The organism is Brooklawnia sp. (assembly GCF_049651565.1).
Lineage (GTDB): Bacteria > Actinomycetota > Actinomycetes > Propionibacteriales > Propionibacteriaceae > Brooklawnia.
This window is the reverse complement of record NZ_JBASCI010000252.1, coordinates 1-47,199: the sequence shown is the minus strand read 5'-3', so window position 1 is coordinate 47,199 and position 47,199 is coordinate 1. Positions and strand designations below refer to the sequence as shown.

Genomic DNA, 47,199 nt, shown 5'->3' with positions numbered 1-47,199 from the left:
GGCTCTACGACCTGGCCGCCGACCTGCCGGCCCTCCCCCGCTTCGACATGCCGACCGACGACGAGCCGTCCGAGGCCTCCCGCACAATGCTGGAGGCGCTGGCCGCCTGGCTGCTCGGTGAGCTGGCACCCGGCGACTGGCGGGCAGTGCTCGATGCCGCGGCCGCCGACGACCACTGGGTGCGACTGGCCTACGCCACCGACGACGGGTCGCTCGGGCTGGACGTGGTGCGGGTGCTGTTCGTCGGGCACGGGTCGACGTTCCTGGTGCGCCGCGCCGGTCCGCGACTCAACGTCCCGCTGGCCAGGGTGGTGGCCGCCGAGGCGGTAGCCCCGGTGGTGATCCACGACCTGCCGGTGCCGCGCGACCCCGCCTGACGCATCAACCGCGATGACCGAGGGCGACCGGGACGGTGGACTCCTCCACCTCGCCCAGGTCGATCGGGCCGGCCAGGTCGGTGAGTTGCATCAGGCGGCCCAGTTCGACCGGCCAGACCGCCAGTCCCGCCAGCTCTTCGGCGGTGAACCAGCCGAAGCCGGACAGCGTCAGCCGTTCCTGCTCGGTGAAGCCGCTGGTCTGTGGCTCGAAGGTCGCCGGCAGGTCGATCGCGAAGAAGTCCTCCTGCTGCACCAGCACCTGGTCGGTGTAGCCGTGGCGCACCACCCGGCGAGCGATGGGTCCGATGAAGTCCTCCGCCGCCGCCTGCAACCCGGTCTCCTCGGCCAGCTCCCGGACGGCAGCGGCCAGCGAGGTCTCGCCGACGTCCAGCCCACCGCCCGGCGTCACCCACCAGCCAGACCCCGGCAGTCCCGGATCGGAATCGGCCATCAGCAGGACGCGTCCCTGCGCGCGAACGACGACCCGGGCGGCCCGTCGCTTCCGAAGTGGACGCTGCGGCGGAGGCACCGAGATCATGGGACGCCGATCCAGGTTCATGGCACCGAGCCTAACCGGAGCGCCACCACGGGTTTCGGCGCGGAGTGCGGCACCATGTTGCCATGCCTGGGCTGCTCGAGGTGGTCGTCCTCACCGCCGAGGACGCGCGCCGCGCCGAAGAGGGTGGCGCCGATCGGCTGATGGTCGTTGGTGGACTTACCGGACAAGGCACTTCACCGGAACCGGGGGCATTCGCCCGGGTGCGTGGCGCCTGCACCATCCCGGTGCGGCCACTGCTGCGACTGCGCGAGGGCTACCGGACCGACGGCGGCGAGGTGACCAGGCTGCACGGACTGGTGACCAGTTACCTGGCCGAGGGCGCCGAGGGGTTCGTGTTGGGCTTCCTGGACGGCTACTCGCAGGTGGACGTCGAAGTGGTCACCGAGCTCACCGGCAACGCGGCGTGGCCGTGGACGTTCGACCACGCCATCGACCACTGCATCGACGTCGATCAGGCCTGGCGGACTCTCCGGACAATGCGCGGCTGCGACCAGGTGCTGACCGGCGGCTCCAGCAGGGGCATGGCGGCGGGGCTGGAGGACCTCATCGCCCGGATCAGGCTCGACCCACAGATCGCTGGCCTGGTGCTGGCCGGCGGTGGCCTGGTCCCCGAGCACGTGGCCTGGCTGGGGCGGGTCGGCGTGCGGGCGTTCCAGGTCGGCCGGCAGGCGCGCCCCGGACGCGACTTCTCGGCGGCCGTCGACAGCTCCCTGGTGCGCGGCTGGCGGATCCTGCTCGATTCGCTGCCGCAGCGCTGAGCGGGGACGCAAACAGGGGCGGCCCCGATCCGGGACCACCCCTGCGCTTGTTGCGACTGCGTCAGTCGATCAGTACATGCCCTCCATGTCACCGCCGGCGGGCATCGCGGGCGCCTTCTCGGGCTTGTCCGCGATGACGGCCTCGGTGGTCAGGAACAGACCGGCGATCGAGGCCGCGTTGGCCAGCGCCGACCGGGTGACCTTGGTCGGGTCGATGATGCCGGACTTGAGCATGTTCACGTACTCACCGGAGACCGCGTCCAGGCCCTCGCCCACCGGCAGGCTCCTGACCTTCTCGGCCACCACGCCGCCCTCCAGGCCGGCGTTGATCGCGATCTGCTTCAGCGGGGCCTCGACCGCGGTCAGCACGATGTTGGCGCCGACCATCTCCTCGGCCGACAGCCCGTCCAGCTTGGCCTCCTTGGCGGCGTGGATCAGCGCCACCCCACCACCGGGCAGCACGCCCTCTTCGACGGCCGCCTTCGCGTTGCGGACGGCGTCCTCGATGCGGTGCTTGCGCTCCTTCATCTCGACCTCGGTGGCCGCGCCGACCTTGATCACCGCGACGCCGCCGACCAGCTTGGCCAGCCGCTCCTGCAGCTTCTCGCGGTCGTAGTCGGAATCGGAGTTCTCGATCTCGGTGCGGATCTGCTTGATCCGGCCCTGGATCTGTTCGGAGTCGCCGGCGCCCTCGACGATGGTGGTGTCGTCCTTGGTGACGGTGACGGTGCGGGCGCGGCCGAGCAGCTCAAGGTCGGCGGTCTCGAGCGACAGGCCGACGGTCTCGCTGATCACCTGTCCGCCGGTGAGCACCGCGATGTCGGCGAGGATCGCCTTGCGGCGGTCGCCGAAGCCGGGGGCCTTGACGGCGACCGACTTGAAGGTGCCGCGGATCTTGTTGACGACCAGGCCGGCCAGGGCCTCACCGTCGACGTCCTCGGCGATCACCAGCAGCGGGCGACCAGTCTGCTGCACCTTCTCCAGCACCGGCAGCAGATCCTTCAGGGAACTCACCTTGCCGTCGACAAGCAGCACGTAGGGGTCTTCCAGGACCGCCTCCATGCGCTCGGCGTCGGTGACGAAGTAGCCGGAGATGAAGCCCTTGTCGAAGTTCATGCCCTCGGTGAGCTCGAGCTCCATGCCGAAGGTGTTCGACTCGTCGACGGTGATGACGCCTTCCTTGCCGACCTTGTCCATGGCCTCGGCGATGATCTCGCCGACGCCGGGGTCGCCGGCCGAGATGGACGCGGTCTGGGCGATCTGCTCCTTGGTCTCGATGTCGGTGGACATCTCGACCAGCTTGTCGCTGATCGCCGCCACGGCCTTCTCGATGCCGCGCTTCAGTTCCATCGGGTTGGCGCCCGCGGTCACGTTGCGCAGGCCCTCGCGCACCATCGCCTGGGCGATGACCGTCGCGGTGGTGGTGCCGTCGCCGGCGACGTCGTCAGTCTTCTTGGCGACTTCCTTGACCAGCTCGGCGCCGATCTTCTCGAACGGGTCGGCCAGCTCGATCTCCTTGGCGATGGACACGCCGTCGTTGGTGATCGTCGGAGCGCCCCACGACTTCTCGAGCACGACGTTGCGGCCCTTCGGCCCAAGAGTTACCTTGACCGCATCGGCCAAGGTGTTCATGCCCTTTTCGAGCGCCTTGCGGGCGTCGCTGTCAAATGAAATTAGCTTTGCCATGGTCTTGTAAGAAATCCTTTGGCATCAGGGGCGGTACGCCCCGTTTGGTGGTCCAGTGCTTGCCCGGTTGGGGCTCGCCTCGTCCCATGGCTGCCGGTGCCCGCGACGGACGGCCAATTGGCCTCACCTGCCACCATGATCGGAAGCGGTGGCACTCCTCGGTCCGGAGTGCCAACACAATTCTTAGCACTCGACCGGTGCGAGTGCAAACGATTCGGGCCGGTTGTACGCTGGCAGGGGTGAGCCTCGACCGGGTGCGCGCAGTGGTGAACTGGATCAACCTGACCACCCCGCTCGGCCTGCTGCTGGCCAGGCTGGGACGAGCCGAGCTGCGCCGCGGGCCGATGTGGCTATGGGTCGCAGATCGCTACCGGGGGCCGGCGCCGAAGGCCGGTGCGTTCATGGTGGGCAGCGTGGTGCTCGTCCCGGACGGGCGGTGGGACGACCTGACCCAGCGCAACCCCGGGCTGCTCGAGCACGAGAAGACCCACGCCGAGCAGTGGGCCTGGCTGGGGCTGTTCTTCCTGCCCGGCTACCTGGCGGCCATCGCGTGGAGCCGGCTGCGGACCGGCACCAATCACGGGGCGAACCTGTTCGAGGTCAGGGCCGACCTGCTGAAGGGCGGTTACCCAATCAACGGGAGGTGAGCCGGGCCGCCGACCGGTTGCGCTGCCGCTGCTCGCGCAGCCGACGCAGCCGCTTGACCAGCAGCGGATCATGTGCCAGCGCCTCCGGCCGGTCGATCAGCGAGTTCAGGATCTGGTAGTACCGCGAGGCCGACATGTCGAACCGCTCGCGGATCTCGGTTTCCTTGGACGCCCTGGCCTGCCACCAGCTCTTCTCGAAGTCGAGGATCGCGACCTCGCGCTCGGTCAATGCTGACTGACTGGGAAGGTCTCGCGATGCCTCGGTCATGGCGCTGATACTAGACCGCGAATCACATCGATGTCATTAGCCGCCTGCGCTGTGGGTTCGTTAGCATCAAGGATCGGCAACAGCTAGGAGGGATGGATGCAACCGCTCACCGGGAGCATCAAGCGGTACGACTGGGGTTCGGTGGATGCCATCCCGCGGCTGCTCGGCATCCCCGTCGATGGCCAACCCGTCGCCGAGTACTGGCTGGGTGCCCATCCACTCGGGGTGTCCCAACTCAACGGTGGCACCGCGCTGGACAAGGCCATCGAGTCCGACCCGTCGATGATCGGCGACTCGGCACGACACGAGTTCGGCGGCCGGCTGCCATACCTGGTCAAGCTGCTGTCCGCGGCCCGGCCGCTCAGCCTGCAGGCTCATCCGAACCTCGCCGACGCCCAGGCCGGTTATGAGCGTGAGAACCGCGTGCAGTTGCCCATCGACTCCCCCGAGCGCACCTACCGCGACCCGTGGGACAAGCCAGAACTGATCATCGCACTCACCCAGTTCGAAGCGCTGGCGGGCTTCCGTGACCCGAAGGTCACTGCCGACCTGCTGTCGCGGCTGGGCATCGCCCCGCACACCGAAACGCTGTTCGCCCCGCTGCGGCACCGCTCACCGGCGGCCGGCCTGGCCGAGGTCTTCCTGGACTGCCTGGTGCTCGACGAGGAGCGTCGTGGTGCGGTCACCGACGTGGTCACCGCCGCCGTCCACCATCTCGACGCCCAAGGTGAACTGGGCGAGTTCGCCCGCACCGCCGTGTTGCTGGACGAGCACTTCCCCGGCGACCCGAGCCTGCTCGCGGCCCTGCTGCTCAACCGACGCAACCTGCAACCCGGTGAGGCGCTGCACCTGCGTCCGGGCACGATGCACGCCTACCTGTCCGGAACCGGGGTCGAGGTTATGGGAAGCTCCGACAACGTCCTGCGCGGCGGGTTGACCAACAAGCACATCGACGCGTCCGCACTGGTGCAGGTGGTCGACTTCACACCCCAGCAGATGCCCGTGCTGCGTCCTGACAAGGAGGCCCCCGGCCTGTGGCACTACATGGCCGGCGAGCGGGCCTTCGCCACATGGCGGATTGACGCGGCTCCCGGCCGGATGATCGAACTGCCGGCCGAACTTTCCGGCCGCATCCTGCTGGTCACCAGCGGTGAGGTGGGGCTGTCGACCGGGCCGGACGGCCTGATCCTGCAGTGTGGCCAATCGGCATTCATCGGGGCGAGCGAGCAGGTCTGGGCCAGCGGCGACGGTCAGGCCTTCCTGGTCGCCACCGGCATGGACGCCTGAGAGCCTGTGCTGAACTCAACTGACTGGGACGCAGTCGCGCTGATCTCGGCAGCGGGAGCCTCCGAAGGGAGTCGAACCCTTGACCCTCCGCTTACAAGGCGGATGCTCTGGCCGCTGAGCTACGGAGGCAGGCACGGGCCGCTAGCCACGCACACGCCGATTACATTGTGCCCGCACCGGGCTCGGCCGCGAAATCGCTGACGGGGGTCAGCCAGCGACCCTGGCCACCCTGGCGGCCTTGCCGCTACGCCAGAAGCTGGCCACCACCACGAAGACCACCAGCCCAATCGCGACGTAATTGGCGACTTTGGCGTAGGCCTCCAGCAGCGCGACGGCGGGTTCACCCACTGCGTAACCGAAGAAGAAGTAGCCGATCAACCAGATCAGCGCGGCGAAGAAGTCGAGCACCATGAACTTCTTCCAACTCATCCCCTGCGCGCCGGCCAGCACGAAGACCACCGCCATGATCGGCAGTGGGATCGGTACGTAGGCGATGAAGATGCCCAGCCAACCGAGCTTGTCTGCCCACCGCTCCATCCGCCCGTAGTTGCGGGCCGCCCGCTCGGACTGCCCGGCCCAGATCTCGATCATGCCGCGTCCCCACAGCTTGCCGGCCCACCAGTACGTCCAGTCGAGCTTGATCGACATCAGCGTGCCGACCAGGAGCGGCCAGATGAACGGCGTCTCGGCGCCGACCCGAACCAGCGACCCCAGTCCGGCGGCGCCCGTGCGCGACCCCATCAGCGCGACCAGCCAGGGCAGCCGCTCGGGCGCACCCAGCAGCCATGCCCGCAGCGGCAGCATCGCCATGCTGAACACCCCGAGGAAGCCGATCCAGGCCAGGCAGGCGATGTCCTGCCGGGTGGGCTTGTGCCGCCACGGCATGCCGGGGTCTTCCCACCACTCCTGCTCGCCGCTGCCCTGGTCGATAGGTTCCGCGGACGCGACGTCCTCGCCGGTGGCCTCGGCCCCGGCGTCCACCTGCGGCACAGGTGCATTCAGTTCGTCATCGGGACGCTGAGCTGCCACCGGGCGAGCCTACCTGCTGCCCAGCCCGGCTTGGCGTCCGGTCATTGCCCTTACGCTGTCGAGCATGAGCGACTACACGGCATTAGCCGAACTGATGGCGATCAACGAACGCATCGGACCGGCGGAATCGGCAGCGGACGCTGACTGGTTCGGCGAGTTGCTGCATGACCGGTTCACGATGCGGCGGCCCGGGGGCGCGCTGTCGACCAGGGGCGAGTTCATCGCCGGCCTGGCGCCGGGCAGCGAGCGCCGAACCACCATGCTCTCGGTCGAGTTGCACGGCAGCCACCGCGCCACCGCACGCTGCCTGGTCGACAAGTGGGCGCTGGGTAATCCGCAGCAGGTGCAAACGTTCGACAACCTGCGGGTGTTCATCCTTGTCGACGGCCGGTGGCAGTTGATCACCTGGCTCGCCGAACCGGCCTGAGCAGGTCCCTGCCAAGCTTCGATCGGCATGGCATTCTGATCAAAGGACGGGGCCTTCCGTCCTTCTACCACGGATCGTTGGGCACGTTCCTGCCCATGGAAAGGATGGGTGGCTCATGGCCACTGTCAGTTACCGGGATGCCACGCGCATTTATCCCGGCTCCGACCACCCGGCCGTCGACAAGCTGAACCTCGAGATCGGTGACGGCGAGTTCATGGTGCTCGTCGGCCCCTCGGGTTGCGGCAAGTCGACCTCGCTGCGGATGCTGGCCGGACTGGAAGACATCAACTCCGGATCGGTGTGGATCGGCGACCGGGACGTCACGGACCTGCCGCCGAAGGATCGCGACATCGCGATGGTCTTCCAGAACTACGCGCTCTACCCGCATATGACCGTCGCCGACAACATGGGCTTCGCGCTCAAGATGCAGGGCGTCAACAAGGACGAACGCGACCGCCGGGTGCGTGAGGCAGCCGAACTGCTGGGCCTGCAGGAACTGCTGGGCCGCAAGCCGAAGAATCTGTCCGGTGGCCAGCGGCAGCGCGTCGCGATGGGCCGGGCGATCGTCCGCAACCCGCAGGTCTTCCTGATGGACGAGCCGCTGTCCAACCTGGACGCCAAGCTGCGCGTTCAGACCCGAACCCAGATCGCTGCCCTGCAGTCGCGGCTGGGCGTCACCACCGTCTACGTCACCCACGACCAGGTCGAGGCCATGACGATGGGCGACCGGGTCGCGGTGATGAAGGATGGCCTGCTGCAGCAGGTGGACAACCCGCTGGTGCTCTACGACGAGCCGGTCAACCTGTTCGTCGCCGGTTTCATCGGCTCCCCGGCCATGAACCTGATGCAGGCCCGGATCGTCGAGGGCGGCGTCAGCGTCACCGACCACGTCATCCCGATCTCCCGCGACGTGCTGGGCAGGGCGAGCAGCGACACCGTGGTGATCGGCATCCGGCCGGAGTCCTTCGACCTGTCCGGTGACCAGGGCATCCAGATGGAGATCGCGGTGGTCGAGGAGACCGGCGCCGACTCCTACCTGTACGGCGCGCTGAAGGGGCACCTCGAGGAGATCGTCACCGGCGAGTCGGAGCCGCAGATCGTGGCACGGGTCACCACCCGCACCCCGCCGCAGCGCGGCGACCTGGTCCGGCTTCAGGTCGACCCGGCCACCGTGCATGTTTTCGACAAGGAGTCCGGCGACCGCATCTCGTGACCGGATGGCTGTGGGCGGGGCTCGCACCGGCGGGCCCCGCCCGCGCTATCTTTGGGCGACATGACCGGCGAGATCTCCCAGCTGGGCCGTGGCTTGCGCACCGGGTTCGACACCGACCCCCGCTACCAGTCGATCATCCCGCCCATCTACCCCGGCACGAACTTCGCGTTCAGCGGCCTGGGCGAGTCCCCGCAGTACGAGTACAGCCGCGCCGGGAACCCGACCCGCGACCTGCTCGGGCAGGCAATCGCCACCCTGGAGGGCGGGGTTGGCGCGGTGGTCACGGCGTCCGGGCTGGCGGCGCTGACCACTGTCTTCGCGGCGATGGTGCCGCAGGGCGGCCGGATCATCGCCCCGCACGACTGTTACGGCGGTACCTGGCGGCTGCTGAACCACCTGTCCGATCGTGGTTTCTGCCGCGTGGACTACGTCAATCAGACCGACCCGGACGCGCTGGCGGCCGCGCTGCAGACCCCGGCCGACCTGTGCCTGATCGAGACCCCCTCCAACCCGCTGCTGCGGTTGGTCGACCTGGAGGTAACGGTTGCGGCGGCGCGCGCAGCCGGTGTGTTGACCCTGGCCGACAACACGTTCTGTTCGCCGGTGCGGCAGCGTCCGATCGAGTTCGGCTGCGAGTTGGTGCTGCACTCCACCACCAAGTTCATCAACGGCCACTCCGATGTGGTGGGGGGCGCGATCGTGGCGACCACGGACCAGATGACCGAGCAGATCAGCCACTGGGCCAACGTGATGGGCGTCACAGGCAGCGCCTTCGACGCGTGGCTGACGCTGCGGGGGCTGCGCACCCTCGACGCCCGGGTGCGCGTCCACGACGCCAACGCCGAGCAGTTGGTGGCTGCGCTGCTCGACCACCCCGCCGTTGAGCAGGTCTACTGGCCGGGGCTGCCCGACCACCCGGGCCACCCGATCGCGGCCCGCCAGCAGGCCAGTTTCGGCTCCATGGTCAGCTTCGAGTTGTCGGGCGGTGCGGACGCTGCCCAGGCCTTCTGCCGGGGGCTGCGCATCTTCAACTTGGCCGAGTCGCTGGGTGGGGTGGAGTCATTGGTGGCCCACCCGGCGTCGATGACCCACGCGGCGATGGACCCGGCCACCCAGCTCGCCGCCGGGATCAGCCCGGCGCTGCTGCGTCTGTCGGTCGGGATCGAACCGGTCGCCGACCTGCTGGCCGACCTCACCGAGGCCCTCGACCGCGCCGTCGCCTGAACGGTGGACCAGCCATGCCCCGCTTCCTGTCCGCGACGCCCAACTCGAACCTGCTGCCGCTGCCCTGGCAGATCGCGCTTGGTGAATGGCCGGAGCACCACCTGGTGGCGCTGCCGCGCGGCCTGTCCCGGCACGTGGTGCGGTTCATCGCGGTCGGCGACGAGGTCTACGCAGCCAAGGAGGTCAATGAGGAGCTCGCGCTGCACGAGTACCGGCTGCTGCACGACCTGAGGCGCCTTGGCACCCCTTGCGTCGAGCCGGTCGGTGTGGTCTTCGGGCGGGTGGCCGCCGACGGCACGCCGCTGGATCCGATCCTGCTCACCAAGCACCTGCAGTTCGCGTTGCCATACCGGTCGCTGTTCACCCCCGGTGTCCGCAGCGAGACGGTGCTGCGGCTGGTGGACGCGATGGTGGTGCTGATCGTCCGGCTGCACCTGACCGGCTTCATGTGGGGCGATGTGTCGTTGTCAAACATCCTGTTCCGCCGGGACGCCGGGGAGTTCGCCGCCTACCTGGTGGACGCCGAGACCGGTGAACTGCACGACCGGCTGACCCCCGGGCAACGCGCCCACGACCTGGCGATCGCCCGGGTGAACATCTTCGGGGACTTCTCGGATCTGGAGGCCGGCGGGCTGCTCGACGGGTCGCTCGACCCGCTGGCGATGGTGGCCACCATCGAGCACCGCTACGCCGAGCTGTGGCATGAGCTGACCGGGGTCGAGGAGTTCAGCGGCAACGAGTTGAACCGGATCGAGGGCCGGGTGCGGCGGCTCAACGCACTGGGTTTCGACATCGCCGAGCTTGACATCCGCACCTCACCGGACGGCTCCACGGTGCGCATCCAGCCCAAGGTGGTGGACGCCGGCCACCATTCCCGCCGACTGCTGCGGCTGACCGGGCTGGACACCGAGGAGAACCAGGCGCGGCGGTTGCTCAACGACCTGGACACCTACGTCGTGCGAACCGGTCGCCACCACATGGACGAGGCGGTGGCCGCGCACCAGTGGCTCAACGACACCTTCGAGCCGGTGATCAGGGCGGTTCCGCCGGAGCTGATGCGCAAGCGCGACCCGGCGCAGATCTTCCACGAGGTGCTGGACTACCGGTGGTATCAGTCGGAGCGGGAGGGCCGCGAGGTTCCGCTGGCCGACGCCACCGCTGGCTACGTCCGGGACGTGCTGAGCAACCTGCCCGACGAGGCGATGCCGCTCACGGACCGGGCCGCCCACCAACAGGACGCGGCCACCGAGGACCTCCCGGTGGTCGACCCCTGGGAGGATGCCGCCGAGGAGGTCGACCTGGCGCAGGCTTCCCGGCTCGACCTCAACTCGCTGCGGAAGGCCCGTCAGAAGTAGCGTCGGGTTCGTCGGTGGCCACGCCGAAGGTGAACCAGCCGCCGGTGCCGCTGACCGCCGCCGCACTGCTGGTGGTGTGGCTGGCTTCGACGTCCTCGCTCGGCTCCTCGGTGAAGAACGGGTCGAAGTCGGGTGTGGGGGGCGCGCCGGGGGCCACCGGACGGGGACCGCTGTCGATGTTCGCCCTGACCTGGTCACCGATCGAGCTGGTGCGTGGACGGTGCTTGCGAACCTCTGCCATGCCGCGATTGTACGTTGCTGCCCACCAGCCCCGACGCCAAGCGGTGTGCCCGCGACAACCCCGCCACTAGACTGCGACAGGTGAGCTTCCACCTGTACGACGAGCGCGCTGGCCGGCTGACCGAGTTCGTCCCACTCAAGCCGGACGAGGTGTCGATCTACCATTGCGGGCTGACCGTGCAGGCGCCCCCGCACCTGGGCCACATCCGCAAGGAGGTCGTCTTCGACGTGCTGCGCCGCTGGTTCACCGTGCAGGGCTACCGGGTGCGGGTCGTCGCCAACGTCACCGACATCGACGACAAGATCCTGGCCAAGTCGGCGGCCCAGGGCATCGAGTGGTACGAGCTCGCCTACGCGATGGAACTCGAACTGCACCGGGCCTACCAGGCGCTGGGCTGCCGGCCACCGAACTACGAGCCGCGGGCCACCGGACACATCCCCGAGATGATCGAGCTGATCCACGCCCTGATCGACCGTGGTCACGCCTACCCCGCCCTGGACGGCTCCGGCGACGTCTACTTCGACGTGCTGTCCTGGGCCGACTACGGCGAACTGTCCAACCAGCGGGTCGAAGACATGGCTCCCGCACCCGACGCCGACCCGCGCGGCAAGCGCGATCCACGCGACTTCGCGCTGTGGAAGGGCAGCAAACCCGACGAGCCGGCCACCGCGTCCTGGCCGAGCCCGTGGGGACGCGGACGTCCCGGCTGGCACCTGGAGTGCTCGGCGATGAGCCTGAAGTACCTGGGCAGCCAGTTCGACATCCACGGCGGCGGACTCGACCTGCGGTTCCCGCACCACGAAAACGAACTGGCCCAGTCCCGGGCGGCCGGGCACGGGTTCGCCAAGTACTGGATGCACAACGCGTTCGTCACCATGGCCGGGGAGAAGATGAGCAAGTCGCTCGGCAACAGCGCCCTGGTCAGCGAGGTAACCAGGCAGTACGCCCCGCGCGCCGTGCGGCTGTACCTGGTTGCACCGCACTACCGGTCTCCGATCGAGTTCAGCCCCACCTCACTGACCGAGGCCAGCGCACAGTTGGACCGGATCGACTCCTTCCTGGAGCGGGCCGGCGCGGCCGGCGAACTGCAGTTCGATCCGGCGCAACTGCCGGCCGAGTTCGTGACCGCGATGGACGACGACCTGGGCACCCCGGCCGCGGTCGCGGTGATCTTCGACGCCGTCAAGCAGGGCAACCGGGCGATCGACGCCGGCGACAGGGTCGCCGCCGAGCAGGCGATGACGAGCGTGCGGGCCATGCTCGACGTGCTCGGCCTCGACCCGCACGACCCGGTCTGGGCCGCTCGCGGCGGCGACGACCTGAGCGGCGTGGTGGACGGGCTGGTGAACCTGGTGCTGGAGCAGCGCAGCCAGGCCCGGGCCCGCAAGGACTGGGCCACTGCCGACGCCATCCGCGACCAACTGGCCGCGCTCGGCCTGACCATCGAGGACACCCCCGACGGCGTCCGCTGGAACATCTAGGAGACGACATGGCAACCGGACGCAAGGTTGGCTCGGGCGGGCAACGCAAGCGCGGGCTGGCGGGTCGCGGCCCCACGCCGAAGGCCGAGGACCGGGTATACCACAAGGCATACCAGGCCAGACAGGGCGCCGGGCAGGGCGGCAAGCAGGCAGGCAGACGGGGCGGGCGTCCCAGCAGCCACGGTCACGGCGCCGGGGCCGACTGGGTGGTCGGCCGCAACCCGGTACTGGAGGCGATGACGGCCGGCCTGCCGATCAAGGCCGGCTACGTCGCCGAGGGCAGCGAACGGGACGACCGGCTGCGCGACATCTTCAAGTACGCCGCGGAGCACTCGATCTCGCTGCTCCAGACCACCCGGGCAGAGCTCGACCGGCTGACCGGCGGGGCCGTCCACCAGGGGGTGGCGCTGCAACTGCCCAGCTACGACTACGCCCATCCCGATGACGTGATGGCGGACGCCCTGGCCGACGAGACCCGGGAGGCGCTGGTCGTCGCGCTGGACGGCATCACCGATCCGCACAACCTGGGCGCCATCATCCGCTCGGCGGCTGCCTTCGGAGTCCACGGCGTGGTCATCCCGGAACGCCGCTCGGCCTCGGTCACCGCGGTCGCTTGGAAGGCCTCGGCGGGCGCGCTGGCCCGGGTGCCGGTGGCCCGCGCCGGGAACCTGAACCGCACCATTGTCGACTACGCCAAGGCCGGGTTCACCGTGGTGGGGCTGGCCGGCGAGGGCGAGACCGACATCGCCGGCGTCCCGGGCGTGGATGGGCCGCTCATGCTGGTGGTCGGTTCGGAGGGTGAGGGACTGGCCCGACTGACCCGGGAACGTTGTGACCTGCTGGCCCGGATCCCGATCTCCAGCCAGGTGGAGAGCCTGAACGCATCGGTGGCGGCGGGGATCGCGCTGTACGAGGTGGCCCGCTGCCGGGGCGACCTCGTCTAGGACTTACCCCGGCTGATGCAACGCGGCAACTGACCTATCTTCGGACATACCATATTTGATAGGATTTTCCCATCGAATCGCACCCGGCATGGGTTGAGCAGCCGAAAGGTCCTTGTTGATGCTGTCCGCCAGTGGGCTCCTGGTCCTCAATGAAACCGACGACGTCGCGGTGGCACGACAGCCACTGACGCCGGGAACCGCATTGCAGACACCCCGGGGGCCGATCACGGTGCTCGACGAGGTCGCCGTCGGCCACAAGGTCGCCCTGCACGACATCGCCCAGCACTCCCCCGTCGCCAAGTACGGCTACCAGATCGGCACCGCCAGCCAGCCGATCCGGGCCGGCCAGCACGTGCACGTGCACAACCTCGGCTTCAGCTCACACACCAAGCCGGCCGCAACCGACGCCGGTTCCCGCGGCTGGGCCGCCCCCGAACTGCCGGCCCGCACCACCTTCCGCGGCGCGGTCCGCAGCGACGGCAGCACCGCGACCCGCAACTACATCGCGGTGGTCTCGACGGTGAACTGCTCGGCCAACGTCTGCGACATCGTCGCCAACGAGGCCAGCCGCCGCGGCCTGCTCGCCGACTTCCCCAACGTGGACGGCGTCATCCCGCTGGTGCACGACCTGGGCTGCGGCATGTCGGTGGACGGCCTGGAGATCCTGCGTCGCACGCTGGCCGGGTTCGCCTCGCACCCCAACGTCGGCGGTGTGGTGGTTATCGGCCTGGGTTGCGAGCTCAACCAGGTCGAGCAGATGATCAACCAGATCCAGCTGCGGCCGGGAACCCCGCTGGTCAGGATGAACATCCAGACCTCCGGTGGCACCCGGAGCACCGTGGAGAGCGCACTGGACGCCATCACGCAGATGCTGCCCGAGGTCAACGCGTCGTTCGTGCGCGAGGAGCGGCCGGTCAGCGAACTGGTGCTCGGCCAGAACTGCGGCGGCTCTGACGGCTTGTCCGGGCTGACCGCAAACCCGGCGCTCGGCTACGCGTCCGACCTGATCGTCGCACAGGGTGGCCGCTCGGTGCTGGCCGAAACCCCCGAGGTATACGGCGCCGAGAGCCTGCTGGTGCAGCGGGCCACCAGTGAGCACACCGCCCAGCGGCTGCTCGACAAGCTGGCCTGGTGGGAGGACTACACCGCGAAGCTGAACGCGACGATGGACTCCAACCCCTCACCGGGCAACAAGGCCGGCGGCATCACCACCATCCTGGAGAAGTCGCTGGGTGCGGTCGCGAAGTCGGGTCAGGCCCCGCTGCAGGCGGTCTACGACTACGCCGCCCCGATCGACCAGCCCGGCCTGGGCATGATGGACACCCCCGGCTACGACCCGGTCTCGGTCACCGGATTGATCGCCGGCGGTGCCAACCTGATCTGCTTCACCACCGGACGCGGCTCCGCGCTCGGCACCAAGCCGGCCCCCACCCTCAAGCTGGCGACCAACGACGACGTCTACGCGCGGATGCCCGATGACATGGACATCAACTGCGGGCCGATCTTCTCGGCTGGGGTCTCCCTGGCTGACAAGGGCCTCGAGATCTACAATGCGCTATTGGATCTGGCTTCGGGGGAAGCGTCCAACAGCGAAGCGCTGGGTTACGGCAGCAATGAATTCGTCCCGTGGCACATCGGCGTGGTGATGTGACACCGACCCCCCGCGATATGAACGGAGACCTGATGGCAGGGACCAGAGTGAAACCCCTGGAGCGCAAGGTGCTGCGCGACACGGTGTACGAGTCGCTCATCGACATGTTGATGTCCGGCATCCTGGCACCGGGGGCCCCGCTCAGCATCGACGGCCTGGCCAGCGAACTGCAGGTGTCACCCACCCCGGTTCGCGAGGCACTGGTGCACCTGGAGCGGACCGGCCTGGTCTCCCGCGCACCGTTGCGCGGCTACCGGGTGGCGTCGCCGCTGAGCACCGACCAGATCGCGCAACTGTGCGACGCCCGGATGGTGATCGAACTCGGTGCGCTGGAGCTGGCGTTCCAGGACGTCGACGCGTTGGCCGCCGACCTGGCCGCGGCGCACGAGGTGCACGAGGAGACCGCGAAGGCGGTGCTCAACGTCACTCCCGACCGCGAGGCGATCGACGCCTACCGCGACTACATGTCCGCGGACTGGGCCTTCCACCACGCGATCTTCCGGCACTCGAAGAACTCCTACCTGCTGGCCACCGCCGATTCCCTGCCGGCGCACCTGCACCGGCTGCGCCAGTCGGTGTCGCGAGGCATCCACGACTCGGAGATGTCGGTGGAGGAGCATGCGGCGGTGCTCCGGGCGGTCCAGGACCAGGACCTGGAGCGGGCCAAGCAGGCGCTGTACACCCACCTGGCCAACGTCAAGGTGCGCTCACTGCGTGAGGTTGGCCCGTCCCTGCTCAGCGAACCCAAGGTGAGCTGACCGGCCTGCCCGGCTAGAGTGGCGCTGGATCTTTTCCCGGGTCGGCTTCAACCGACCCCAACCATGTCGATCAGGAGCGCCCGTGTCCGACCCAGCAGCCACCGCCGGCAGTGCATATCAAGCCATCCTGTCGCTCGTCGCCGGTGTCGAGCCCCGGATAGCCGAGGCGATCACCGCCGAGTTGCGTGACCAGCGGGAGTCGCTGAAGCTGATCGCGTCGGAGAACTACGCCTCGCTGCCGACCCTGCTCGGCATGGGCACATGGCTGAGCGACAAGTACGCCGAGGGCACCGTCGGTCACCGCTTCTACGCCGGCTGCCAGAACATCGACACCGTCGAGGCAGTGGCTGCCGAGCATGCCCGGGAACTGTTCGGCGCCCGGTACGCCTACGTGCAGCCGCACTCCGGCATCGACGCCAACCTGGTCGCCTACTGGGCGATCCTCAGCCACTTCATCGAACGCCCCAGCCTGGCCGACCTCGGCGCCAAGACCGTGCACGACCTCAGCCAGGCCGACTGGGACAAGCTCCGGCACGACCTGGGCAACCAGCGACTGATGGGCATGAGCCTGGACGCCGGTGGCCACCTCACCCACGGCTTCCGGCACAACATCTCGGGCAAGATGTTCGACCAGCGCAGCTACGGCACCGACCCCCGGACCGGGCTGATCGACTACGAAGCTGTGCGTGAGCAGGCCAAGCAGTTCAGGCCGCTGATCCTGGTCGCGGGCTACTCCGCCTACCCCCGGCGGATCAACTTCGCCACGATGCGCGAGATCGCAGACGAGGTCGGCGCGGTGCTGATGGTCGACATGGCGCACTTCGCCGGCCTGGTGGCTGGCAAGGTGTTCACCGGCGATGAGGACCCGATCCCGCATGCCCAGGTCGTCACCACCACCACCCACAAGTCGCTGCGCGGGCCGCGCGGTGGCATGGTGCTGGCCACCGAGGAGTTCGCCGAGGATGTCGACCGGGGCTGCCCGATGGTGCTCGGCGGTCCGCTCGGCCACATGATGGCGAGCAAGGCGATCGCGCTGGCCGAGGCCCGCCAGCCGGCCTTCCAGGACTACGCCCGGCGGGTGGCCGACAATGCCCAGGCGCTGGCCGAGGGACTACTCAGGCGGGACGCCCGACTGGTCACCGGCGGCACCGACAACCACATCGTCCTGCTCGACGTCGCGTCCTCGTTCGGGCTGACCGGACGCCAGGCCGAGAGCGCGCTGCTCGACTCCGGCATCGTCACCAACCGCAACTCGATCCCCCGCGACCCGAACGGCGCCTGGTACACCTCCGGTATCCGGCTGGGCACCCCGGCCCTGACCACCCGGGGCTTCGCCACCTCCGACATGGACGAGGTGGCCGCCCTGATCGTCGGTGCACTGCGGCAGACCCAGCCCACCATGACCCCCGCGGGCATCCCGGGCAAGGCGAAGTACGCCATCGCCGATGGGGTCGCGGCCGCCACCAAGGCCGCCGCCGGCGAGCTGCTCGGCAACCACCCGCTGTACCCGGGACTGGAGCTCTGACCCCGGCGCAGCGTCCGGCTGGTCAGTGCCGCGAGAAGAGCTTGCCCTCCACGGTGGTGACGAACGCGTCGATCGAGCTGGGCAGGTCGGACAGCTGCCAGGTGGCCGGCGCCCGGTACCAGCCAAGGTCGTCCGGGTCGGGGACGCCCGGGTCGTCGTCGGCGTCAACCAGCGCCTGCAGCCAGCGGTCGAAGCTGCCCAGCACGATGGAGTAGGGCAGGATCCGGGAGATCTCGGCGTAGGCGTCGCTCTTCGGGACGTTGGTGGTGGGCTGGGTGGCCAGGTTCATGGCCAGCACCTGCAGCCCGCGCAGCACCGACGAACCCTTGGCGGTGCGGCGGGCCATCTGCTGGCTGACCCACAGCAGGCCGACCGCGAGGCCGACCAGCACCAGGCCCAGCAGGCCGAAACGGGTGAAGGCAACCAGCAGCCCGAGCGCTACCAGTGAGCCGACCACTGCGATGGTGCCGATCCGGGTCCAGGTCCTGCGAACCTCGTCCGGCCGGCCGGCGAACCAGCCCTCGTTGACGACCTCGGCGTAGATCTGGTCCTGCACCACCGGGATGACCGGGGCGAGCGCCTCGTTGATCCGGGAGACCTTGGCGGGTTCGCCGTCCTGCGGGGCGAGCGCATCGATCAGGGTGCGTTCGTAGTCCTGCAACTGGTCGATGCCCTGGCCACGCTCGAAGGTCCACTCGATCGCGCCATGCCCCCCGCCGGTGCGTGGCAGTTCGACAATGGTCAGATGCCCACGTTGGGCGACGTCCACAACAGTGGCGGTGATGTCGATCGGGTCGACCGATTCGTCGGTCAGGGTGCCGACCTCACCGGGCAGGATCTTCTCGACCAGCGTGAAGCGTTCCTCGCCGGCCGCGATCGGTTCGAAGGTCGCGACCATGGTGGGGGCTCCGCCGGCGGCGTCGGCGCCGCGGGTCCGGTGCAGCAGCCACAGTCCCAGCCCGCCGAGCAGCAGCGCGGCCAGCGCGGAGAGCAACGGAACCGGCTGTGCGGAGAAGGCCCGGTCCAGGCTCCACTCCTCGCTCACCATCTGGTTGGGCGTCACGACGTCGGATGGCAGCGAGAAGGTCAGGATGACGACCTCACCGGGGCCGCGCGGGCCGTCGGTGAACTGCGGATAGGTCGCCTCGAAGGTGCCGGACGCGTAGGTGCGGCAGCTCACGGTGTTGGCCGGCGGGCCGGCCTGGCAGTTGATGTCGCTGGTTCGGGTACCGGGCGGCAGCTCGATCTCGCCCTGGACGTCCTGGACCCCGACGTTGAGGCCCTGCAGCACTCGCCAGGAGACCTCGGTCATGTCGGGCTGCCCCGGCACCGCCGGCAGCGCGGCCGCCGCCCCGCGCACGGTGTAGCTGATCACGACCGGGTCTGCCAGGTCGGCGGTGTCGACCGTGATCACCTGGTAGTCGCCATCGGTGGCGATGGTCGGATCCACCGCGACGCCACCGGCGCTCACCGTGACGTCGGAGATCTGGTAACTCAGGTGGGTGTTGTCGAGCAGCTCCCGGTTGGTCGCCAGCCGCTGTTCCAGTTGGTCGGGGCGGGCGGAGCCCAGGGTGATGGTCTCGGTGATCATCAGGGTGCCGTCCTGGAGCACCTCACCCTCGACGATGAACGACTCGGCCATCTCCTGGGCGGTGGCCGGAGCCGCCAGCCCGATCATCGCCAAGAGCAGCGTGACGATCGTCGCGGCGGCCACCCGCAACGGCCGGCGGGGGCCGTCGGGCCCAGGTCGAGTGCTCACGGACAATCCTTTCGATGGACGGCGGCCACCTTCAGTGACTGGCTTCGAGCTTCAAGGTAGCGTACGGCTGCTCCGCACGCAGGTTCCCCACCCGCGTCGCAGCAGATAGGGTGTGCACGTGAGTCAGTGGGGTCAGGGGTACGCGCCGCGCGGCCAACAGCCGTGGGGTAGGCCTGCTCAGCAGCAGTGGGGTCAACCGTCTGGCCACTGGGGACCGGCTGCTCAATGGGCCCGGCCACAGCAGCAGGGTTGGGTGACGTCGGCACCCAACCGTTACCAGCCGGCTGCCCAGCCGCCTCGTCGTGGTGGCGGCTCGGCGATGCGCGCACTTGTCGGCGTCATCGGGGCGATCATCATCGGCATGTTCGTGGTCAATTGGCTGACCGAGGAGGCGCAGCCCGCGGGCCCGTCCCGGCCGCAAGCGCCCGGTGAGTACCAGAACGAGAACTACCAGGTGCCGCCGATCGACACCAACCCGCCCGAACTGCCGATGCCGGAGACCTACGGTGAGGCCACCCAGTGGATGGTTGACAATGCCATCTACCAGTCCGAGATCGCGGTGCCGGTGTTCTGCGAGGCCCAGCCGATCAACCTCAGCAGCGCCTCGCTGGGCGCCCTGCAGGACCACATGAACGAACTCACCGCCTGCCTGATGCGGGTGTTCGGGCCGGCGGTCGAGGAAGCGGGTCACATCCCGGTGCGTCCCAGCGTCACCATCTACTCCCAGCCGGTGCAGACCCGTTGCGGCACCATGCCGGCGATGAACGCCGCCTACTGTGCGGCTGACCAGCAGGTCTACTACGCCGCCGACCTGCCGCGGATCGTCCCGTCGCAGCTGCAGGCCACCCCGTACGTGGTCGAGAGCGTGATCGCCCACGAGTTCGCCCACGCACTGCAGGGCCGCACCGGCATCCTCATCTCGGAGGCCGCCTGGGAGCAGCAGTCCAGCGAGTCCGACGCCAACGCGTTCTCCCGTCGCCTCGAGGTGCAGGCCGACTGCTGGTCGGGTCAGTTCATCAACTCGGTCGGCCAGTCGGTCGGGTTGGGCGAGAACGACGTGCAGAACCTGTCGCTGCTGTTCTTCTCCATCGGGGACGACCAGTTGACCGGTGATCCGAACATCGAGGGCAACCACGGTCGCGGTGATTCCCGGCGGGGCTGGTTCCTGGAGGGTACGCAGACCACTTCGATGGGCGCCTGCAACACCTTCACCGCGCCGGACGCGGAGGTTCGTTGATCAATCGCGCTCGATGAGTGCGGACGCCACGGCGGCCACGCCCTCGCCACGGCCGGCGAAGCCGAGCCCGTCGGTGGTGGTGGCGGCCAGGCTGACCGGCGCGTCCAGCACCTGGCTGAGCAGTGTCTGGGCCTCGTCCCGTCGGGTGCCCAGTCGCGGCCGGTTCCCGACCAGTTGCACCGCCACGTTGCCGATCCGCCACCCGGCCGCCTCAACCCGGCGGCGGGTCTCGGTCAGGAACGCAATCCCGGACGCGCCCGCCCACTCCGGTTCGCTGGTGCCGTAGTTGCTGCCCATGTCCCCCAGGCCGGCTGCGCCGAGCAGCGCATCGCAGGCGGCGTGGCAGACCACGTCCCCGTCGGAGTGCCCCTGCAGCCCGGCAGGCTCGTCGTGGAAGTGCAGGCCGGCCACCCACATCGGGATGCCCGGGACGAGCCGGTGAACGTCGTAGCCGATGCCGGTGCGGATCACAGCGGCCACCCCGTGCGCAACCGACGCTGGGCGGTGTGGTGGCCGAGCGTCCCGCGGGCCTTCCACAGTGCCCTGGCCACCAGCAGGTCGCTGGGCTCGGTGATCTTCATCGATAGCCGCGAGCCCGGCACCAGGCGCACTTGGTGGCCGGCCTGCTCGGCGCACGAGACGTCGTCGGTGAACTCGGCGCCGGACGCCGCCATCTGGTCGTGGGCCTGGAGGATGACGTCCAGCGGGAAGCCCTGCGGGGTCTGGATCGCTCGCAGGTTCGACCGGTCGACCCCGCGACTGGCGCCGTCGTCGGTGAGTACTCGCATCGAGTCGCTGACCGGCACTGCGGGCGCGACGGCTTGCGCGCCGTCCCGGACCGTCTGGATGACCTCGGCGACCACGCTGGCCGGGACCATCGGTCGGACCGCGTCGTGGATCAGCACAACCTGGGTGTTCGCAAGGAGGGGCTCGTCGCGCACGGTCTTCAGACCGTTGTGCACCGACTCCTGCCGGGTGGCCCCACCGAAGGTCTGGACGACCGGGATCGGCAGCTTCGCCAGGCCCTTGCCGAGGTGCCGGGCGACCTTGGGGTTGAGCACCAGCACTACGTTGGTGCAACCGCCGGCGGCCATCGCCTCAACCGACATCACCAGTAATGACTTGCCGGTGACCTGCAGGGCCGGCTTGGGGGTGTTTCCGCCGTACCTGACGCCAAGACCCGCCGCCACTACGACGGCCACCACCGGTTGTGCCATGCAGAGGAGTCTGTCACATGGGTTGGGCGGGTTGCGGGCGGTGGGAGGCGCTGCGAGAATCGCGAGGTTGACACTTGCGAATCAGGAGGGCTACGCATGAACGACACGACTCGGCACCCGGAGCTTGTCACGATCCGCACGCCGTTCCTGATCGTCAACCCGAAGGCGTACCTGGGCAGTGCCGACACCCTCAAGCTGGCCCGGCTGACCGACGAGCTGGCAGGCCAGTTCGACGTCGACGTCATCTTCACCGCCCAGCACGTCGACCTGCGGCTGGTCGCCGAGCACACCTCGAACCTCATCGTGACCGCGCAGCACATGGACCCGCTGGTCAGGGGCCGTGGCATGGGCTTCATCCTGCCCGACTCACTGGTGGAGGCCGGCGCTCGTGCGGTGGTGCTCAACCACGCCGAGCACCAGTTGACCCTGGCGGTGCTGGACGAGACGATGCAGCGGGCCCGCGAGGTCGGCCTGCTCACCATCGTCTGCGCCGACTCCGACGCCCAGTGCCGGGCGATCGCCGCGATGGGCCCGGACCTGATGATCTGCGAGCCGACTGCGAACATCGGCACCGGCCAGATGGATGCCGGCGACTACATCGAACGCACCACCCGGATCGTGAAGGACGTGGACCCATCAATCCTGGTCATCCAGGCGGCCGGGATCAGCAGCGGCGCCGACGTGGCGGCGGCGCTGCGGCAGGGCGCCGACGGTTCGGGCGGGACGAGCGGCATAGTCACCCACCCCGACTGGCGCGCCATCCTGACCGAGATGTTCACCGCAGTGCAGCAGCATCGCGGCTGAGGCGGGTCAGCCCTCGTACTTGTAGCCGAGCCCCCGCACCGTCACCAGCTGGACGGGGTGGGCCGGGTCGGCCTCGATCTTCGAGCGCAGCCGCTTGACGTGCACGTCGAGGGTCTTGGTGTCGCCCACGTAGTCGGCGCCCCAGATGCGGTCGATCAGCTGACCGCGGGTCATCACCCGGCCGGCGTTGCGCAGCAGGACCTCGAGCAGCTCGAACTCCTTCAGGGCCAGCTTCACCGCTTCGCCGCGCACCCACACCTCATGCCGCTCGACGTCCATCCGCACGTCGCCGGCCTCAATCACCTCGGGCAGCAGTTCGGCGTCCTGACCCCGTCGCAGCACCGCACGAATGCGGGCCACCAGTTCCCGGTGGCTGAAGGGCTTGGTGACGTAGTCGTCCGCCCCGATCTCGAGACCGACGACCTTGTCGATCTCGGAGTCGCGGGCGGGGACGATGATCACTGGCAGGTTGCTGCGGATCCGCAGCGGGCGGCACACCTCGGTGCCCGGCATGCCGGGCATCATCAGGTCGAGCAGCACCAGGTCGGCACCGTTGCGCTCGAACTCGGCGAGCCCGGACGCGCCGTCCTCGGCCTGCGAGACGTCGAAGCCCTCGCGTTGCAGCATGAACGCGGTGGCATCCCGGTAGGACTGCTCGTCCTCGATGATCAGGATTCTCGTCATCGCTTGACCTCCTGTGCTGGTTGGGCGTCCGTCGCGGTCGGCGCCGGGATGGCTTCGTCGTGGGCCCGCAGGCGCAGCGTGAACGTGGACCCCTGCCCGACCCGGCTCCAGACGTTGACGGTGCCGCCGTGCGCGGCGAGGATGTGTTTGACGATCGACAGCCCCAGACCGGTCCCACCCTTGGCGCGGCTGCGGGCGTAGTCGACCCGGTAGAAGCGTTCGAAGATCCGTTCGAGTTCGTCGGCGCGAATGCCGATGCCGTTGTCGGCGACGCTGATCTCGACGAAGTCGTCGTCGGAGTCCTGGGCCAGCCGGACGCTGACTGCCACCCGGGCGCCGGAGTCGGAGTAGCTGATGGCGTTGGTGATCAGGTTCACCAGCGCGCTGGTGAGCTGCGCCTCGCTGCCGAGCACCCGCAGACCGGGCGTCCCCGATGTCGTCAGGGTCACCGAGTGGGACGCCGCCAGCTCGCCGCACTGCGCTGCGGCAGCGGCGACCACGTCGTCCACCGACACCTCGGACGGGGTCAGCAGCGGGTCGTCGGACTGCAGCCGGGACAGTTCGATGATCTGCTGGACCAGTTCGCTGAGCCGCTCGGACTCGTGGATCATCCGGTCGGCGAACCGTTGCACCGCCGGTGGATCGTCGGCTGCCTGCTCGACCGCTTCGGCCAGCACCCGGATGGCACCGACCGGCGTCTTCAGCTCGTGGCTGACGTTGGCGACGAAATCGCGCTTGATCTCGTCGGTGCGGACCTGGGCGCTGCGGTCGTCCGCGATCACCAGCACCAGTCCGCCGGCCATGCCGCTGATCCGGACGGCCAACTCCATCACCGGCGTACCCGGTTCGCGGCGCAACCTGAGCAGCGTGCTCACTACCCGCTGCTGGTGGCGGGCCTGGCGAACCAGCTCCAGCAGTTCGTCAAGGGCGACCCGGTTCGAGCGGACCAGGCCCAGCGTGCGGGCCTGCGGGTTGGAGTGCAGGACCTCGTCATAGGGGCCGGCCACGAAGGCTGCTGAACGCAGCAGGTCGACGGCCTGCTCCAGTTGCTCGGTCATGGTCGGGGGCTGCTCGGCGAGGCTGGCGGGGTCGACCCTGGCGCGACGCCGTAGCCAACCCAGCACTGGCGCATAGGCCAGGCCGAGGATCAGACCCAGCAGCGCTGCGAGCACGACCTCCACATCGTCGATGATAGGGGCCTTGTCGGCGGCTGCCCGGCGGTCCCAGCAGCCGTGGCGGAGTTAACCGCGGGTTTGCCGGGATGTCGGCTGGTGGTCGCCGACCCGGGCGATGGTGTGCCGGGCTGGTCCCTAGAATCAGCGCAGTAGGCAAGGAGGAGAGCGGTGCGCAAGATCTATCAGAATGACCTCGACAGCGTCGTCAATGAACTCGTCGTGATGTCCGACAGCATCCAGATCGCGGTGCGGGACGCCACCCGCGCGCTGCTGGAGGCAGACCTGGCGGTGGCGGAGCGGGTGATCAGCGGCGACACCAGGATCGATGCGATGCACGACGAGTTGGAGCATCGCGCGTTCACCATCCTGGCCAGGCAGGCACCGGTGGCCGGTGAGCTGCGCACCCTGGTAGCGGTGATCCAGATGGTGGCCGCGCTGGGACGGATGGGCGACCTCGCCGCGCACGTCGCGAAGATCGCCCGGCTGCGCTACCCCGACCACGCGCTGCCCGAGCCGCTCGCCGGGAACTTCGCCCGGATGTCGACCGTTGCGCAGGAGATGATCGGCAACGTCGGACGCGTGCTGGCCGAGCGCAACCTGGAGGAGGCCTCCAAGCTGGCCGAGCAGGACGAGGAGATGGACGAGCTCCGCAGTGACCAGTTCCGGGTGATCCTCGGCGACAACTGGCAGTTCGGCGTCGAGGCCGCGGTCGACGTGGCGCTGCTCGGACGCTACTACGAGCGCATCGCCGACCACGCGGTCAGCATGGGTCGCCGAATCATCTACGTGATCACCGGTGACCTGCCCGAGGGTGAGAACTGGCCCTCGACCTAGGCCGCCCGTGCGGGAAGGGTCGGTTCCGGCGTCCGGCTCAGGTCCGGCTTCCGGGTCGGGCACACAATCGAACCCGGAGACCGCCTGTGCTGGTCGGGTTGGGTCGCCATCCCGGCGGGCACCAGTAGCGTGGCGGGTCGCCTACCTGCTCGCGCCCGCTACTACCTGACCTATGGCCCACATCCTCGTCCTCCCGGTCGGCCAAGGAGTGGGAAAATATAGGAACATATATTCGCAAAAGGATGCTCTGCGGCCGATTTTTGTCAGTCCTGCCCGGTTGACTTGTCCCATGAGCGATTCACCGGCACCAGACGAAGAAGGCCCACCCGCCCCGGAGAAACAGGTCTTCGAGCCGCCGCCACCCGGCGACGTCCGGGCCGCGTTCGCCGCCCTGGACCACGCCCACCAGCAACGGTTGGCCGCCGAGGTCAGCGAACTGGTGGCCGTCGTGCACGCCGCCGACCTCTATCAGGTCGATCAGGAAGCCGTGCTGGACGGCATGGAACGGCTGGTGCAGCCCGGCCATGACGGCACACCGCTGGTGGGTGAGTTCCTGGCCACCGAGATCGGCCCACTACTCGGTGTCTCCCCGCAGTCGGCGATGGGCCGGATCGGTGACGCCCTCGACCTGCGGCACCGGCTACCCAAATTGTGGGACACGGTGCTGGCCGGGCAGGTGCAGGTGTGGCAGGCGTTGAAGGTCTGCCAGGCCGCCGCCCAACTCTCCGCGGACGCGGCCGCCCGGGTGGACAAGCAACTGGCTGACGCGTTGCCGGCGTGGCCGTGGCCGCGAGTCATCCGGGCGCTGCCGGCCTGGATCATCGAGGCCGACCCCGAGGCCGCAAGCGCGCGGGTCGCGGCGGCTGCCAAGGACCGCCACCTGCGCCTGTCCCCGATCAACGACGGGCATGTGGCGATCTGGGGACTGCTCGACGCCGCCGACGGGATCGACTTCGACAACGCGATCAACCAGATCGCCAACAGCCTGCCCAACGACCCCACCGCTGCCGGTGGCAGCGACCTGGACGCCCGCCGCGCCACCGCCGTCGGCATCCTGGCCCGCACCGCGTTCGGGCAGAGCACGCTGCCCACCCACACCCTGGTCGTCCACATCGCGGCCCATGACCCCGCCATCAATCCCAATGGGCAGGCCAACGCAGGTCAGGCCGGCACGGGTGTGGCGCACGTCGACAAGTGGGGTCCGCTGCTCACCGAGCAGCTGCCGCGGTTCCTCGCCGGTAGCAAGGTGATCGTGCGGCCGATCATCGACCCGGCCACCATCAACCCCGTTGATGCCCACCACCCGACGGGTGTGATGCGGTTCGCCGTCGAACAACGCAACCCGGTCGACGTCTTCCCCTACGGCACCCGCTCGTCCGCCAACTGCGACCTGGACCACACCATCCCCTACACACCGGGAGTCGAGGGCCAGACCCATCTGGGGAACCTGGGGCCGCTATCCAGGTTCACCCACCGCGCGAAGACCTTCGGCGGCTGGCAGCTCGAGCAGCCCGAGCCGGGGGTGTTCCACTGGACCTCCCCAGCCGGGTACGAGTACCTGGTCACCGCAGACGGCACCACCCGCATCCAAGTCCCCGAAGCAGAAGCACAAGCCGAGGCAGGGCCGGAGGCCGGGGCGGACGATGAGGCCGAGTCGGCCGCAGCCGAGTGTCAACCGCCTGTGGAGACTGACCCGGCCGCGCAAGCCGAGCTCCCGGACGAACCCGAACGACTGGACGAAGCCGGCTGACCGCTGGTTCGCGCCCCAGGCGCGGGAATGCCCGGATCTGGCGGGCAGCCGATCTGCCCTTCCAGCCCGGCGCTTCGCGGTGCCCGACAGCCCGCGACAAGAAGCATCTACCACGAGCATCGACCGCGCACGGTTATCCACAGGAACGGCGGACCGGTGGAATCGCTGGACGTCCGGGGTGGCATGATCTGCGGTGGCAAACGAACCCTCTACACCCCGGAGGTCGACGTGAAGATGCGTCGTCTATGGACCCCACTCATCGGGTTGGCCCTGGCTGCAGGGCTGGCCAGCTGCTCCCAAGGCGGCGCCGCCGAACCCACACCATCGCCAACCCCGACCACACCCCCGGCAGTGACCCAGTCCCAGAGCCCCACCCCGGACATGGAGGCCCTCTACGCCGAAGCCGAGCGGGTGGTGCGCCGCGCAACCGAACTGGAGGAGCAGGCAATGCGGGAAGGGCGCGGCAGCTACCCTGCAGAGCTGCACGACCTGCTGGCCGACCCCTACCTGGCTTGGAGCCAGGCCGGTGTGGCTGAGTACCAGCGCTTGGGCTGGAAACAGCCGGAGGGCAAGTCTGCAGTGTTCATCACCCGGCCTCAGCCTGGCAGACAGATGGATGGCTCGGAGTTCGCCCTTCAGGCATGCCTCTTCAAGACAGGTTCAATCGATGCACAGGGGATCGTGGTGGCGCCGCCAGAAGCAGTGCTGAAGAGCTACTTCTTCAAGCACGTGGACGGTCGTCTGAGGCTCTTCACAAGCACCTTGGGCGAGGAGATTGAGCAATGCCCCTTCGAGTAAAGGCTGTTGTAGTCGCTCTCTGGGTGCCCGTCCTGACTATCGGCACTTGCGCCGTGGCGGCTGCCGCAGGCTCGGGCTGGGAGGACGCCGGCGGAGGTGTGTACACGAGCAGTTCTGGAGGGCAAGCCCGGGTTCAGGCCAGCACCCAGGGCGCCTCGGGTGGTCGGGCCCAGCCAGCCGGCGACCAAGCCGCACCCGACCAGGCCGGCACCGGCCACGATCCGTGGGCCAAGTACAACCTGGCGACCGACCCAGCCACCGGCGACCAGCAGCTGTGCTGGACCCCCAACCAAGGACTGTCCAGCGTCGACGCCGGAACCGTCCAGGTCTGCCACGACGCCACGACACCCGACCTCCCCGACAGCCCCGCCGCCACAGACCCAGCCCTGCTCGCCGCCCAAGCCGTCGCCCAACTCACCGTCCCGGCACCCCAGATCTCGATCAGCCCACACCCATCCGACAACAAATGGAACCAACTGGCCGTCGGACTACCGATCTGGGCATGGACCGAAGACCCCGGACCCATCACCACCTCGATCAGCCAACAAGGCATCGACATCCAGCTGCAGGCCAACCGCGGCAGCGTTACCTTCGACTGGGGTGACGGCACCACCAGCGTCTGCCACCTGATGCGTCCCCGGCCAGCCACGATGGACCCGCTCACCCCGTCCCCGGACTGCGGCCACACCTACCTCCGAAAAGGCGACTACACCATCACCGCCACCGCAGGCTGGGCCGTCAACTGGCAGGCCCTCGGCCAAACCGGGGCACTGCCACTCAACTCCACCGCCACCATCCAGGTACCCATCCGCGAATTCCGGGCCGTGGTGGTCGGCTGACGTGTCGGCCTGCCCGGCCTGATCTCTCGGTGACTACTTCTTGCCCTGCGCTGCCACAGCCTTCTGGCCGGCCTCGGCAGCCTCGGGATCGAGGTAGCGGCCGCCCCGGGTAACCGGAGCGAAGTTGTCGTTCAGTTCGTAGTACAGCGGGATGCCGGTGGGGATGTTGAGTCCGGCGATGTCGGCGTCCGAGATCTCGTCGAGGTGCTTGACCAGCGCACGCAGTGAGTTGCCGTGCGCGGCGATCAGGATCGTCTTTCCGGTCGCAAGGTCGGGCTTGATGTCCGATTCCCAGTACGGCAGCATCCTGGCCACCACGTCCTTGAGGCACTCGGTCTGCGGACGCTCATCCTCCGGGATGTCGGCGTAGCGCGGGTCATTCCACTGCGAGTACTCGGCGTCCTTCTCCAAAACGGGCGGCCGTACGTCGTAGCTGCGGCGCCAGGCCATGAACTGCTCATTGCCGTACTTCTCCAACGTCTCGGCCTTGTCGAGGCCCTGCAGGCCGCCGTAGTGACGCTCGTTGAGCCGCCACGACCGCTGCACCGGAATCCAGTGCCGGTCGCACACGTCGAGGGCGATGTTGGCGGTGTTGATCGCGCGGCGCAGCAGCGAGGTGTGCAACTTGTCGGGCAGCAGGTCTTGCTCGGCCAGCAGCTCGCCGCCCCGCTTGGCCTCCCCCTTGCCCTTCTCGTTGAGGTCGACGTCCACCCAACCGGTGAACAGGTTCTTGGAGTTCCAGTCGCTCTCGCCATGGCGGAGCAGAATGAGCTTGTAGGTCATGACGTCATCCTACCGACGCAGGCCTGCCCCACCGCCCATGGAAGGATGAGGCATGACCGATCAACAGCCCAGCCCAGACAATCGTCCGACAGCAGTGGTGACCGGTGCCTCCAGCGGAATCGGCGCCGCCAGCGCACGCGCCCTGGCCGGTGAGGGGTTCAAGGTTTTCTGCGCAGCCCGGCGACTCGACCGGCTCACCGCACTCGCCGAGGAGATCGACGGAGTGGCCGTCGAGTGCGACATCACCGACCAGGCGCAGGTGGACGCCCTCGCTCAGGCAGTCGGTGGACGCTGCGACGTGCTGCTGAACAACGCCGGCGGCGCCCTCGGCCAGGACCCGATCGAGACCGCCGACGTAGCCGACTGGGAGCGGATGTACCAGATCAACGTCTCCGGCACCCTGCGCGTCACCCAGGCGCTGCTGCCGGCGATCGAGGCCGCCCACGGCGCGGTGATCTTCATCACCTCCACCGCCGCCGAGACCGCCTATGAGGGCGGCGGTGGTTACTGCGGGGTCAAGGTCGCCGAGCGCTACATGGCCGGATCGATGCGACTGGAATTGGCCGGCCGCCCGGTCCGGGTCTGCGAGGTCAGCCCCGGCATGGTGCACACCGAGGAGTTCTCCCTGGTGCGGTTCGGCGGCGACCAGACCAAGGCGGACGCCGTCTACTCCGGGGTGGACGCGCCGCTGGTGGCCGAGGACATCGCCGAGGCGGTGCGCTGGATCGCAGTCCTGCCCGAGCACGTCAACATTGACCGGCTGGTCATCCGTCCGCGTGCCCAGGCGTCCAACTGGAAGGTCGCCCGCTCGGGCTGAACCCCGGTCAGGGCCTGCAGGTCAGTGCAGCACCTTCAGCCCGACGATGCCGCTGACGATCAGCCCCAGGCAGACGATCCGGGCAACCGTCACCGGCTCCCCCAGCGCCACCATGCCGAAGATGGCGGTGCCGACCGCCCCGATTCCGGTCCACACCGCGTAGGCGGTGCCGACCGGCAGCTCGCGCAACGCGAACGCCAGACCGGCCATCGACAGCACCAGCGCGACCAGGAAGACGGCGGTCGGGACGGGCCTGCGGAAGCCATCGGTTTGCGCCAGCGAGGTGGCCCACACGGTCTCCATCAAGCCGGACAGCACAAGAACGAACCACGCCATGAGGCAATCTCCTCGCCTCGACCGTCGTGCTTGGGCGGGTACGGCGGGCCACTCGTCCGCGACGAACCACCGATGATGGTGGACGCCTCAACCAATCATATCCGGGCGGACGAACGCCGGCCAACCGAGGTTGACCGGCGTCCTTCAGTCCGCTAGGTACTTGGCCTTGGTCACTCCGCCAGGGTGATCAGGGCCTGCCCGCCCTGCACCGCCTCGCGCGGCTCGACCAGGATGGCTTCGACCGTGCCGGCCTTCGGCGCGGTGATCTCGGTCTCCATCTTCATGGCCTCGAGCACCAGCACCACCTGGCCGGCCTCGACCTGGTCGCCCTCCTTGACCAGGATCCGGGCCACGGATCCGGCCAATGGCGCGGTGATCGCGTTGGCGGCGGCACCGGGCACCGAGGCGGTGGTCCTGGTGGTCGCCGCGCCGGCGCTGCCGCCGATGACGATCGGTGCGGGCACAGCGCGCACCTCCGGCTCGGCTTCGATGTCAACGACGTACTCGGTGCCGTTGACGGTCATCTTGAGACGCATCTGTCATTCCTCTTTCAGTTCATCAACTCGGCACCGGTCAGTGCATTGGGGCGGGCATCGTGCCGCGCGACAGGTTGGTGGTCCGCGCCTTGCGGCTGGCGGCGCTCCAACCCGTCCTGCTTGCGTAGCTGACGGCCTTGACCCTGCCCTTGTAGCCCATGTAGGCGGCGGCTGCCGCGGCGATCGCGAGCAGGTCTTCCTCGGGGATCGCACGGCTGGACACCAGGCCGGCGACCTGGGCTTCGAGCTGCTCGATTCGCTGCTGCAGTTTCTCGACCAGGCCGGCCAGTTCGGCTGCGCTCGGGTCCTGCTTCTCGTTGCTCATTTGTCCTCCTCCTAGACCGGGAAAACGCCGTGCTTCTTGGGCGGACGCTGCTGCCGCTTGTTCGCCGACAGGGCCAGGGCGACCGCGATCTGGCGACGGGTGTCGGCCGGATCGATGATGTCGTCCACGTAGCCGTGGGCCGCGGAGGCGAACGGCGTGGCGAACCTCTCGCGGTAGGCCTCGACGACCTCGGCACGCTTGGCCTCCGGGTCGTCTGCTCCGGCGATCTCCTTGCGGAAGACCACCGCCGCGGCGCCCTCGGCACCCATCACCGCGATCTCGGCGCTGGGCCAGGCGAACACCTTGTCGGCCCCGAGCTCCTTGGAGCACATCGCCAGGTACGAACCGCCGTAGGCCTTGCGCAGCACCACCGTGATCTTCGGGACGGTGGCCGCCGAGTAGGCGAACAGCATCTTCGCGCCGTGCCGGATGATGCCGCCGTGCTCCTGGGCGACGCCGGGCAGGAAGCCGGGCACGTCGACCAGGTTGATCACCGGGATGTTGTAGGCATCGCAGATCCGGATGAACCGGGCAGCCTTGTCGGAGGCGTTGATGTCGAGCACACCCGACATCGCCTTCGGCTGGTTGGCGATGAAGCCGACCGAGCGGCCGTTGATGCGGCCGAAACCGGTGACCATGTTCAGCGCGTAGCCGGCCTTGACCTCCAGGAAGTCCTGGTGGTCGACAAGTTCGGCGATGACGTCGCGTACGTCGTAGCCCTTGTTGCCCTCCAGCGGCACGATCTCGCGCAGCTTGGGGTTGAGCTCGACGTCGTCGTCCGGGAACAGTACCGGCGGTTCCTCGGCGTTGTTCTGCGGCAGGAAGCTCAGCACCTTCTGCGCGATCAGCATCGCCTGCTCGTCGGTGTCGGCGACGAAGTCGGTGACACCCGAGATCTGCTGGTGCGCATCCGCGCCGCCCAGTTCGTCCTGCGTGACGACCTCACCGGTGACCTGCTTGATGACGTCGGGCCCGGTGATGAACATGTGGGCCTTGCGGGTCTGGATGATGAAGTCGGTCAGCGCCGGGCTGTACACCGCACCACCGGCGCAGGGGCCGGCGATGATCGAGATCTGCGGCACGACGCCGGACAACTTCACGTTGGCGAAGAAGACCTTGCCGTAGCCGGACAGTGAGTCGATGCCCTCCTGCACCCGGGCGCCACCGGAGTCGTTGATGAAGATGAAGGGAGCGCCGTTCATCAGCGCGCTCTCCATCGTCTCGGTGACCTTGATGTTGTGGGTTTCGCCGGCGGAGCCGCCCACGACGGTGAAGTCCTGGCTGGCGATGTAGACCGGGCGGCCCATCACCGACGCATGGCCGGTGACCACGCCGTCGGCGGGCATATCCGCCTTGTCCATCCCGAACGCGGTGGTGCGGTTCTTCCGAAAGGCACCGGTCTCTATGAAGGAGCCCGGGTCGGTGAAGGCGACTATGCGCTCGCGCGCGGTCATCTTCCCCTTCTCGTGCTGCTTCTCAATGCGCGCCTTGCCACCACCAGCCTGGATGCGCGCGCGCTCCTCATTGAGGTGGGCGAGGCGCTCTTCCATGGTGTGTTGTTTGGCCATTATCTGGTGCATCCCCCTCAGGCGGGCTCGACAGCAACGCTGTGGCTGTTGCCGTTGATGGTGATGTTGTAGCTGATCGGGCCGGCCAGCGCGTTGGCCTGGCCTTCGGCGGCTGCCCTCATCTGGGCCTCGGTGCGGGCGACCGACTTGGGGCCCTGGTCGCGAGTCGAGAAGAAGGTCGGTGCCACGCCGGGGAACATCGCGTAGGTGAGCACATCCTCCTCGGTGCCGTCGTAGCCGGGCAGCGCTGAGGCCTGCTCCACCAGCTGCTCCCACTCGGGCTCGAGCAGGTCGGCCGGACGCTGGGTGATCGGCTCCTTCTTGGCCTGCGCGGCAGCCTTCTCGATGACCTCGGGGTTACGTTCGGCCGGCGACTCGCCGTAGTAGCCCAGCATCATGTCGGCGAACTCGCCGGTCATCACCTTGTACTCGCCCATCAGGACGTTGAAGACGGCCTGGGTGCCGACGATCTGGGACGACGGGGTGACCAGCGGCGGGTAGCCGGCGTCCTTGCGGCAGACCGGAACCATCCGCATCACTTCGTCGATCCGGGCCTCGGCGCCCTGCGCACGCAACTGGGACTCCATGTTGCTGAGCATGCCCCCGGGGATCTGGGACTTGAAGATGTTGGTGTCGACCAGGGTCTTCGACTCGAACTCGGCGTACTTCGGCCGGATCTTGCGGAAGTGGTCGCGCACCTTGAGGACGCGGTCGATGTCGACCGAGGTGGTGTAACCGGTGCCCTCGAGCATCTCGACAACGGATTCGGTCGGGTTGTGGCCGGGGCCGAGCGACATCGAAGACACCGAGGCGTCCACCACGTCGGCGCCGGCCTCGATCGCCTTCATCAGCGAGACCTGGGTGACACCAGTGGTGGAGTGGCAGTGCACGTTGACCTGCACGTCACCGTAGGCTTCCTTGATGCCCTTGACGATGTCGTACGCCGGCTGCGGCTTGAGCAGGGCCGCCATGTCCTTGAGCGCGATCGAATCGGCGCCCATGTCGAGCAGCTGCCCGGCGAGCTTCACGTAGCCCTCGGTGTTGTGCACCGGCGAGATGGTGTAGCAGATGGTGCCCTGCGCGTGCTTGCCGGTCTTCTTCACAGCAGCCATCGCGTGGGCCATGTTGCGCGGGTCGTTCATCGCATCGAAGACCCGGAAGACGTCCATGCCGTTCTCGGCAGACTTCTCCACGAACCGGTCAACGACCTCGTCGTTGTAATGGCGGTAACCAAGCAGGTTCTGGCCGCGCAGCAGCATCTGCAGACGCGAGTTCGGGAGCAGCTCGCGGAAGGTCCGCAGGCGCACCCACGGGTCTTCGTTGAGGAATCGGATACAGCTGTCGTAAGTTGCTCCGCCCCAGCACTCGACCGACCAGTAGCCGGCGGCGTCGATATCGGCGCACGCCTCGACCATGTCCTCCATGGCCATCCGGGTTGCCATCAGGCTCTGATGACCGTCCCGGAGCACAAGTTCGGTGATGCCAACTTCGCGGGGTTCGGAGACCTCAATTTGTCGCGGACTCATGGGGCAATACTGCCATGTGCCGCAGATGACTGCCCCACTGGGTGCCAGTTGCCAGTGTGCAGCTTTGCTGACGTGGCGTTCAGCGCGGAAGATAGTGTCTTGGCGAGTGGACAAGGCTCGGCGAATGACGATGGGAATGCAATGTGTGGCTTTACAGCCTTCATTTCGAGCAAGCACCTGGACGACGCCCGCGCCCGTCAGGTGGCCGACGGCATGCTGTGCGCCCGGCACCGCGGACCCGATGACACCGACGTCTGGCACGACTACCGGGTCGCTCTCGGCTTCAACCGGCTGAGCATCATCGATATCGAGGGCTCCCCGCAGCCGCTGCGCTGGGGGCCGGCCGACAACCCGGAACGCTACGTGATGGTGTTCAACGGCGAGATCTACAACTTCGTCGAGCTGCGGGCACAACTGATCAGGGACGACCACGCCGAGTTCCACACCTCCGGCGACGGCGAGGTGATCGTGGCCGGCTACCACTACCACGGCGCCGACTGGGTGCGGCAGTTGCGCGGCATGTTCACCTTCGTCATCTGGGACAGCCAGGAGTCGCAGGCCTTCGGTGCCCGCGACTGGTTCGGCATCAAGCCGCTGTACTACGCCCAACTGGACGACGGGTTCGCCTTCTCGTCGGAGGCCAAGAGCCTGCGCGAGTTCACCGGGCCGGCGAAGGTGGACAAGCGGGCGCTGGAGCACTACCTGGTGCTGCAGTACGTCCCCGAACCGGAGTCGGCGGACGCCAACCTGCGGCGGATCGAGTCCGGCACCACGTTCACCGTCCGCGACGGCGAGTTGACCTCACAGCGCTACTTCCGGCCACGGTTCGCCGCCAGCCCGGTCAAGGGTCCCGGCGCAGCGCAGGAGTTGTACGACGAGATCCTCCGGGTGCTGGACGACTCGGTGGCCAAGCACATGCGCGCCGACGTGACGGTCGGTTCGTTCCTGTCCGGCGGCATCGACTCCACCGCGATCGCGGCCATGGCCAAGAAGTACAACCCGAACCTGCTGACCTTCACCGCCGGCTTCGAGCGCGAGGGCTACTCCGAGGTCGACGTGGCGGCCGAGTCGGCCGCGGCGATCGGCGTCCAGCACTTCGTGCGCCAGGTCAGCGAGACCGAGCTGTTCGAGACCCTGCCGCTGATCGTGTGGTACCTGGACGACCCGGTGGCCGACCCGGCGCTGGTGCCGCTGTACTTCGTGGCCGGCGAGGCCCGCAAGCACGTCAAGGTGGTGCTGTCGGGCGAGGGCGCCGACGAACTGTTCGGCGGCTACAACATCTACCGCGAGCCGCTCAGCCTGCGTCCCATCACCTCGCTGCCCAACCCGCTGCGGCGCGGACTGGCAGCGGTCAGCCGGGCGCTGCCCCGCGGCTTCCGGGGCAAGAGCCTGCTGGAGCGCGGCTCGATGGACCTGGAGGAGCGGTACTACGGCAACGCCCGCGACTTCCGGCCCGACCAGGTCGCCAAGGTGCTGCGCGTTGAGCCGGAGAGCTCCATCCGCGAGGTGACCGACCCGATCTACCAGGTGTCGAAGGGCTGGGACCCGGTTGCCCGGATGCAGCACATCGACTTGTTCACCTGGCTGCGCGGCGACATCCTGGTGAAGGCCGACCGGGTGACGATGGCGAACTCGCTGGAGTTGCGCGTCCCGTTCCTTGACAAGGAGGTCTTCGAGGTCGCCCGGCACATCCCGATCGAGCACAAGATCACCCGCAACCAGTCCAAGGTGGCGCTGCGCAAGGCGCTGGAGCAGGTGGTTCCGGCGCACGTGCTGAACCGCAAGAAGCTCGGCTTCCCGGTGCCGACACGGGTCTACCTGCGCGGTGACTATGGATACGAATGGGCTCGCGAGCTGATCACCAAGGCCGATACCACCGAGTTCATCGATCCGGCGGCCGCGCTGGAGCTGCTGGACCAGCACCGCCGCGGGGAGGCCGACAACTCCCGCCAGGTGTGGTCGCTGCTGGTCTTCATGTTGTGGCACGACATCTTCGTCACCGGCCGGGTGGTGCCCGACGTGCCGCACCCGCAGTACCCGGTCGAGCTCTGAGGCTGCCCGGCCGCGGCTGGGCACCGATCGGCGGGCCCCCGGCACGGGCTATTAGTCTGTCTTGCGACCAAGAAAGGTTTCATCATGCCCAAGCTGCGTTCCCGCACCACGATCGATGGCCGCAACATGGCCGGCGCCCGCGCCCTGTGGCGCGCGACCGGACTGAGCAGCGACGACTTCGGCAAGCCGATCGTCGCGGTGGCCAACAGCTTCACCCAGTTCGTGCCCGGCCACGTCGGGCTGCGGAACGTCGGTGAGGTGGTGGCCGAGGCGGTCAAGGCCGCCGGCGGGGTGGCCCGGGAGTTCCACACCATCGCCGTCGACGACGGGATCGCGATGGGCCACGACGGCATGCTCTACTCACTGCCGAGCCGCGAGGTGATCGCGGACTCGGTGGAGTACATGGTGAACGCCCACAAGGCCGATGCGCTGGTGTGCATCAGCAACTGCGACAAGATCACCCCCGGCATGCTGCTGGCCGCGCTGCGGCTCAACATCCCAACCGTCTTCGTCTCCGGTGGGGCGATGGAGTCCGGGCGACCGGTGGCCAGGGACGACGGCTCGTCCACCACCCGGCTCGACCTGGTGGACGCGATGACCGCGGCCGCCGACCCCAGCGTCTCCGACGACGAACTGCTGCGGATGGAGGCCTCGGCCTGCCCGACCTGCGGGTCGTGCTCGGGTATGTTCACCGCCAACTCGATGAACTGCCTGACCGAGGCGCTCGGCCTGGCTCTGCCGGGCAACGGGACGACGCTGGCCACCCACGCTTTTCGCCGCGACCTGTTCGAGCAGGCCGGCCGGACGGTGGTCGAACTGGCGCGCCGCTGGTACGAGCGCGACGACGCCTCGGTGCTGCCGCTGTCCATCGCGACCAGGGCTGCCTTCACCAACGCCATGGTGATGGACATCGCGATGGGCGGGTCGACCAACACCATCCTGCACCTGCTGGCCGCTGCCCAGGAGGCGGACGTCGACTTCACCCAGGACGACATCGACGCGCTCAGCCGCCGGGTGCCGTGTATCTGCAAGGTGGCGCCCAACACCAAGGACTACTTCATGGAGGACGTCCACCGCGCCGGCGGCATCCCGGCGATCCTGGGCGAACTGAACCGGGCCGGGCTGCTCGAGGGCGGGGTGCACTCGGTGCACCACGACTCGCTGCAGTCGTTCCTGGACGACTGGGACATCCGGGGCGGCAAGGCTCTGGACGCCGCCGAGCGGCTCTTCCGCGCCGCACCCGGCGGCGTCCGCACCACCGAGATGTTCTCGGCGCACACGCTGTGGGACTCGCTGGACACCGACGCCGAGTCGGGCTGCATCCGCAGCGTCGAGCACGCCTACACCTCCGACGGCGGGCTGGCGATCCTGCGCGGCAACATCGCCGCCGACGGCTGCGTGGTGAAGACGGCCGGTGTGCCCCAGGAACAGTGGGTCTTCCGCGGCCCGGCCAAGGTCACCGAGTCGCAGGAGGAGGCTGTCGAGGCGATCCTGGGTGGTCGCATCACCCCTGGTGACGTGGTGGTGGTCCGCTACGAGGGCCCCAGGGGTGGCCCCGGGATGCAGGAGATGCTCTACCCCACCAGCTACCTGAAGGGTGTGGGGCTGGGGCCGAGGTGCGCCCTGATCACCGACGGCCGGTTCTCCGGCGGGTCGTCCGGCCTGTCGATTGGGCACGTCAGCCCGGAGGCCGCGGCCGGGGGTGCGATCGGGCTGATCGAGGACGGCGACATGGTCTCGATCAACATCCCTGAGCGCAGCATCAACCTCGAGGTGCCGACCGAGGAACTGGACCGCCGCCGCGCCGAGCAGGACCGGAATGGCTGGCGTCCGGCCGAACGGGACCGCAACGTCACCAGCGCGCTGAAGATCTTCGCGTCCCTGGCGCAGAGCGCCGACAAGGGTGCGGCCCGGCGCCGGCTCGACTGAACCGACCCGGGCCACACCGGTGGGTGAACTGGTCACAGGTGGGTGTCGGCCAGCCCACAGAAGACATCGGTGGACGGGGTGCCCTTGAACTCGCTCCTGCCCTCGAGCTTGTCCAGCACCGCGGCGACGGTGTGCTGCTGGGCGTCGTAGGCGTTGATGAAGGTCTTCACCTGGGGCACGTCGGCCAGGTGGTAGGGGCAGGCCACCGAGACGAAGATCGTCGGCACCTCGTGGACGTACCACGGGATGTCGGGGGTGCCCTTGGACGCCGGCCAGTAGACCCGCTCGGTCGGCTGCATCAGGCCGCTCACCTGGGCGACCGAGATCACCAGGTCGTAGTTGTCGGTGATCGCCGAGATCGGCGCCTTGCCGGCGTACGCTCCCTGCACCACCTCGGCGAACTCCTCGGCAGTCATACGCTCCGACTTGTCGGTCAGCGACTCGTACAGGTCGACCTCGTAGCCCCGCTCGCGCATCAGCTCGGCCAGCAGCTCGACCCCCTTCGGGCCCTTGCTGTGCGCCATCGGGTTCTTCGGCCCGGAGATCGGGATCAGCCACACCCGCTTGTGCTTGTCCGGTGAGATCGGCAGCACGCCGGAGTCGTTGTCCTTGACGAGGGTGACCGCGGCGTCGGAGAGCTCCTCGGCGATCCTGAGGTTCTCCGGCAGCCTGATCTTCGCCATCGCCTCGTCCTTGGCAGGCAGGATCTCGGTCCTGTCCTTCTTGTGCAGGCCGAGCCGGGCCTTCAGGCCGAGGGTGCGCTCGAGGGCCTCCTGCAGCCGTTGCTCCGACAGCTTGCCCGTCTGGTAGCCCTCCAGCATCCACTGGAAGTCCTCGTCGGGGTCGTTGAAGAACAGGAACAGGTCGCAGCCGGCCTCGATGGCCATCGGCAGAATGTCGGAACGCTTGGCGAAGCCGGTCATCGCCACCATGTGCGAGGCGTCGGTGACGACCGGGCCGTTGAAGCCCAGCTTGCCGCGCAGCAGGTCGGTCATCAGCGCCTTCGACAGCGTTGCCGGGGTGAACGGGTTGCTGTCGGGGTCGAAGTGCGTCTGGTAGCTCGGCAGGGCGATGTGGCCGGCCATGATGGACGGCAGCCCGGCGTCGATCAGCTCGGAGTACACCTTGCCGAAGGTGGCGTCCCACTCCTCCATCGAGTACCAGTTCGGGGCGGACGACAGGTGCTGGTCGCGCTCGTCGATGCCGTCACCGGGCCAGTGCTTGGCGGCGGGCATGATGTTGGACTCCATGATGCCCTTCATATACGCCTTCGACAGCCGGATGGTCTGGTCGGGGTCGGCCGACCAGGTGCGCACCGAGACGATCGGGTTGCGCCAGTTGCGGTAGAGGTCGACGATCGGTGCGAAGCTCCAGTTGCAGCCGATGGCGGCGGCCTCGACACCGGAGATGCGGCCCAGCTCGTATGCGTACTTCTCGTCCTGGTCACCGGCGGCGGCGACCTTCACCTCCCAGCCGACGTAGGTGCCGTCGGTGCAGGCTCCGTTGCCGCCGGCCTCGGTGTTGGCGGCGATCAGCATCGGGATCTTGGAGTTCTCCTGCAGGATCCGGTTCTGGTCGTAGATCTCGGACGCCGGGCCGGGCTGGTAGCGCACCGCGGCGATGTGGTAGTCGTCCACCATCCCCTTGAGGTACTCCTCGGAACGGCTTGAGCCCATGTTCACGAAGAGCTGACCGATCTTCTCCTCCACCGTCATGTTGGCGATGGTGTCGCGCACCCACGCGACAGCCTCATCGTCCAGGTTGAATGGCGCGGCCTTCAGGTCAACCATCATGCCTCCTCAGCGAGTGGGTTTGTATTCCTGAATCCAACCCCAACCCCGGTTCGCGGGAGGCGTCTTTGGCGTATTGGCAACCGAGGTTGCCGGTGGGCGTCCCCTGCCCGGACGCGGCGCGACCGCCCTGCCCAGGCGGGCAGCGCGGTCGCGTGGGTCGGGCGCTGGCGGCTGATCAGTCGGTGTGGGTGCCGATCGAGCCGAGCTGGTGGCAGGCCTCGACCACGCGGGTGGCCATGCCGGTCTCGGCCGACTTGCCCCAGGCGCGCGGGTCGTACAGCTTCTTGTTGCCGATCTCGCCGTCGATCTTCAGCACACCGTCGTAGTTTCGGAACATGTGATCGACGACCGGGCGGGTGAACGCGTACTGGGTGTCGGTGTCGATGTTCATCTTGACCACGCCGTAGCTGACCGCGTCGGCGATCTCCTGGGCGCTGGAGCCCGAGCCACCGTGGAAGACCAGGTCGAACGGCTTGTCGACGCCGTACTTGGCGCCGCAGGCGTCCTGGATCTCCTTGAGGATCTCGGGGCGCAGCCGCACGTTGCCCGGCTTGTAGACACCGTGCACGTTGCCGAAGGTGAGGGCGGTGATGTACTTGCCCTTCTCACCCAGCCCGAGCACCTCGAGGGTGCGCATGCCGTCCTCGACGGTGGAGTACAGCTTCTCGTTGATCTCGCCGACCACGCCGTCCTCCTCGCCGCCGACCGCGCCGACCTCGATCTCGAGGATCTGCTTGGCCTTGGAGGTGCGGCTCAGCAGTTCTTCGGCGATGAGCAGGTTCTCCTCGACCGGGACGGCCGAGCCGTCCCACATGTGCGAGTTGAACAGCGGATCCTCACCCCGGTCGACGCGCTGCTGCGAGATCGCGATCAGCGGGTTGACGTACTTGTCCAGCTTCTCCTTCTGGCAGTGGTCGGTGTGCAGGGCGATGTTCACCGGGTAGTTCTTGGCCACCACCCGGGCGAACTCGGCGAGGGCAACCGCACCGGTCACCATGTCCTTGATGGTCGACCCGGACGCGTACTCGGCGCCGCCGGTCGAGACCTGGATGATGCCATCCGACTCCGCCTCGGCGAAGCCGCGGATGGCGGCGATCAGGGTCTGCGAGGAGGTGATGTTGATGGCCGGGTAGGCGTAGCCGCCCGCCTTGGCCTTCGCGTACATCTCCTGGTAGACCTCGGGGCTTGCGATTGGCATGTCTGCTTCTTTCTCGTTCGATCTCCGGCCCGCGCCACAGGAACCAATCGGCACGGGGTGTCGGGCCCAATCATTGTTTCAAAACCTACTCAAGCCCAAGGTCTGGGATCACCAGATCTCATCCACCTTGCTGAGGTCGAGCCCGAACCGGCCCAGCGAGAAGGCCCGCAATGCCGAGTCGATGACGCCGGGCGGGGCGTCCAGGACGATGATCGGCACCGACCAGGCCCGGTCCGGACCCCAGGCGAACTCCAGCCGCGGCCCGGGGTTGAAGACCTTGTTGCGGCCCTGTATCCGGCTGACCTGCGACCAGTCGACCCGCTCCCCCTCCGGCACGGTGGACAGCACCAGCCCCTGGTTGTCGATCTGGAAGGCGGGCCCGAGCGGCACCCTGGCGGTGGTCTTGCGGGCCCGGCGCAGCTTCACGATGGTGGTGAGCACCCGCCCCAGCGACCACGCCACGGCGGCGATCAGCAGCCAGAACAGCAACGAGTCCGGCTCCGGTTTGAAGATCAGCCACCACACCACGCTGATCACCGCACTGATCACCACGCCGAGCCATTGCCGGAACAGCAGGGAACGCAACCTGGCGGCCCGTTGGGCCATCGCCACCGGGGAGTAGCTGACCATCATGCCGCCGGAGGCCGGCGGGTCGGTCATCACCTGGGGCCCGGTGCGGTCAGTAGAAGAGCTCGGTGTTGACGACATTGCGCATCTTGCCACCGTCGAGGAACGCCTTCGCATTGGCGATGAACAGTTCGGCGATGCGGTCGTCCTCCATATCGGAGTTGGCGGCGGTGTGCGGTGAGATCAGCACGTTGGGCAGGTCCCACAGCGGGCTGTCCTCGGGCAGCGGCTCGACCGCGGTGACGTCCAGGGCGGCGAAGCCGACCTGTCCGCTGCCGGCCAGCTCTATCAGCGCCTGCTCGTCGACGCAGATGCCGCGTCCGACGCTGGTGATGATGGCGCCCGGGTTGAGGGCTTCCAGCACCTCCCGGCTGATCAGTCCTTCGGTGCCGACCGCGCCGGGCAGGGCGTTGACCAGGGCGTCCGCGCCGCGGGATGCCTCGACGATCTGGTCGGAGGTGTACAGCTTCGCCACGTCGGTCACCGGCTTGATCGACCGGTTGACCCCGATCACGGTGGCGCCGAGGTCGGCGAACCGCTTGGCGCACCGCTGGCCGATGGCGCCCATGCCGACCACGACCACCTTCATGTCGGCGACCTGCTTCATCACCCACCGCGACTCCGACCAGTGGTGCCGGGCCTTGTGGTCGAGCAGCTTGGGCAGGTCCTTGGCGCCGGCCAGGACGCCGAACAGGGCGAACTCGGCCAGGGTGTCGGCGTGCACCCCGGCAGAGGTGGTGAACGTGATGCGCTGCAGCTGCTCGGCAGTCAGCCCGGCCGCCTTGACCTGCGCGCCGCCACCGGCGGCCATGGTCTGCACCCACTTGAGATTCGGGTTGACCTGCGCGGTGCGCTGCAGCGCCGATGGCTTGGTGTCGGGAATGCCGTAGAGGACGTCGGCACTGTCGACCAGCTCGTCGAAACGCTGCTGCTGCTCGGGGGTGCGCTGGAAGGCGGGATCTCCGTCGTGGTCGCTCGGCCAGCGCATCGGTGGCAGCAGGTCGGGTTCGAGGACCAGCTCGATCCTCGGCTCGGCGGAACGAATCCGTTCGGCAATCTCGGCTGCAAGCGGCTTGGCGACGACGACGCGCAACTTGTCCATGTGGTCCTCTCCCTACGCGGTGCTGCCATTCAATCAGGTTCGCGCGACCAGTGGCGCGTTGCAGGCGGCACTGCACCACCAGGGCCAACCATGGTCGCGATGGCGGTTCAAGCGGCCAGCTTCGTCAACGCGACAACGCTCTCGGATGCGGTGGTTGCTGCGTTTGGTGATGGGCTGAGCCCTCCATCTGCAGGATCAGCGAGTGCTGCGTGCCGGAACGGCGTTGTCAGTGCGGCTATCGCTATGCTGAGGCCGCACTCAGCAACAGAGGAGTCAGATGAGCCAGCCGCCGTATCCACACTCCGGGTCGGGCCCATATGGGTCGCCACAGGCCCCTTATCCAGCATTCCCCCAGACCGGCTATCCGACCCCAAACTATCCAAGGTTGCCACCGGCTGGTGGCGAGCCGGGCAGGAGGACGCCGGCAGCGTTGGTCGGGCTCTTGGTGGGGCTCGGGGTGGTGTTGGCTCTTCTGGCTGCGTTCATGGTGTGGTCGAACCTTGCGAGAGGCGACCAGGCTCTCCCAGCGCCCGCCAGCCAGGCTGCCGCGCCCGATCCTGCAGCACCGGCATCAGTTGCGACCGTTACCGTGCCTGCGCCAGCCACCACAACAGTCACCCAGGCACCGGCCCCGCAACCCGCACAGCAGCAACCTCTGCCGGTCTGGCCTCCGGCGGGCGCCAGCCTGTGCGGCCCATACCTTGCCGTGAACGACGTCACAAGCTGCTCTTTCGCCTCCCAGGTGGCTTCGACGTACCGTGTGCGTGGGCCGGGGACATACGACGTCTACAGCCCGGTCACGGGCAACTACCACTCCATGATGTGCAGCCCGATGACCGCCAACATCGTCCACTGCTCTGGCGGCACCAACGCCGAGGTCTACTTCCGCCAGTAGCAGCTACCCTGAAGCCCATGAGCCCCATTGACGCCGTGATCTTCGACATGGATGGCACCCTGACCGACTCCGAGCACTGGTGGGACGAGGTGCGACGCGGCATGGCGGCCGACGCCGGACGGCCCTGGCCCGACGACGCCACCCGGCGCCAGATGGGCATGAGCACCCGGGAGTGGGCGAGTTACCTCGTCGAAGTGGTAGGGATCCCGGGCACCTGGCAGCAGGTCGCGCAGCAGGCGATCGACGGCATGGTCGCCAGGTACCACGCGGGTGTCCCGCTGCTGCCGGGCGCCGACGAGGCGGTGCGCCGGATGGCGCAGCGCTGGCCGATCGCGATCTGCTCCTCGTCGCCACGAACCCTGATCGACGCGGTGGCCGCCGAGATGGGCTGGGACGAACTGCTGGCCGCGCGGGTCTCCACCGAGGAGGTGCCGCGCGGAAAGCCGCACCCGGACGGCTACCTGCGCGCCGCGGAACTGTTGGGTACCGAGCCCGGCCGGTGCGTCGTGGTCGAGGACGCCGCCAACGGCGTCCGGTCGGCAATGGCTGCCGGGATGAAGGTGGTTGCGGTGCCGCCGCACTTCAATCCGCCGCCGGACGAACTGCTCGCCGAGTGCGACCTGGTCATCGACAATCTCGACGAACTGACAGTGGCTGCCGTCGAGGAACTGGGCTGAGATCAATCCCCACCCCGTCAGCGGATCGACGCGGCCATCTGTTCGATCGCCCGGCGCAGGATCGGGCGCGGCATCGCGAAGTTGAGCCGGACGTGACCGCGGCCGGCGTCCCCGCAGTCGGCACCGTCGGTCAGCGCCACCCCGGCGGCGAGGAAGTGCTTGCGCGGATTGGCCAGCCCGAGCTGGCGGCAGTCGAGCAGGGCCAGGTAGGTGGCGTCCGGCTGCACCATCCGCACCTCGGGCAGCAACTCGGCGACCAGTTCGGTGACCAGCCGCCGGTTGCCATCCAGGTAGCCGATCAGTTCTTCCAGCCACTGGTGGCTGTCCCGGAAGGCGGCGATGTTCGCGGCCACGCCCATCGGGGTCGCCTCGTAGGGCAGGCCGTGGCCCTGCCTGGTCCAGAACTGCTGGTGGTCGTCGCGGGTCAGCACCAGTTGGGCGCACTTCAGGCCGGCCAGGTTGAACGCCTTGGACGCCGACAGCGCCGTCACGGTGTGCGCGGCGGCGACGTCGTTGATGGACGCGTACGGCACGTGCTGCGCCCCGGGATAGGTCAACGGGGCGTGGATCTCGTCGCTGAACACCAGCCCGCCGTGGTGTTCGACCACCTCGCAGACCTGTTCCAGTTCGGTCCGGCTGTAGACCTTGCCGATCGGGTTGTGCGGATTGCACAGCACCAGCAGCCGGGCGCCGGCGGTGAATTCGCGGTCGAGGCCGTCGAGGTCGAATTGCCACTGGTCGGTGTCGCGCAGCATCGGCAACTGGACCAGCCGGTGGCCGAAGGCCCGGGGCATGTCAACGAACGGCATGTAGCACGGCGTGGGCATGATGACCCCGGAGTGCGGCGGCAGCCCGTGGGTCATCACCGCCGCCAGACCGGTCAGCACGTCCGGGAGCCAGTGCACCCGGCGAGCGGGCACCTGCCAGCCGTAGCGGTTGGCCAGGAAGTCCGCGCAGGCCGCCTTCAGGTCGGACCGCAGCCGCAGCGGGGCGTAGCCGGTCTGCTGCCGGGCAACCAGGTCGCCGAGCACTTCGGCGATCGCAGGGGCCAGCCCGAAGTCCATCTCGGCCACCCAGGCACCGATCGCGTCCGGGTAGGCGGTCCACTTCAGGCTCCCGGCCCGGCGCAGGTCGTCGACGGTGAGCGCATCCATGCGAGCAGCGAAGTCAGTCACGGCTCCAGTCTGGCAGCACCGCCATGTTGCAGCGTCCAGTGGTATGTCGCGATGGCGGCCGCGGCGCCGGCGTTCAGCGACCTTGTGGAGCCGAACTGGCTGATGGCGACCAGCTCGCTGCACACCCCGACCATGGCCTCGGTCAGGCCGGGACCCTCCGATCCGAAGACCAGGCAGCATGCCTGCGGCAGCGTGGTGGTCTCCAGCGGCACCGAGCCGTGCAGGTTGTCGACCCCGACGAGGGTCACCTGCTCGGACGCGCAGTAGTCGGCCAGCGCCTGCTCATCGGGCTGGTGGGAGACGTGCAGGTAGCGGTCGGTGACCATCGCGCCGCGCCGGTTCCAGCGCCGGTTGCCGACGATGTGCACCCGGTCGACGTTGAACGCGTTGGCGGTGCGCACCATCGAGCCGATGTTGAAGTCGTGCTGCCAGTTCTGGATCGCCACCTGCAGCCGGGCCGGACGCAGCCTGGCCCGGCGGGCGTCCAGGTCGGCGATGATCGCGGCCATCCGCCAGTAGCGGTACCGGTCCACCACGTTGCGGCGGTCACCGCCGGCCAGCAACTCGGGGTCCAGGCGCGGGTCGTCCGGCCAGGGCTGCGGATGGGGCCCGACACCAACGTCGATATTGGTGGGGTCGCAGCAGGTGTCCTCGACGCTCACAGGGCGATGTCGTCGATTCCAAACGCGTACCGGTAGGGCAGCCCGGAGGCCTGGATCGCGTCGGCGGCCCCGGTCGACCGGTCGACCACCACCGCCACCCCAACCACCTCGGCGCCTGCCTCCCGCAGCGCGGCAACCGCCTGCAGCGCCGAACCGCCGGTGGTGGAGGTGTCCTCCACCACCAGCACCCGCTGCCCCGCCACCGGGGAACCCTCGATGCGCTTGTGCAGGCCGTGGGTCTTGGCGTCCTTGCGCACCACGAAGGCGTCCAGCCGGCCGCCGGCGGCAGCGGTCTGGTGCAGCATCGCCAACGCCACCGGGTCGGCGCCCATGGTCAACCCGCCGACCATCGAGAACTCCCAGTCGGCAACCAGTTCGTTCATCACCCGACCGACCAGCGGCGCGGCCTGCCCGTCCAGGGTGACGCGACGTACGTCGATGTAGTAGTCGGCCTCGCGTCCCGAGGACAGCGTCACCCGGCCGCGCACTATCGCCAGGTCGTTGATCAGGTCGCGCAGTGCGTCACGGTCGTTCATGGCGCTCAGTCTAGGAGACTGCTGAAGAAGGCGTGTTTCAGTTTGGGATGAGCGGGACGGGCGGGTCGCCATCACTTTGGCCGTCGGAGCGGCTCTGGTAAGTCACAGCGCGTGGCTGGACACGAGGTCGACCCG

General features: G+C 68.4%; 47 protein-coding genes and 1 tRNA gene. 24 read left to right on the top strand and 24 right to left on the bottom strand.

The features are described 5' to 3' along the window. Window positions 1–377, top strand: a 377-nt coding sequence (locus WBL05_RS12225) for a hypothetical protein (protein WP_424226261.1), incomplete at its 5' end; no start/stop codon positions are given. A 4-nt stretch (window positions 378–381) separates the two neighbouring features. On the opposite strand, the gene WBL05_RS12220 is transcribed toward WBL05_RS12225, so the two are convergent. Further along, the gene (locus WBL05_RS12220) at window positions 382–936 is read right to left on the bottom strand and encodes an NUDIX hydrolase (RefSeq protein WP_424226260.1); all 555 of its coding nucleotides are present in this window, start codon (window positions 934–936) and stop codon (window positions 382–384) included. A gap of 62 nt (window positions 937–998) precedes the next feature. On the opposite strand from WBL05_RS12220, the gene WBL05_RS12215 reads away from it, so the two are divergent. After that, entirely contained in the window at window positions 999–1,694 is a 696-nt protein-coding gene (locus tag WBL05_RS12215; protein ID WP_424226258.1) for a copper homeostasis protein CutC, read from the top strand. A 69-nt stretch (window positions 1,695–1,763) separates the two neighbouring features. Here the strand turns inward: WBL05_RS12215 and groL are convergent, their stop codons facing one another. Next, on the bottom strand, window positions 1,764–3,380 hold the full coding sequence (groL, locus tag WBL05_RS12210; RefSeq protein ID WP_424226256.1) for a chaperonin GroEL: 1,617 nt from the start codon (window positions 3,378–3,380) through the stop codon (window positions 1,764–1,766). Between the two features lie 239 nt (window positions 3,381–3,619). Between groL and WBL05_RS12205 the strand changes: the two genes are divergently transcribed. Then, window positions 3,620–4,027, top strand: a complete 408-nt coding sequence (locus WBL05_RS12205; protein WP_424226255.1) for a hypothetical protein — start codon at window positions 3,620–3,622, stop codon at window positions 4,025–4,027. Here the strand turns inward: WBL05_RS12205 and WBL05_RS12200 are convergent. Beyond that, the gene (locus WBL05_RS12200; RefSeq protein ID WP_424226254.1) at window positions 4,014–4,295 is read right to left on the bottom strand and encodes a DUF3263 domain-containing protein; all 282 of its coding nucleotides are present in this window, start codon (window positions 4,293–4,295) and stop codon (window positions 4,014–4,016) included. The genes WBL05_RS12205 and WBL05_RS12200 overlap by 14 nt on opposite strands. A 96-nt stretch (window positions 4,296–4,391) precedes the next feature. Between WBL05_RS12200 and manA the strand changes: the two genes are divergently transcribed. Then, the gene (gene manA, locus WBL05_RS12195; RefSeq protein ID WP_424226252.1) at window positions 4,392–5,582 is read left to right on the top strand and encodes a mannose-6-phosphate isomerase, class I; all 1,191 of its coding nucleotides are present in this window, start codon (window positions 4,392–4,394) and stop codon (window positions 5,580–5,582) included. A gap of 56 nt (window positions 5,583–5,638) precedes the next feature. On the opposite strand, the gene WBL05_RS12190 is transcribed toward manA, so the two are convergent. Next, window positions 5,639–5,711, bottom strand: a tRNA-Thr gene (locus tag WBL05_RS12190). Window positions 5,712–5,789: 78 nt separating this feature from the next. Beyond that, complete coding sequence (locus tag WBL05_RS12185) at window positions 5,790–6,611, bottom strand: DedA family protein (RefSeq protein ID WP_424226251.1); 822 nt, start codon at window positions 6,609–6,611, stop codon at window positions 5,790–5,792. Window positions 6,612–6,675: 64 nt separating this feature from the next. Between WBL05_RS12185 and WBL05_RS12180 the strand changes: the two genes are divergently transcribed. From WBL05_RS12180 to WBL05_RS12165, 4 genes are all read left to right on the top strand, one after another. Next, complete coding sequence (locus WBL05_RS12180) at window positions 6,676–7,038, top strand: nuclear transport factor 2 family protein (protein ID WP_424226249.1); 363 nt, start codon at window positions 6,676–6,678, stop codon at window positions 7,036–7,038. Between the two features lie 115 nt (window positions 7,039–7,153). Further along, window positions 7,154–8,251, top strand: coding sequence for an ABC transporter ATP-binding protein (locus WBL05_RS12175; protein WP_424226248.1), 1,098 nt, complete (start codon window positions 7,154–7,156; stop codon window positions 8,249–8,251). Between the two features lie 60 nt (window positions 8,252–8,311). Continuing rightward, on the top strand, window positions 8,312–9,475 hold the full coding sequence (locus tag WBL05_RS12170) for a trans-sulfuration enzyme family protein (protein WP_424226247.1): 1,164 nt from the start codon (window positions 8,312–8,314) through the stop codon (window positions 9,473–9,475). Window positions 9,476–9,489: 14 nt separating this feature from the next. After that, entirely contained in the window at window positions 9,490–10,830 is a 1,341-nt protein-coding gene (locus WBL05_RS12165; RefSeq protein WP_424226246.1) for a DUF4032 domain-containing protein, read from the top strand. On the opposite strand, the gene WBL05_RS12160 is transcribed toward WBL05_RS12165, so the two are convergent. Next, window positions 10,799–11,071, bottom strand: a complete 273-nt coding sequence (locus tag WBL05_RS12160; RefSeq protein ID WP_424226245.1) for a hypothetical protein — start codon at window positions 11,069–11,071, stop codon at window positions 10,799–10,801. The two genes, WBL05_RS12165 and WBL05_RS12160, sit on opposite strands and share 32 nt — an antisense overlap. Window positions 11,072–11,151: 80 nt before the next feature. Here WBL05_RS12160 and cysS point away from each other — a divergent pair, with 80 nt between their 5' ends. From cysS to WBL05_RS12135, 5 genes are all read left to right on the top strand, one after another. Next, window positions 11,152–12,552 (top strand): cysteine--tRNA ligase, encoded by a 1,401-nt coding sequence (gene cysS / locus WBL05_RS12155; protein WP_424226244.1) that lies wholly within the window; start codon window positions 11,152–11,154, stop codon window positions 12,550–12,552. 8 nt (window positions 12,553–12,560) lie between these two features. Next, window positions 12,561–13,496 (top strand): 23S rRNA (guanosine(2251)-2'-O)-methyltransferase RlmB, encoded by a 936-nt coding sequence (gene rlmB, locus WBL05_RS12150; protein WP_424226243.1) that lies wholly within the window; start codon window positions 12,561–12,563, stop codon window positions 13,494–13,496. 118 nt (window positions 13,497–13,614) lie between these two features. Next, entirely contained in the window at window positions 13,615–15,147 is a 1,533-nt protein-coding gene (locus WBL05_RS12145; protein ID WP_424226242.1) for a UxaA family hydrolase, read from the top strand. A gap of 32 nt (window positions 15,148–15,179) precedes the next feature. Further along, window positions 15,180–15,905: a GntR family transcriptional regulator gene (locus WBL05_RS12140; RefSeq protein WP_424226241.1), complete on the top strand. Its 726-nt coding sequence runs from the start codon at window positions 15,180–15,182 to the stop codon at window positions 15,903–15,905. A gap of 82 nt (window positions 15,906–15,987) precedes the next feature. After that, window positions 15,988–17,430 carry a glycine hydroxymethyltransferase gene (locus WBL05_RS12135; RefSeq protein ID WP_424226240.1) on the top strand — a complete coding sequence of 481 codons (1,443 nt, stop codon included), beginning with the start codon at window positions 15,988–15,990 and terminating at the stop codon, window positions 17,428–17,430. Between the two features lie 22 nt (window positions 17,431–17,452). Here the strand turns inward: WBL05_RS12135 and WBL05_RS12130 are convergent, their stop codons facing one another. Continuing rightward, entirely contained in the window at window positions 17,453–19,189 is a 1,737-nt protein-coding gene (locus tag WBL05_RS12130; protein ID WP_424226239.1) for a DUF2207 family protein, read from the bottom strand. Window positions 19,190–19,442: 253 nt separating this feature from the next. Between WBL05_RS12130 and WBL05_RS12125 the strand changes: the two genes are divergently transcribed. Continuing rightward, the gene (locus WBL05_RS12125) at window positions 19,443–20,426 is read left to right on the top strand and encodes a neutral zinc metallopeptidase (RefSeq protein ID WP_424226238.1); all 984 of its coding nucleotides are present in this window, start codon (window positions 19,443–19,445) and stop codon (window positions 20,424–20,426) included. Here the strand turns inward: WBL05_RS12125 and ispF are convergent, their stop codons facing one another. Together ispF and ispD are read right to left on the bottom strand one after the other, a co-directional pair. Further along, window positions 20,427–20,843 (bottom strand): 2-C-methyl-D-erythritol 2,4-cyclodiphosphate synthase, encoded by a 417-nt coding sequence (gene ispF / locus WBL05_RS12120; protein WP_424226263.1) that lies wholly within the window; start codon window positions 20,841–20,843, stop codon window positions 20,427–20,429. A gap of 50 nt (window positions 20,844–20,893) precedes the next feature. Next, window positions 20,894–21,643 (bottom strand): 2-C-methyl-D-erythritol 4-phosphate cytidylyltransferase, encoded by a 750-nt coding sequence (gene ispD, locus WBL05_RS12115; protein ID WP_424226237.1) that lies wholly within the window; start codon window positions 21,641–21,643, stop codon window positions 20,894–20,896. A gap of 96 nt (window positions 21,644–21,739) precedes the next feature. Between ispD and WBL05_RS12110 the strand changes: the two genes are divergently transcribed. Then, the gene (locus tag WBL05_RS12110) at window positions 21,740–22,447 is read left to right on the top strand and encodes a triose-phosphate isomerase (RefSeq protein ID WP_424226236.1); all 708 of its coding nucleotides are present in this window, start codon (window positions 21,740–21,742) and stop codon (window positions 22,445–22,447) included. A gap of 6 nt (window positions 22,448–22,453) precedes the next feature. Here the strand turns inward: WBL05_RS12110 and WBL05_RS12105 are convergent, their stop codons facing one another. Together WBL05_RS12105 and WBL05_RS12100 are read right to left on the bottom strand one after the other, a co-directional pair. After that, a complete protein-coding gene (locus WBL05_RS12105; protein ID WP_424226235.1) occupies window positions 22,454–23,131 on the bottom strand; it encodes a winged helix-turn-helix domain-containing protein in 678 nt (225 codons plus the stop codon). Then, the gene (locus WBL05_RS12100; RefSeq protein ID WP_424226234.1) at window positions 23,128–24,312 is read right to left on the bottom strand and encodes a sensor histidine kinase; all 1,185 of its coding nucleotides are present in this window, start codon (window positions 24,310–24,312) and stop codon (window positions 23,128–23,130) included. The genes WBL05_RS12105 and WBL05_RS12100 overlap by 4 nt, the downstream gene beginning before the upstream one ends. 162 nt (window positions 24,313–24,474) lie before the next feature. Between WBL05_RS12100 and phoU the strand changes: the two genes are divergently transcribed. From phoU to WBL05_RS12080, 4 genes are all read left to right on the top strand, one after another. After that, a complete protein-coding gene (phoU, locus tag WBL05_RS12095; RefSeq protein ID WP_424226233.1) occupies window positions 24,475–25,140 on the top strand; it encodes a phosphate signaling complex protein PhoU in 666 nt (221 codons plus the stop codon). 289 nt (window positions 25,141–25,429) lie between these two features. Continuing rightward, complete coding sequence (locus WBL05_RS12090; protein WP_424226232.1) at window positions 25,430–26,890, top strand: DUF222 domain-containing protein; 1,461 nt, start codon at window positions 25,430–25,432, stop codon at window positions 26,888–26,890. 351 nt (window positions 26,891–27,241) lie between these two features. Next, window positions 27,242–27,688, top strand: coding sequence for a hypothetical protein (locus WBL05_RS12085; RefSeq protein ID WP_424226231.1), 447 nt, complete (start codon window positions 27,242–27,244; stop codon window positions 27,686–27,688). A 53-nt stretch (window positions 27,689–27,741) separates the two neighbouring features. Next, the gene (locus tag WBL05_RS12080; protein ID WP_424226230.1) at window positions 27,742–28,527 is read left to right on the top strand and encodes a hypothetical protein; all 786 of its coding nucleotides are present in this window, start codon (window positions 27,742–27,744) and stop codon (window positions 28,525–28,527) included. A gap of 33 nt (window positions 28,528–28,560) precedes the next feature. On the opposite strand, the gene WBL05_RS12075 is transcribed toward WBL05_RS12080, so the two are convergent. Next, window positions 28,561–29,310 (bottom strand): phosphoglyceromutase, encoded by a 750-nt coding sequence (locus WBL05_RS12075; RefSeq protein ID WP_424226229.1) that lies wholly within the window; start codon window positions 29,308–29,310, stop codon window positions 28,561–28,563. 52 nt (window positions 29,311–29,362) lie between these two features. Between WBL05_RS12075 and WBL05_RS12070 the strand changes: the two genes are divergently transcribed. Next, entirely contained in the window at window positions 29,363–30,127 is a 765-nt protein-coding gene (locus tag WBL05_RS12070; protein WP_424226228.1) for an SDR family NAD(P)-dependent oxidoreductase, read from the top strand. Window positions 30,128–30,148: 21 nt separating this feature from the next. On the opposite strand, the gene sugE is transcribed toward WBL05_RS12070, so the two are convergent. The 5 genes from sugE to WBL05_RS12045 form a co-directional block, all read right to left on the bottom strand. Further along, complete coding sequence (gene sugE, locus WBL05_RS12065) at window positions 30,149–30,463, bottom strand: quaternary ammonium compound efflux SMR transporter SugE (protein WP_424226227.1); 315 nt, start codon at window positions 30,461–30,463, stop codon at window positions 30,149–30,151. Window positions 30,464–30,633: 170 nt separating this feature from the next. Beyond that, window positions 30,634–30,999, bottom strand: coding sequence for a biotin/lipoyl-containing protein (locus WBL05_RS12060; RefSeq protein WP_424226226.1), 366 nt, complete (start codon window positions 30,997–30,999; stop codon window positions 30,634–30,636). Between the two features lie 37 nt (window positions 31,000–31,036). Further along, entirely contained in the window at window positions 31,037–31,324 is a 288-nt protein-coding gene (locus WBL05_RS12055; RefSeq protein ID WP_424226225.1) for a hypothetical protein, read from the bottom strand. Window positions 31,325–31,335: 11 nt separating this feature from the next. After that, complete coding sequence (locus WBL05_RS12050; RefSeq protein WP_424226224.1) at window positions 31,336–32,892, bottom strand: acyl-CoA carboxylase subunit beta; 1,557 nt, start codon at window positions 32,890–32,892, stop codon at window positions 31,336–31,338. Between the two features lie 17 nt (window positions 32,893–32,909). Beyond that, window positions 32,910–34,418 carry a methylmalonyl-CoA carboxytransferase subunit 5S gene (locus tag WBL05_RS12045; RefSeq protein WP_424226223.1) on the bottom strand — a complete coding sequence of 503 codons (1,509 nt, stop codon included), beginning with the start codon at window positions 34,416–34,418 and terminating at the stop codon, window positions 32,910–32,912. 141 nt (window positions 34,419–34,559) lie between these two features. Here WBL05_RS12045 and asnB point away from each other — a divergent pair, with 141 nt between their 5' ends. Both asnB and ilvD read left to right on the top strand, forming a co-directional pair. Then, the gene (gene asnB / locus WBL05_RS12040) at window positions 34,560–36,470 is read left to right on the top strand and encodes an asparagine synthase (glutamine-hydrolyzing) (RefSeq protein WP_424226222.1); all 1,911 of its coding nucleotides are present in this window, start codon (window positions 34,560–34,562) and stop codon (window positions 36,468–36,470) included. 84 nt (window positions 36,471–36,554) lie between these two features. Continuing rightward, a complete protein-coding gene (ilvD, locus tag WBL05_RS12035) occupies window positions 36,555–38,399 on the top strand; it encodes a dihydroxy-acid dehydratase (RefSeq protein ID WP_424226221.1) in 1,845 nt (614 codons plus the stop codon). A gap of 32 nt (window positions 38,400–38,431) precedes the next feature. On the opposite strand, the gene WBL05_RS12030 is transcribed toward ilvD, so the two are convergent. The 4 genes from WBL05_RS12030 to WBL05_RS12015 all read right to left on the bottom strand — a co-directional run bounded on the left by WBL05_RS12030 (window position 38,432) and on the right by WBL05_RS12015 (window position 43,119). After that, on the bottom strand, window positions 38,432–40,192 hold the full coding sequence (locus tag WBL05_RS12030) for a glycoside hydrolase family 3 protein (RefSeq protein ID WP_424226219.1): 1,761 nt from the start codon (window positions 40,190–40,192) through the stop codon (window positions 38,432–38,434). 175 nt (window positions 40,193–40,367) lie between these two features. Then, a complete protein-coding gene (gene fbaA / locus WBL05_RS12025) occupies window positions 40,368–41,390 on the bottom strand; it encodes a class II fructose-bisphosphate aldolase (RefSeq protein ID WP_424226217.1) in 1,023 nt (340 codons plus the stop codon). A 108-nt stretch (window positions 41,391–41,498) separates the two neighbouring features. Beyond that, entirely contained in the window at window positions 41,499–42,050 is a 552-nt protein-coding gene (locus WBL05_RS12020; RefSeq protein WP_424226216.1) for a hypothetical protein, read from the bottom strand. 19 nt (window positions 42,051–42,069) lie between these two features. After that, window positions 42,070–43,119, bottom strand: coding sequence for a D-2-hydroxyacid dehydrogenase (locus WBL05_RS12015; protein WP_424226215.1), 1,050 nt, complete (start codon window positions 43,117–43,119; stop codon window positions 42,070–42,072). Window positions 43,120–43,861: 742 nt separating this feature from the next. On the opposite strand from WBL05_RS12015, the gene WBL05_RS12010 reads away from it, so the two are divergent. Beyond that, entirely contained in the window at window positions 43,862–44,014 is a 153-nt protein-coding gene (locus WBL05_RS12010) for a hypothetical protein (protein WP_424226214.1), read from the top strand. A gap of 17 nt (window positions 44,015–44,031) precedes the next feature. After that, window positions 44,032–44,691, top strand: coding sequence for an HAD family hydrolase (locus tag WBL05_RS12005; RefSeq protein WP_424226213.1), 660 nt, complete (start codon window positions 44,032–44,034; stop codon window positions 44,689–44,691). Window positions 44,692–44,708: 17 nt separating this feature from the next. Here the strand turns inward: WBL05_RS12005 and WBL05_RS12000 are convergent, their stop codons facing one another. From WBL05_RS12000 to pyrE, 3 genes are read right to left on the bottom strand one after another with little or no spacing between them, the layout of a single operon-like run. Next, window positions 44,709–45,866 carry a MalY/PatB family protein gene (locus WBL05_RS12000; protein ID WP_424226211.1) on the bottom strand — a complete coding sequence of 386 codons (1,158 nt, stop codon included), beginning with the start codon at window positions 45,864–45,866 and terminating at the stop codon, window positions 44,709–44,711. Then, a complete protein-coding gene (locus WBL05_RS11995; RefSeq protein ID WP_424226209.1) occupies window positions 45,863–46,528 on the bottom strand; it encodes a TrmH family RNA methyltransferase in 666 nt (221 codons plus the stop codon). The genes WBL05_RS12000 and WBL05_RS11995 overlap by 4 nt, the downstream gene beginning before the upstream one ends. After that, a complete protein-coding gene (gene pyrE, locus WBL05_RS11990) occupies window positions 46,525–47,064 on the bottom strand; it encodes an orotate phosphoribosyltransferase (RefSeq protein ID WP_424226207.1) in 540 nt (179 codons plus the stop codon). Before pyrE ends, WBL05_RS11995 begins: the two co-directional genes overlap by 4 nt. Window positions 47,065–47,199 lie beyond the last annotated feature (135 nt).

Excerpts from the sequence above, each read along its gene's own strand:
- WBL05_RS12030 (WP_424226219.1), bottom strand. The coding sequence starts at position 40,192 with ATGATGGTTGACCTGAAGGCCGCGCCATTCAACCTGGACGATGAGGCT.
- ispD (WP_424226237.1), bottom strand. The coding sequence starts at position 21,643 with ATGGCACAACCGGTGGTGGCCGTCGTAGTGGCGGCGGGTCTTGGCGTC.
- ispF (WP_424226263.1), bottom strand. The coding sequence starts at position 20,843 with ATGTGGGTGGCCGGCCTGCACTTCCACGACGAGCCTGCCGGGCTGCAG.
- WBL05_RS12020 (WP_424226216.1), bottom strand. The coding sequence starts at position 42,050 with ATGACCGACCCGCCGGCCTCCGGCGGCATGATGGTCAGCTACTCCCCG.
- WBL05_RS12005 (WP_424226213.1), top strand. The coding sequence starts at position 44,032 with ATGAGCCCCATTGACGCCGTGATCTTCGACATGGATGGCACCCTGACC.
- WBL05_RS12075 (WP_424226229.1), bottom strand. The coding sequence starts at position 29,310 with ATGACCTACAAGCTCATTCTGCTCCGCCATGGCGAGAGCGACTGGAAC.
- WBL05_RS12160 (WP_424226245.1), bottom strand. The coding sequence starts at position 11,071 with ATGGCAGAGGTTCGCAAGCACCGTCCACGCACCAGCTCGATCGGTGAC.
- WBL05_RS12165 (WP_424226246.1), top strand. The coding sequence starts at position 9,490 with ATGCCCCGCTTCCTGTCCGCGACGCCCAACTCGAACCTGCTGCCGCTG.
- WBL05_RS12070 (WP_424226228.1), top strand. The coding sequence starts at position 29,363 with ATGACCGATCAACAGCCCAGCCCAGACAATCGTCCGACAGCAGTGGTG.
- WBL05_RS12175 (WP_424226248.1), top strand. The coding sequence starts at position 7,154 with ATGGCCACTGTCAGTTACCGGGATGCCACGCGCATTTATCCCGGCTCC.
- WBL05_RS12140 (WP_424226241.1), top strand. The coding sequence starts at position 15,180 with ATGGCAGGGACCAGAGTGAAACCCCTGGAGCGCAAGGTGCTGCGCGAC.
- WBL05_RS12090 (WP_424226232.1), top strand. The coding sequence starts at position 25,430 with ATGAGCGATTCACCGGCACCAGACGAAGAAGGCCCACCCGCCCCGGAG.
- WBL05_RS12015 (WP_424226215.1), bottom strand. The coding sequence starts at position 43,119 with ATGGACAAGTTGCGCGTCGTCGTCGCCAAGCCGCTTGCAGCCGAGATT.
- WBL05_RS12170 (WP_424226247.1), top strand. The coding sequence starts at position 8,312 with ATGACCGGCGAGATCTCCCAGCTGGGCCGTGGCTTGCGCACCGGGTTC.
- WBL05_RS12145 (WP_424226242.1), top strand. The coding sequence starts at position 13,615 with ATGCTGTCCGCCAGTGGGCTCCTGGTCCTCAATGAAACCGACGACGTC.
- WBL05_RS12055 (WP_424226225.1), bottom strand. The coding sequence starts at position 31,324 with ATGAGCAACGAGAAGCAGGACCCGAGCGCAGCCGAACTGGCCGGCCTG.
- WBL05_RS12200 (WP_424226254.1), bottom strand. The coding sequence starts at position 4,295 with ATGACCGAGGCATCGCGAGACCTTCCCAGTCAGTCAGCATTGACCGAG.
- ilvD (WP_424226221.1), top strand. The coding sequence starts at position 36,555 with ATGCCCAAGCTGCGTTCCCGCACCACGATCGATGGCCGCAACATGGCC.
- WBL05_RS12215 (WP_424226258.1), top strand. The coding sequence starts at position 999 with ATGCCTGGGCTGCTCGAGGTGGTCGTCCTCACCGCCGAGGACGCGCGC.
- sugE (WP_424226227.1), bottom strand. The coding sequence starts at position 30,463 with ATGGCGTGGTTCGTTCTTGTGCTGTCCGGCTTGATGGAGACCGTGTGG.
- WBL05_RS12060 (WP_424226226.1), bottom strand. The coding sequence starts at position 30,999 with ATGCGTCTCAAGATGACCGTCAACGGCACCGAGTACGTCGTTGACATC.
- groL (WP_424226256.1), bottom strand. The coding sequence starts at position 3,380 with ATGGCAAAGCTAATTTCATTTGACAGCGACGCCCGCAAGGCGCTCGAA.
- WBL05_RS12110 (WP_424226236.1), top strand. The coding sequence starts at position 21,740 with ATGAACGACACGACTCGGCACCCGGAGCTTGTCACGATCCGCACGCCG.
- WBL05_RS12220 (WP_424226260.1), bottom strand. The coding sequence starts at position 936 with ATGAACCTGGATCGGCGTCCCATGATCTCGGTGCCTCCGCCGCAGCGT.
- WBL05_RS12105 (WP_424226235.1), bottom strand. The coding sequence starts at position 23,131 with ATGACGAGAATCCTGATCATCGAGGACGAGCAGTCCTACCGGGATGCC.
- asnB (WP_424226222.1), top strand. The coding sequence starts at position 34,560 with ATGTGTGGCTTTACAGCCTTCATTTCGAGCAAGCACCTGGACGACGCC.
- manA (WP_424226252.1), top strand. The coding sequence starts at position 4,392 with ATGCAACCGCTCACCGGGAGCATCAAGCGGTACGACTGGGGTTCGGTG.
- WBL05_RS12180 (WP_424226249.1), top strand. The coding sequence starts at position 6,676 with ATGAGCGACTACACGGCATTAGCCGAACTGATGGCGATCAACGAACGC.
- fbaA (WP_424226217.1), bottom strand. The coding sequence starts at position 41,390 with ATGCCAATCGCAAGCCCCGAGGTCTACCAGGAGATGTACGCGAAGGCC.
- pyrE (WP_424226207.1), bottom strand. The coding sequence starts at position 47,064 with ATGAACGACCGTGACGCACTGCGCGACCTGATCAACGACCTGGCGATA.
- rlmB (WP_424226243.1), top strand. The coding sequence starts at position 12,561 with ATGGCAACCGGACGCAAGGTTGGCTCGGGCGGGCAACGCAAGCGCGGG.
- WBL05_RS12045 (WP_424226223.1), bottom strand. The coding sequence starts at position 34,418 with ATGAGTCCGCGACAAATTGAGGTCTCCGAACCCCGCGAAGTTGGCATC.
- WBL05_RS12050 (WP_424226224.1), bottom strand. The coding sequence starts at position 32,892 with ATGGCCAAACAACACACCATGGAAGAGCGCCTCGCCCACCTCAATGAG.